Origin of the sequence: Pararhizobium sp. DWP1-1-3, from assembly GCF_049896125.1 — a bacterium.
In the GTDB taxonomy this organism is placed as follows: domain Bacteria; phylum Pseudomonadota; class Alphaproteobacteria; order Rhizobiales; family Rhizobiaceae; genus Pararhizobium.
The window spans coordinates 113,029-167,147 of the sequence record NZ_JAFCTR010000009.1 but is presented as its reverse complement, the minus strand read 5'-3'; the positions used below and the strand labels follow the sequence as shown (position 1 = coordinate 167,147).

Here is a 54,119-nt window from a genome sequence, read left to right as displayed (position 1 = left end):
TCAAGAAGCGAACGGCGAGTGGAAACCATTGCCAGAAGGCCACGACGCGAGTGGTTGTCCTTCTTGTGACCCTTGAAGTGTTCGGTCAGGTTGTTGATCCGCTCGGTGAGGATTGCAACCTGGACTTCCGGGGAACCGGTGTCGCCTTCGACGGTTGCGTATTCCTTGATAAGCGCAGCTTTGCGCTCTGCAGTGATCGACATCGTGTCATCCTTTCAATGTTTAGGATTTCAGGTCGCCAGCAGCCGGGATGTCGTCTAGCTGCGGCCGTGAAGGCAAAAGTCCGCAGAGAGCGGGGTCTGATGCTGGCGCTGCCTATAAACCATCCGGCATTAAAAAGAAAGAGGGCGGATAAAGGTGGCGCAATCGCTCGACATGCCGTCATTGCGGCGGCGTACGCGGCTTCATCGGGGCGGATTTCGTGTCGTCATCGGCCATCGTACAATCAAGGTAGCTGGCAAATACCCAGCCGAGCGTGCCGTCCGGCGCAGTCACCTTGGCCCACCGCCTGCCGGCGAGCGACCGCTCATCAACGACCACCACGGCAGTACCGTTGCGCAGAGCGGAAAGGACGCGGCCTTGCGGCGCGGACCGCACGTTAAGAGGCGTTCCGGTCGGGTCCGCGACGACACAGCCGGCGGCCAAAGCGGCGGCCGGATCGCCTGACGATACCGCGATAACAACGAGCGCTGTCCTGATGATATTTAGAAGCATATCCCCTCCACGACAAACCGGGGCATCCGCAAACACCCTATGGCGAAACCGAGAGATTGGCGCTCAGCTTTTCGTCCGGGATTTTAACGCGCCATTCGATCCCGTCGTCGTGCATGATCCGCTCCAACTTGGCATCCAGGGCCATGCCGAGCATGCGCTCCAGCACCATGGTGCCAAACCCCTTGCGCACGCTGCCGCCCTCGGGGGGAGCAATGTCGGCGCCCTTTTCTCTCCAGACGACGAGGAAAGTGCCATCGGAGACCGACCATTGCAGGTCGATCACACCGCTCGCGTTGGCAAGCGCCCCATACTTGGTGGCGTTGGTGGCAAGTTCGTGCAAGGCCATGCCGAGTGTCTGCGACACTTGCGCATCCAGCCGAACCGGTGGCCCTGACAGATGAACCCTCTCCGGATCATCTGGCGTAAACGGCTGCAGCTGGTTTTGCGCCAGCTCGCGGAAATCGACGCCCTGCGCGGCATTGGCAATCATCAGATCGGTCGAGCGGGCAAGGCCGGCGATGCGCTTGCGGAACGTTTCGGCGAAATCCGCCCGGCTTTCCGCTGCGTTGAGCGATTGGTTGAGCATCGACTGGATGACGGTGAGCTGGTTTTTCGAGCGGTGCGCCACCTCGCGCATCAGGAAGCGGATCTCGTTTTCCGCCTTTCGGCGCGCTTGCGCCGCTTCTGCCAAAGCCGCCGATACGGTTTCGATTTCGGCGATCATGTGCCTGCGTGCCGCAATCGGCCTGCCCGCTCCCAAGAGGTGCGCGTCGCGAGCCAGCATTTTGACGCCTTGCGCCAGAAGCCGTGCAATGGTCGCAGATCCGGCGATGGCTATGCCGGCAAAGATAAGCCCGCCCAGCGACAGCCAAAGATAGGACCAGAGCGCAGGCGCATCGACATCCGCACTTTTCGCCCAGGCAATGATCTTCCAGCCGGTGAGTACGGAAAATTCGGTGACCGTCCTGTATTCCACTCCATCATGCACTGCGTCGCCGACACCGACGCGCAACGCCGGCACGATCTCCATGAAAAACGGCTTGCCGACCGCCAGCTTCGGATCGGACGATGCAATCACCTTGCCAGCTCCGTCCAGCAATGCCGCATCCCAGCCGGGCGACAAGACGTCCCGGTTGACCGCCTTGAGCATGTTCTCGGCATTCTGGGTCAGGGTCAGCAGGTAGTCGCCATTGCCGAGCGGGGTGGTGATCGGAAGGTAGACGTTGAACACCCATCGTTTCGCTGTCTGACCAAAGAACACATTCGAGACGAACGGACCGCCATTTTCGAATGCCTGATCGATGGAGGTCGGGTCGGATGCTTTCGCCAGCGGGGTTCCAAACGGTACCCGCGTGTTGAAAAGCTGATTGTGGGCGCGGTCGATCACCAGCAGGTTCGAATCCGTTCCCGCAAGCGATGAGCGGGCGCGCTCGTAGAATTGCCGAAGATTCTTGTTGTCGTTCGTGCTCGCCGTGGACATCACCTTCAGCGTGGTCAGCATACTATCGATCTCGCGCTCCACCACGCGCGTGACCGAGCCGGTCGAGGCCTTGAGCAGCGCTGTGACCACGCGCTCCTGCTCATCGGTGCTGCGTTTCAGAATGATCATCGAAAACACGAAGGAGGGAATAATGGCGACGAGCAAAAGCACCGTCAGATAGAATGACAGTGGACGTCTCAATCGCGAACGCAAGAGCGCTCTCCAGGGAGCACGCGGCGCACCTTCTCTGTCCAGTCCGTCGCTCAAGCGTCCATCACCCAAATTCCATAGCCGAAGATCGGCAACACGCCGACTTCGATTCACGCTGCACACGGGCCACGCCCGAAGGGGTTTGCGAATCCAGAATACAGGTCCGGAACATGCGCCAGCGGTTTCCGGAAGGCAACCGATGCCATGCGCCGAAATTTATGAGGATCTATCGGAGGATCAAGCGGTGACGAAGACGCGCTTCGGCCGGAATTCGCCTTCGCCGATTTCGCCGATGGCAACCAGCTTGCCCCGCGAGGTCGCATAGGCCTCCGGTTCGGCTGTTGGGGCATCGCGGCCGCGCAGGATGATTGGATTGCCCATTTTCAGGCGATGGGCCTGGTCCTCGGAAATGGCGATATGCGGCAGGTTCGACAGGGCTTCGCCAGTATCGATCAGGAAAGCATCGAGCGCCTCCAGCCGTTCCTCGTCGCTTTCGATCTTTTCCAGCGCAACCAGCTCGGCCAGCGGCACCATGGCTTCCTCGGCAAACGGCGCCACGAAGCTGCGGCGCAGCGAAGCGATGTGACCGAAGCAGCCAAGGTCACGGCCGAAATCGCGCGCCAGCGAGCGCACATAGGTGCCCTTGCCGCATTCGATCTCGAAATGTGCCAGGTTTGGCGTGCACCCGAGCAGCGACAGGCGGAAGACTTCGACTTCGCGTGCCGGAATATCGACGGTCTCGCCTTCGCGGGCCAGATCGTAGGCGCGGTTGCCATCGATCTTGATCGCCGAAAACTGCGGCGGCACCTGGCTGACTACGCCGGTATATGTCGGCAGAAGCGCGCGAATGTCTTCTTCGGACGGGCGGGTATCGGATGACTGCGTCACCTCGCCTTCGAGATCGTCGGTCGAGCGCTCTTCGCCCCAGGCAACGGCGAATTCATAGATCTTGCGGCCGTCCATCACGTAGGGAACGGTCTTGGTCGCATCGCCCAGCGCGATCGGCAGCATGCCCGACGCCAAAGGATCGAGCGTACCGGCATGCCCGGCCTTCTGCGCCTTGAACAGCCACTTGATCTTCGATACGGCCTCGGTCGAACCGAAATCCAGCGGTTTGTCGAGGATCAGCCAGCCGGAAATCGGCCGGCCCTTGGGCTTACGGGGTTTTGACATGCTTCAAGCTCTTTTTTTGCGGAACGTCGCGGCAGTCTTGGCAACGCTGCCGTCGGGCATTTTCTGGCTGTTGCCCTTTTCGAAGCCAAGGGCATAGAGACGGCGTGCGATCAAATATCCGGCGGCAATGGTGGCCCCATTGCCGGCGCTATAGTCCTCGCCGAGACCTTCGACCAGCAAGGGCTCGATGGCGCCCAGCGGTGGTTTGCCGGATGCGGCGGCCTCCAATAGCAGCTTTTCATTATAGGGCGAAGAGACGATGGCTTCGAGTGCCTTCATCTCGCGGTCGCCATGGGCGATGTCCTTGCCGTGGCGAAACGGCAGGCCGGAGGCGACTATCATTTCCACGAGGCGGACAGAATCGGCATTGTCGAAGCGTGCCAGACCGTTGCGATAGAATGTCTGGCGCTGTTCGAACGTCCAGCTGTTGAGTTCGTCCAGAGTGATATGCTTTGCCATCACTGCTCGCCGTCTTCGTCCTTCAGATCGCGCATAACTTCCGGCGACCGCAGCAGCTGGTCGATCTTCTTGTAGTTGTCGAAGCTGGTATCGTCCTTGAAGCGGACTTCCGGCATGTATTTCAGCTGCCGGATATGCGGGGTCAGACGACCACGAATGTATTTGGCATGACGGTTCAGCGCCTCGATAACATTGGAGTGATCGGCAACGCCGAGCGGTGTCACGAAGGCCGTGGCGACGCGCAGGTCGGTCGACATGCGGACTTCGGAAATCGAAATCACTGTCGTCTCAAGCAAGGAATCGCGCACTTCGCCACGCTGCAGCACCTGTGTCAGGCCTGCACGTACCTGTTCGCCGACCCTCAGCATGCGCTGCGAGGGGGCAGAGGATGTCACTTTACTCATGGTTTTTCCGCTGTCTGGCGTTTCAAGGAACGCGACCAAGGCGGTCCAATGCTACTTTCAGGCCAAAAGGTCAAGGCTTTCCGGTCATTCAGCCAGCCGCGCCAGCGGCGAAATCAGCCCGCAACCCTCTTGAAAGCGGGCACGCGGCATGGTCAACCTGATCGAAACGGCGAGCGGACGGAGACAGGATGCGGGTTCTGGTGGTTGAAAACATGGCGCATTCCGACCTTGGACAGGTTGGGGTGGCGTTGCAGGAAGCAGGCGCCCAGATCGACCCGCGCCAGCCGTTCACCGGACAAGCCCTGCCCGGCGACATTGATGGGCATGATGCCCTTGTCGTGCTTGGCGGAGAGCAGAGTGCGGTCGACGACCATATCCATCCCTACCTGCCGGAGCTTGCCCGATTGATGCGTGCCTTTGCCGATGCCGGCAGATCGGTGCTCGGCATCTGCCTCGGCAGCCAGCTTTTGGCGCGCGGCCATGGTGGCGACAATCTTCTCGGCAAAGCGCGGGAGTTTGGCTGGCACGAGGTCACGCTGACGGCGGAAGGCGAACGCGATCCGGTGCTCAGCGCCGCAGGCCCTGCATTCAAAAGCTTCGAATGGCATTCCGACAGCTTTACGATTCCACCCGGCGCCGTGCATCTGGCCACAAACCCGACTGTCGCCAATCAGGCCTTCCGGATCGGCCGCGCCGCTTACGGCATGCAGTTTCATTTCGAGGCGGGGACACCCGTCGTCGAGGGCTGGAACCGGACCTTTGAAACGGTGATCAACCGTATCGATCCGGACTGGCTGCAACACTATCCGGAACATGCCGCACGCCATGCCGGGCAGTCAGATGCTGCCGGATTGGCGTTGGCACGTGCCTGGGTCGCCACGATCCAGCCCGCCGAATATGTTGACCATGGTACCCGCCGGTTGGCGGGCGTCAGCGCATGACAGATAAACGTGGTCCGGCATTTGCCGTCGGAGCCAACGATCCTATCTATTACACTGCGTGACATCGTATAGAGCGCAGGAGGAGCTTGCGACCGGGGCAAGCTTGAAGCTGAGGAGCAGAATATGCGGATAAAGAACCTTTTCGACGGACAAGCCGAGCATTCGGTGCCGAACCATGGTTCCACCGCCAAATACCGCCCACTTGCCATCGGTGTTCTGATGGTCTTAGCGTCTCTGGCAACCACTGCCCCCGCAATGGCCGCCTATTGCGGCAGCACGCCGGAGCCGGGGCTCGACTGGAGCGAATGCACCAAGAAGAACCTGATGCTGCCCTCCAGCGAACTCGAAGGAGCCAACCTCTCCGGCACCGATTTTTCGTTGACCGATCTGAGCGGTTCGAACCTGACATCGGCCAACCTCGAAAAGGCCAATCTGGTGCGCGCATGGCTGGCCGGAGCCAAGGCTGAAAAGGCCAATTTCGCCCGCGTCGAGGCCTATCGCTCGAGTTTTGCCAATATTGCCGCCAACGGCGCTTCATTTGCCGGCGCCGAACTGCAGCGCGCCGATTTCAGCGGCGCCGATCTGACCGGAGCCAATTTCGAAAAGGCGGAGGTCGGCCGCGTCCTGTTCAAGGGTGCCGTGCTTACCGGCACGCGTTTCGCGCTTGCCAACCTGTCGCGCGCCAATCTCAGCGGCGCGACCTTCGAAGGCCCCCTGGATTTCGACCAGGCTTTCCTGTTCCTGACCCATATCGAGGGGCTGGATCTTTCCGCAGCCAAGGGCCTCGTCCAGGCCCAGGTCGATCTGGCTTGCGGCGACAAGGAAACCAAGCTGCCGGAAGGATTGACGACCCCGGCGGGCTGGCCCTGCGCTTCAGACTGAAGCCGGCTAACGAGCGACGCATATCGTCCAGGATGTGCCCTCGCTTAGCCTCATCGGAAACACTGGACATCAGAGGCTTCTCCGCTAGGTTCATCGGCAAAATCGGAGGAGCGAATCATGAACCGACTGAATGTCCCCCAGGAAGGCGGCTGCCGATGCGGTCAGGTGCGGCTGAAGATCAGCGCAGCGCCGATCATCACCATGGCCTGCCACTGCACCGGCTGCCAGAAAATGTCCTCCAGCGCCTTTTCGCTAAGCGCCGCCATCCCGGCCGAGGGTTTTGAAGTCATCGCCGGCGAACCGGTGATCGGCGGCCTGCATGGCGCTACCCGTCACTATTTTTGCCCGCATTGCCTGACCTGGATGTTCACCCGCCCCGAAGGCATGGACTGGTTCGTCAATCTGCGCTCGACCATGCTGGACGACACAAGCGGTATTGCCCCTTTCGTCGAGACATTCACCAGCGAGAAACTCCCCTGGGTGGCAACATCGGCCATGCACTCCTACGAGACATTTCCGCCGATGGAAGCCTTTGGGGGGCTGATGCAGGAATTTGCCGAGCGAACGGCATCCGCCTAAAACCCCTGGAACAGAAAATCCGTCGCGGCGGTAATGGCGTCCGCATGACCTGTGAGGTCGGCAACATCGACGCCAAGTTCAGTGATCGAAACGACACCGATGAACTGCGTCGCCATCGTATAAGAGCGTCCATTAATCTCGAAATGCGGATTGAGCCGAGCAATGACGGGTGACAGGTCTCCCTTGGGTAGAAGCGGAACGACGGCGCAGGTCTGGAGGTTCGACAGAAGATCGGACTGCACGGCCAGGACCAATGCATCCCCTGACCTCAGATGATAAGCATGAAATCTCGCCATCAGAACTGGCGATATTTCGCCAATGGCAAGCCATGTTCCTCGACATATTTATTGGACGCCGCGATCGCCTCGGCATTTTCCAGCCGCCACAGGCGTTCCTGCTCGGCCTTAACGGCACGCCCGATGCCGTCCTCGGCCGCACGCGACAAATTGATCTTGAGGTCGCGCGCCTGCGAGACGAGGTCGCTGTCTAGGGATAGATTGGCGGATTTGCGGGCGGGTTGAGACATGGTCTTCTCCATCTGGCATGCGCCGAATATATGCGCATGCCAGATGGAAGAAAAGACCTCACTCGTCGCTCATCTTCAGCGCTGCGATGAACGCTTCCTGCGGAATATCCACCTTGCCGAACTGGCGCATGCGCTTCTTGCCGGCCTTCTGCTTGTCGAGCAGCTTGCGCTTGCGCGAGGCGTCGCCGCCGTAGCATTTTGCCGTCACGTCCTTGCGCAGTGCCGAGATGGTTTCGCGGGCGATGACGTTGCCGCCGATGGCGGCCTGGATCGGGATCTTGAACATGTGCTTGGGGATCAGGTCCTTGAGCTTTTCGCACATATCGCGGCCGCGCCGTTCGGCAGCCATGCGGTGCACCATCATCGACAGAGCATCGACGGGCTCGCCATTGACCAGCACCGACAGCTTGACCAGATGGCCCTCGCGGTGATCGGTCAGGTGATAATCGAACGAGGCATAGCCCTTCGAGATCGACTTCAGCCGGTCGTAGAAATCGAAAACGACCTCGTTGAGCGGCAGGTCATAGGTCAACATGGCGCGCTTGCCCACATAGGTAAGCTCGATCTGCAGGCCGCGCCGGTCCTGGCACAGCTTCAGAATGCCGCCGAGATAGTCGTCAGGCGTCAGGATCGTCGCGCGGATCCACGGCTCGTGGATTTCGGCAACCTTGACGACATCGGGCATATCGGCCGGATTGTGCAGCTCGCGCTCTGTGCCGTCGTTCATGAACAGCTTGTAGACGACCGACGGAGCGGTGGCGATCAGGTCGAGATCGAACTCGCGCTCGAGACGTTCCTGAATGATTTCGAGATGCAGCAAGCCAAGGAAGCCGCAGCGGAAGCCGAAGCCGAGCGCAGCAGACGATTCCATTTCGAAGGAGAAGGAGGCGTCGTTGAGGCGCAGCTTGCCCATGGCGGAGCGCAGATCCTCGAAATCGGCGGCATCGACCGGGAAGAGACCGCAGAACACCACCGGCTGGGCCGGCTTGAAGCCCGGCAGCATCTTGGCCGTCTGGCGCTTGTCCTCGGTGATGGTGTCGCCGACGCGGGTGTCGGCCACTTCCTTGATCGAGGCGGTTATGAAGCCGATCTCGCCGGGGCCGAGCGCCTCGACATTGACCATCTTCGGCGTGATGACGCCGACACGCTCCACCTGATATTTGGCGTCCGCACCCATCATGCGCACCGTCATGCCGCGCTTCAGCGTGCCGTCGAGCACGCGCACGAGAACGATGACGCCGAGATAGGCGTCGTACCAGCTATCGACGAGCAACGCCTTCAACGGGCCATTCTCGCCTTCCTCGCTCTTCGGCGCCGGCAACTGGTGGACGATGGCTTCCAGTACCTCGGGAATGCCGAAGCCGGTCTTGGCCGAGATCAGCACGGCCTGGGAGGCGTCGATGCCGATGACTTCCTCGATCTGCTCGCGGATACGGTCGGGTTCGGCGGCCGGCAGGTCGATCTTGTTGAGAACGGTGACGATCTCGTGATTGTTGTCGATCGCCTGATAGACGTTGGCGAGCGTCTGGGCTTCAACGCCCTGCGACGCATCCACCACCAGAAGCGAGCCTTCGCAGGCCGACAGCGAGCGCGAGACTTCATAGGCGAAGTCGACATGGCCGGGCGTGTCGATCAGGTTGAGAACATAGGTCTCGCCGTTGTTGGCGACGTAGTGCAGGCGCACGGTCTGCGCCTTGATGGTGATGCCGCGCTCTTTCTCGATATCCATCGAGTCGAGAACCTGCTCCGACATTTCGCGTGCGGCAAGGCCGCCGGTCGACTGGATCAACCGGTCAGCCAGCGTCGACTTGCCATGGTCGATATGGGCCACGATCGAGAAATTGCGGATATGCGACAGGGGCGTCTTTGAAGGTGTTGTGCTCATGCGCCGCATATAGCAGCGGTATCAATCGCCGCAAAGCAGGAAATGCAGGCTTTGTTCACTATAATTGCCGGATATCGCCCGCAACCGGATCGCCCTCGACCATCGCACCGGCATTCGGCATCTGCGCGCTCTTCATCTCGAAATTCTCGCGCAGGTGCGGCGGCACCGTTTCGCGGAATTTGAGCCGCATAGCGACGAAGGCTGCGTAGGCGAGCGCCGTGCCCATGGCCGCATAGATGAAGGTCTTCGGGCCGAAGACCGGCGTCAGCAGCGTGATCGATAGGGGAATGATGGTGGCGGCGATCGACCAGCACATCAAAAGCGTCGAGGCGAGCGGCACGAAATCGGCGGGGGCGGTGCGATCGTTGGCATGGGCATTGGCAATCGAATAGACGGTTTCGACGGCACCGGCAAAAACGGCGAAGACCAGCATTAGCAGGATCAGGTTGGCAAACGAGACGGAGAGGGCCACGAGGGCGGCGGCGGCAATCAGCAGGCAGACGAGGATCAGCACGATGCGCCGGTCGATCCGGTCCGACAGCACGCCCATCGGATACTGGATGAAGATCAGCCCGAACTGCATGACCAGCATCAACAGTGCCACATCGCCCTGGCTGACCGAATTGGCGGCGGCATAGATCGGGGTAAAGCCTTGCACGGCCATGGATAGCCCACCGGCAGCAAGAACGCCGACGAAGGCGACGGGGGAATTGCGCCAGACCATCGGCACATCGACGCTGACTTTGGCTGGCGGCGGCGGATTGGGCAGGCGCGTCAGGCCGATCGGCAGGATCGCCATGGTGGTGAAGAAGATGGTGAGCAGCGGTGCCAGATTGCCGTCTGCCGGGATCTGGCCGAACAACCAGGCGCCAGCGCCAATGGCGATGACATAGACCATGTAGAACACCGACATCGCCTTGCCGCGCCAGCTGTTGGCGCTGGCATGGTTGAGCCAGCTGAGCGAGATGATGAAATTGATATTGCCGGCTGCGCCATAGACGCCGCGCGCAAACACCCAGAGCAGTGGATGGAAGCCGAGCGCGATCAAAAAGGCCGACAGCAGAACCAGCGCCATCGAGCAGGAAAACGCCCGTGCATGGCCGACCCGTCGGATCATCGGTCCGGCAACGACGCAGCCGGCGAGACCGCCAAAGGCAAGGGCCGTCACCGCCGCACCGGCAACCCAGGGCGGGCTATCGCCCTTCGCCAGAAGGAAAGGCACATAGGCGAACATCATGCCATTGCCGATGCCGACACAGGCCATGGAGGCGACAATGCTGGCGATCGACAGCACGGATGCGCGCGGCTGCTCGGACCGGATTCCTTCTATCGCCGCCATTCACCCTCTCAAGCCCGCAACAGGCGGCACTGCCGCCGCCTGTTCAAGTCTTCACTAAGATATTGATCGCAAGGCGATTTCCTCAGCCGCCTCGCGAAATCGCACTCTATCCGGTTGCGTCGAATTTGAATGTCGCCAAAACGGCATAGGCCGACTTTATTTCAAGGGACCAGCAATTTTCATTGACTCCACCATAAGAACAATTAATTCTCTTATAATGGAAAATTCAAACGGTTTCGAAACGGATATTGCCGCCCGGATGAGGGCGCTGAGATTGGCACAGTCGATGACGCTCGACGAGCTCGCCAGCCGTGCCGGCGTCAGCCGGGCGATGATCTCGCGCATCGAACGTGGCGAAGCGAGCCCGACCGCCCAGCTTCTCGCCCGGCTCTGCAGTGCATTGGGCACGACCTTGTCGCGATTTTTTGCAGACGGCGAAAAGGCCGGGGATCCGCTCTCGCGCCAAAAGGATCAGCGCGTCTGGCGCGATCCGGAAACCGGTTATCTGCGCCGTTCCGTCTCGCCCGATGGCACCGGTTCGCCTGTCGATATCGTCGAGGTCGAGTTTCCGCCCGGTGCGCGCGTGGTATTCGAACAGCAGCAATTCGACGCCGGGCTGACGCAGCATCTCTGGCTCTTTGAAGGAAGGCTGACCATGACCGCCGGCGAAGAGACACATGTGCTGGAGGCCGGCGACTGCCTGTTCATGCGCCTTGCCGAGGCCCACATCTTTCACAATCCGCACGATGCGCCGGCACGCTACGCCATCATTCTCAACCGCAGCAAAGTCTAATCCCAATGTCCGAGATTACCATCAGCACGCTCACTCCTTCCGAAACCACGGCCGCACTGCCCGCGCTTGCCGACATCCTGTCCGATTGTGTCGAGGGTGGCGCCTCCGTCGGTTTCATGTCGCCCTATACCTCGCAGGATGCGGCCCCTTATTGGCAAGGGGTTGCCCAGGCGGTCACCGAAGGCAACACGGTGCTGATCGTGGCGGAGAAGGACGGCGAAATCCTTGGCACGGTGCAGCTCGGTATCGGCACGATGCCGAACCAGCCGCATCGCGCCGACCTGAAGAAGCTGCTCGTCCACCGCAAGGCCCGCGGCCTCGGTCTTTCGCGCCTGCTGATGGACGCTGCCGAAGACGCCGCGGTCCAGCATGGACGGCATGTTCTGGTGCTCGACACGGCCACCGGAAGCCCGGCGGAGAGCATCTACGAAAAATTCGGCTGGCAGCGTGTCGGCGTCATTCCGCAATACGCCCTGATGCCGGATGGCAGCTATTGCGGCTCGACGTTCTTCTACAAATCACTGGCTGCGGATTGACGCGCCGAAAACACGCAGGGCTCCACCTGTCCTTGTCACCAAAAATGGCCATACCGCGCTGAAAAAACCACGTTTTCCGGCCGATCCACCCATTCCGCACCCCTTATCTTCGTGCTAGCTGATTTACTGCCGCAAGGCCGATATTCTTAAGGGGAACCCATGAAAACCATTCTTCAGCGCGCGGGTCTGGCCGCGCTTTCCATCGCCATGCTTCTCGGCGGCGTCTCCGTTGGCTCAGCTGCCGACGTCACCTTCGAGATGAAAAACAGCCATCCGAATGCCGTCGAAGTCGAGCTTTACAGCCAGGACCGCGACCATGTCTGGCCGGGCAACAACCAGGTTTACCTGCTGGACGACGGCGAAACCAAGCAGATCCCGCTGTCCTGCGATCAGGGTGAAAAGATCTGCTACGGCGCCTGGATTTCCGGCGACAAGTCGACCTATTGGGGAACGGGTCCGGACAATGGCGAAACCTGCACCGATTGCTGCTACACCTGCACGGGCGGCAACACCGAAGAAATCGATCTGACCGAATAGCCGATCATCGGCCGCGCGGGCGCCCAACCGGAGCGCCCGCCAGCCTTCAGACAATTCAGCGCGGCATCTTTGCAAAACCCTTGACCAGGATAGGCCCTGTTGGCCGGCCTGTCGGCGAGCCGCCGGCCTGCTCTATGGTAATCTCGTAGAGTTGCGCTTCCTGCGGCTGCGGCAGTACGGGACCGGCAAGAACGATTTCCTGCGAACGCGGCAAAATCCCCAGCGACACCGGCCCCAGATCCTTGGAGGGAAGCGTCCAGACCTGCATGGTGCGGCCTTCCGGTACCGCGAAATCGACAAGCGGCATCACGCGGGCCGACGCATTGCCGAAATCCTCGACAATTGCCTGCGGCTCTCCCGCTGCATCCAGAAGCACGGCAACAACGCGCGGCTCCGGCTGCGACAGCAGGCTCCAGCCCAGACTGACCGCCAAAAGCAGTGACGCGGCAATGCCGCCAAGGGCGGTGCGGCGCCATGCGGAGCCACTGTTGTCATTTGCCGGCGCCGGTTGGGCAAGACCCGAGGTGACACCGGCCTTTGGCTCGTCCAGCGTTGCAGCAATGCGGCCCCACAGGCCATCCGGTTCGGGACCGGGCTTTGCCAGAAGATCCAGCGCCAGAAAACGGTCGCGGCTTGCGGCGACGGCGGCGCGAAGAGCAGCGTCGGTTTCGATCTCCACTTCGACGCGAGCATGATCGGCCGGATCCAGAAGGCCCAGAACATATTCGTCGGCCAGTTCATCAATATCCTGCTTGCCCACGCTCATGCCATGCACTCCCGAAGCGAGGCCAGCCCACGGCGAACCCACGCCTTGGCGGTGCCGAGCGGCACCTTCAGCCGGCCGGCGATCTCGCCATGGGTATAGCCGGATATATAGACCATCAGGATGCTCCGGCGCTTGGTCTCGTCGAGCCGCGACAGGCACGCGCGCAACCGGTTCTGGCGATCGAGATCGGCCCAGACATTGGCTGCATGATCCATGTGTTCGGCATCGTGCAGATCGGCCAGATTGTCCGGCTCGGTGAATTCCAGCCGCTTGCCGTCGCGCACCAGATTGAGCGCCCGGTTGCGGGCAATCGCATAGATCCAGCCGCGCGCCGATCCACGATCCGGCGTGTATTGGCCGGCCTTGGTCCAGATCTGGATAAAGGCTTCCTGCACGACGTCTTCGGCGAGGTCGCGCCGGCGCAGGATGCGCTGGGCAACGGCTACGAGCCGCGCACCCTCCAGTTCGAAGATTGTCCGCAGCGCATTGCGATCGCCCTTGGCGCAACCGGCCAGCGCGTCCGCCAATCTCTCCTGATGCTCCTGCATTCCGCTCCCACTGTCTCCCGCGCCCGTCACCATTGGTCCCGGTTGCGCGGATTGCATCGATGGACGTTGCTCGAGTGTCCACATAGGCGTTTTACCCGCCAAGGCGACCTCTGGACGCATTTCACAAAAATAAAAGTTCAGCCGGTGCATCCAAACCCGGCCTCCCGTGTGTCTACCGGTTGGAAGGCGGCTACAGATGGATCGCCTCCTGTGACGATTTCAGACAACAAGGAGATTTCGAATGAAGACCATGAAGACTGCATTGATCGCCTCCACGGCCCTGCTTGTCAGCGGCGGCGCCGTCCTTGCCGCGCCGGTTCTCGGCCTGACCGGAGACAAAACGCTCGTCCTGTTCGACACCGCCAATCCGGCTGTGACCAAGACAATCGACGTTACCGGCGTCGACAGCCTCGCCGGCATCGATTTCCGCCCCTCCAACAAGACCGTGATCGGTGTGACGCCGGACAGCCGGATCGTCACCATCGATCTTGAAACGGGTGCAGCAACAGACATTGCCAAGATGAATACGCCGCTGCCGATTGACGATGCGGCGGTGGTGGTGGACTTTAACCCGATGGCCGACCGGCTGCGCTTCATGACCGGCACGACCAATCACCGCGTCCATCCCGATACGGGTGAAGTCACCGTCGATGGCAAGCTCGCTTACGAGGACGGCGACATGCACAAGGGCGAAACGCCGAACATCGTCGCTGCCGCCTATATCAATTCCCACGGCAAGCCGGAAAAGACCGGGATGTACAACATCGACGCGACGATCGGCGCCTTGATCAAGCAGACCAAACCGAATGACGGCACGCTGGCCGCAATCGGCAAGCTCGGCATCGACGGCGCAGCTCCGGCCTTCGCCTTCGCTTTCGACATCCAGACCACGGCGGATGGAACCAATACGGCGTGGCTTGCCAATGGCACCAAGCTCTACACGGTCAACCTGGAAACGGGCGCGGCCACGGCGGCGGGCGAGATCACGGGGTCGGCGGGCGCGCTTCGCGACATCGCCGTTTTGCCGGCAATGTAGTGATTGCGCACCGGGCGGGTGGGCAATCCTGCCGGCCTGCCCGGTTCGAAAGCAAAGGCATGACGGCGCAACATGGGGCTGAAACAGAAAGTTGATTTCCCAAAAGTGTTGATCTTCATCTTCCTGCCGCAATCGGTAGTATGAAGCAGAGTAGATCTTTTGGGGACCCGTGATTCCATGATGAAGAAAATTGCCGTTCTGGCCATCGCCGCAATCTATCTTTCCGGCTGCACCACGACCGACCCGTATACGGGCGAGCAGAAAATGTCGAACACCGCCGGTGGCGCGCTGATCGGTGCGGGGCTGGGTGCAGCAACCGGCCTTCTGGTCGGTGGCAGCTCTGCCGGACGCCGCGACGCCGCTCTTGTCGGCGCCGGCATCGGTGCCCTCGGCGGCGGCCTGATCGGCAACTACATGGACAGCCAGGAATCCGAACTGCGCGCACAGCTGCAGAACACCGGTGTTTCGGTCACCCGCGTCGGCGACCGCATCGTTCTCAACATGCCGGAGAATATCACCTTCGCCACCGATCAGGACCAGATGAGCCCCAGGGCCTATCCGACGCTGAACTCGGTCGCGATCGTGCTGCGCAAGTTCAACAAGACGTTGATCGATGTCGATGGCCATACGGATTCGACCGGTAGCGCCAGCCATAACCAGGACCTTTCGGAACGGCGCGCCATCTCGGTCGCCAATTATCTCGGCTCGCAGGGCGTCGACCAGCGCCGCATGTCGGCCGTCGGCTACGGCCCCGACCGGCCGATCGCTTCGAATGGCAGCCCGGCAGGACGCGCCCAGAACCGCCGCGTCGAAATCTCGATCGCGCCGATCAAACAGGGCTGATTTGGTTTATCGCCTTGAAACGCCGGCCGCTCTGCAGTGGCCGGCTTTTTTTTGCGCACGAAAACGCCGTCCGATGCCGCATCGAACCGGCTCGCCATTGTCGGCGGTGCGGCCGACGCGTTCCGGCAAACGGCCGCTCATCGTTCGCCTTGAACGGTCTGGCCCCACTCGCCGGCGTTTTTCCCGTAATCCCGCGCCTTGGCCTTGATCGAGGATTTAGACGAAGAGATACGCCGGAAGCCGGAAACGCTGATGGCGCTGTTCGACCTCACTCCGGCGCAGACGCGGATATCCCTGCTTGTCACCAGCGCATGAGAGCCGTCGATATCGCCGGGTAGCACGGCATCGGCCGTTGGAAGCCATGTACGGTCGATAATCCGGAAAACCGGTACCGGCCGGCAATCGGAACTCAGTGCCCTGTTGGGCAAAATCCGTCGTTAAAGAGGCTGCTTGCCGGCCGATGCGGGCGGATAGACGTGCTCTTCGCCATTGAAATCCGACACGGTGTAGCAGCCGCCGCCGTTATCCTCGATGGTCGAGGCGCTGATCACAGTCTTGCCGTGGCCGCCGGGAATATCAAGGATATAGGCCGGCTGGCAGAGGCCGGAAACGCGGCCGCGCAGCGAAGCGACCAGCGTCTGGCCTTCCTCGATCGTCAGGCGGAAATGGCTGGTTCCCGGCGCAAGGTCCGGATGATGCAGGTAATACGGCTTGATGCGGTTTTCGACGAAGGCGCGCATCAGCGCCGCCAGCGTGTCGGGATCGTCATTGACACCCTTGAGCAGCACCGACTGGCTGACCATGACGATGCCGCTATCGACCAGCCGGGCGCAGGCAGCGCGCGCTTCCGCCGTCAATTCCCGCGGATGATTGGCGTGTAGCGCCAGATAGGTGGTCTTGCCGCTGGCCTTGAGGGCTGCGATCAGCGCAGCATCGACGCGTTCGGGCTCGACAACCGGCACGCGGGTGTGGAAACGGACGATCTTGACATGCTCTATCGATGCCAGCCGTTCCATGATCGAGGCCAGCCGGCGCGGCGACAGCACCAGCGGATCGCCGCCGGTGAGGATGACTTCCCAGATTTCCGGATGTCCGGCGATATAGCCAAAGGCATTATCCATTGCCTGCGATGCAAGCGTGCCAAGCCCTTGCGGCCCGACCATTTCGCGGCGGAAGCAGAAGCGGCAATAGACCGGGCAGACATGCACGGCCTTCAACAACACGCGATCCGGATACCGATGGACAATGCCTTCGACCGGACTATGGGCACCATCGCCGATCGGGTCTTCGCGTTCTTCCGGCAAACGCAACAGCTCCGCCGCATCGGGGATAAACTGCCGGGCAATCGGATCATTGGGGTCGCTGAGATCGATCAGAGCTGCGATCGCCGGCGTCACAGCCACCGCATAACGCAAGGCAACCGCATCCAGCCCGGCGCGCCGTTCGGCCGAAACAAGGCCCGCGCCCTGCAGATCATCGATCGTCTTCAAGGAACGAAGCGCTGTCACTTGCGGCCCTCGCTCAGCGAGCTGGTCTCTGCCACCGGTGCCCAGATCACCTGATCGATCCGCGACGCGCCGGTTGCCAGCATCACCAGCCGGTCGAAGCCGAGCGCGCTGCCGCTGGCCTGCGGCATGATCTCGAGCGCACTCAAAAAGTCCTCGTCCAGCGGATAGGTTTCGCCATAGACGCGGCTCTTCTCAGTCATCTCCAGACCGAAGCGGCGGCGCTGTTCTCTCGCATCGGTCAATTCGCCAAAGGCGTTGGCCATTTCCACTCCGCAGGCGTAGAGCTCGAACCGTTCGGCGACGCGCGGATCGTGCGGCGCCGGCCGGGCCAGCGCTGCCTCGGCGACCGGATATTCATAAAGGATCGTCGCCCGGCCGAAACCGAGATTGGGCTCGACCTTCTCGACGATCACCCGGCTGAACATATCCGCCCAGGTATCATCGTCAGCGACCCGAAGCCCGGCCGCGCGCAGGGTGGCGGCCAAGCTCTCCCGGTCGGTGTCGCCGCCCGCATCGATAGACGAGAGAAGATCGACGCCTGCGAACCGTGCAAAGGCCTCGGCAACGGTGATGCGCTCCGGCTCGGCAAACGGATCGGCCTGTGCGCCGCGATAGGTCAGCTGCCTTGCCCCCACCGTTTCGGCTGCAAGACCCAACATCTCCCCGCAATCTCGCATCAGCGCTTCGTAGGTTTCCCCGGCGCGGTACCATTCGAGCATGGTGAATTCCGGATGGTGCAGCGGTCCGCGCTCGCGATTGCGGTAGACATGGGCGAAGCAGGCGATGCGCTCCTCGCCGGCGGACAGCAGTTTCTTGCAGGCAAACTCCGGCGAGGTGTGCAGATAGAGCGGCGCCTTGCTGCCGTCGTGATGGATCGCCTGCGTGGCAAAGGCATGCAGATGCGCCTCGTTGCCGGGCGATATCTGCAGGGTCGCGGTGTCCACCTCGACAAAATCGCGTGCCGCGAAGAAACCGCGCAAGGCAGCCTGAATGCGATTGCGGCCGATCAGGAAACCTCGGCGGTCGGCATGGACGTCCGGCGTCCACCAGGGAGAGGCAGCAGGCATGAAGGTCGTGTTTCCGTTTTCTCGGGCAGTCGATATTTTACGGCAGTTGCACGGGTTTCTTCGAGCCGTATCCGCCGTCACACTGGCAATTTATCCAAATATAGGATAGGTGCGGCCCGAAAACGCTTTCTGGCGTCTGTGACGCGCATATTTCGTGCGCTCCTCTACGACGCATCAGCCTCAGTTACAAGGAAGACTTATGGTCAAGGTAATCGCCTCTTCTGTCCGCAAGGGCAATGTTCTCGAAGTCGATGGCAAGCTCTATGCCGTTCTGACCGCCGCGAACTTTCATCCCGGCAAGGGCACGCCGGTGACCCAGGTGGACATGCGCCGTATTTCCGATGGCGTGAAGGTCTCGGAACGCTGGCGCACCACCGAGCAGGTCGAGCGCGCCTTCGTCGAGGACAGCGAACATACCTTCCTTTATGAAGACGGCGAAGGCTTCCACTTCATGAACCCGCAGACCTACGATCAGGTCGCCGTGTCGCCCGACGTCGTCGGCGACGACAAGGCCTACCTTCAGGAAGGCATGTCCGTTCAGCTGAAGATGTTCGAAGGCCTGGCGCTTGCCATGGAATTGCCGACCCGCATGACGCTTGAAATCATTGAGACCGAGCCGGTCGTCAAGGGCCAGACGGCCTCGTCGTCCTACAAGCCGGCGATCATGTCGAACGGCGTTCGCACCATGGTTCCGCCGCATATCGGCGTCGGCACCCGCGTCGTCATCCTGACGGAAGACGCCTCCTATGTGGAACGCGCCAAGGATTGATCCCTCATCTCTGGAATACAAAACGGGCGCGGTTTCAACCGCGCCCGTTTCTGTTGTCGTAACCAACGATAGTTAGTGCTTCAATTCCGGGTAGATTTCCGAAACTTCATCCGCGTCGCTAGGGGTATCGTCATACCCTTCGAGCGTCACCGAAATGCTGTCGCCGACATCCAGCCCGCCTTCCCGGCGCACGGCGATACGTGATCCGTTGTCGCGCACCAGGATAGCCTCTCCATTGAAACCCTGCTTCAGCAGCCAGTCACGCGGCGCGTTGAGCCGGATACGGACCTGACGGCTATCGTCTTCTTCGCGGGCTTCGACGAGCTCATAGGAAACCGGCTGCGAATTGCCGTTGATTTCCAATTGGCCCTGGCCGCTGCCTTCGGCTGCAAATGTCAGCATGAATGTCTCCTTTGGACGCGTTTACCGGCGCACGGCACGGCCCACCGCGATCAGAATACAGGCGCCGATGAATCCGATGACCAGATATGCCAACCAGCCGGTGAAGCCCATATTGGCAAAGGCAAGGATAGCATTGAGGACGATGGCGCCGACAATGCCGAGAATGATATTCATGAACATGCCCATGTTGGATTTCATGAACTGTTCTGCCATCCATCCGGCAAAACCGCCGATGATGATTGCCGCGATCCAACCTACGCCGTTGACGTCCATGTTTTTGCCCTCGTTTAACATAATTGTTGCTGCGACCAATAACGCGTTGGTGGGCAATATGTTCCAAGCGGCTTCGTGAGCATTATCAAATACCCTTATATTAACCCTCACAAATATGAATTTGCTGCTGATTGCAGCTTCCGTTACAGCCCTGCCGGGAGATCGGCATCGGCTGGGGGAGAATAACGTCTTGGATCAACAGGCAATGGCAACAGCCCACGCAAACGAAGGCACCGTTCCACCCACGCCCACGGTACCGGGCATCGGCACCACAGCCGCACTGACCGGTGGCCTGATGTGCCTCCTGTCGATGTCGAGTGTTCAGTTTGGTTCGGCGCTTTCAGCGCCAGCGATTGCCGCCTACGGCCCGTTCGGCACCACCTGGCTACGCCTGGCTTGGGCCGCCTTTATGCTTGCCATCATCGTGCGTCCGCCGATCCTTCGCTACACGCCAGCACAGTGGCGGATGGCCGGGCTGCTCGGCGCCTGCATGGCCGGCATGACCTTGTGTTTTTTTGCGGCGATCGAACGTATTCCGCTCGGCCTTGCCGTTGCCATTGATTTTCTCGGTCCGCTTGCGGTGGCCACCTTTGCCTTCGGCCTTGGCTGGCGCCTTGTCTGGCCGTTGATCGCCGCTGGCGGCGTGCTTTTGCTGGCCCATGACGGCAACGGCTGGATTGGCGACACCACTGGCGTTCTTTTTGCCTTCGGGGCCGCAACCGGCTGGGGGCTTTACATCGTCCTGATGAAGAAGGCCGGAAACGCCTTTGAGGGCCTGCAGGGCCTCTCCATGTCGCTGATCGTCGCGGCAATCGTCGCCACGCCTTTCGGGCTCATCGATGCGCCGCGCATGACGGCCGAAGGTGTGGTGACCATCGCCGGTTTGGCGCTGCTTGTGCCGCTGATCCCCTATGCGCTGGAAATGATCGCGCTGCGCCGGATGAGTACGTCTTCCTTCGGCATTCTGATGAGCCTTGAGCCGGCGCTTGGCGCCCTTGCCGGCTTTCTGGTGCTGAGCCAGCCGATGACCGCCCTGCAGATCATGGGGACGGTTCTCGTCGTTGCCGCGAGCGCCGGCGCCACCGCCACCGGCCGCTGATACTGCCAGAATTAATGGGGCGCTTTTTGCAAACCCGGTGATAGAGTGATGATCCGCAAGCGTCGCTTTTTCCATCGAGGTGTGCATGTTTCCACTATCGCATATGATGAAAGCATTCATTCGCAAGGGCCAGCTGACCGTCATCGATGCCGATGGCAAACCGCATGTTTTCAAGGGTGAACCCGGTCCGGAAGTGACCATGCGGCTCACCGATCGCAAGCTCTATCGCAGCCTCGTCTTCAATTCGGAACTTGCCGCCGGCGAAGCCTATATGGACGGGACGTTGCGCTTCGAGGACGGCTCGACATTACGCGATTTCCTGACGCTGTTTTCGATCAACCGGCTGTCGCTGGGTTCCTACCCAATCCAGAAGGCGCTTCGCGCCATCAAGATGCGCTTCCGCAAGCGCCAGCAGTCCAATGTCAAGGGTGAGGCCCAGCGCAACGTCGCCCATCACTACGACCTCGGCAACGACTTCTACAAACTCTTCCTCGACGAGCATATGCTTTACTCCTGCGCCTATTTCCGCGAACCGGACGAGACGCTGGAGCAGGCGCAGCGCAACAAGCTGAGGCTGCTTGCCTCGAAACTCTGCCTCAGACCGGGCATGAAAGTGCTGGATATCGGCTGCGGCTGGGGAGACCTGGGGCTTTATCTTGCCCAGCTCGAAAATGTCGAAGTTCTCGGCGTCACGCTCTCCAAGGAGCAGCAGGCGCTGGCGACGCAGCGCGCCAAGGATGCCGGGCTGGAAGGACGTGTCCGCTTCGAACTGCGCGACTATCGCGAAGTCAACGAGAGCTTCGATCGCATCGTTTCCGTCGGCATGTTCGAACATGTCGGCGTCAGCCATTACGATGAGTATTTCAAGAAGCTGAATGCGCTGATGCCCGATGACGGCATCGCGGTCCTTCATTCGATCGGCCATATGAGCCCACCCGGTATGGCCAGCGCCTGGCTGCGCAAATACATTTTCCCCGGCGCCTATTCGCCTGCCTTGTCGGAGGTTTTCGAGGTGGTCGAGCGCAACAGCCTGTGGGTGAGCGATCTGGAATTCCTGCGTGTGCACTATGCGACGACGCTCAAGCACTGGGTCGAGCGCTTCGACAAGAACCGCGACAAGGTTGTGGAAATGTATGACGAGCGCTTTGCCCGGATGTGGGAATTCTATCTGGTCAGCTGCGAAATGATGTTCCGCACCGGCAGCCAGCTGGTGTTTCACATGCAGCTGTCACGCTCGCGTGATGCTGCCCCCATCGTGCGCGACTACATCACCGACCGGCAAAAGGCTTATATAGTCCGCGAGCAAACGCTGAATATTACCCTATGAGCGCCTGATCGTCGTCTCCCTGCCATTGCAGCCGCTTGTAGTCGAAGCCGTATTCGAGCGTCGGTTTCACCACGGCAAAATAAGGCGAGAGATCGAAGTCGCGTGGCGTATAGAGCGAATGGTGGCGGATATGCAGGATTTCGGCGCGTGAATAGGGCGATGTCGCCGACGCCCGTCCCGGTGCACGGGTGATCTCCGGCAATATCGGATAGCGGATCTGCTCGAAGGCCTGAGCAATCAGCGTCGAGCAGATGGCGCGTGTCGGATCGCCAGACCCGAACGCCAGCATGCGGCGGCGAAAGCGCACCGGCACCGGCGGCGTCGGCATGAAATAACGCAGCATGTCGAAGATGTTTTTCATGTCGTATTTCAGCCCGAGCCGCGAGATCATGAAAGAGAGAACCGCGTTACGATCATCCGGCGTCAGCCCGACAGGCCGGCAGATACGGGTGTTGTAGGTGCAGTATTTTCGGAGCGGCACCGCAACGCAGCCCTCGCCGAGATTGACCTCGATCAGCTGCGGCCGATCGATAATGGGGAGCGTTGCCTGATCGAGCGTCAGCGGGATTTCGTCGCCGGCAAAGAAGGCTGCATGCGACCAGGTCGATTGGGTGAGGTACTTGATGGTGTTGGAAATCTTGTGATTGCCCTCGATCAGCAGGATATCTCCCGGCCGCAGCGTCCGGGCCAACGTCTCGGGATCGGATGGCGTGTAGGGCTCGTAGCCCGACGTCCTCGCCGTCAGCCTCCCAGCCATGGCCATGCCGATGCGATCGAGAAGCGTATCCTTGCTGGTCAGAAGCGGGTTCATGCGAAAGCAGCCTTCTTCCGGGCGTTCATCCTTCTGTTTATGTAGGAATTTATCCGGCCACCTGTCGAGTCACACTGCCGCGTTAGGGGTTGACCTTCGCGTGAAGCGGCCCTAAATTTAGAATTATTCTAAACTAGGTTGACCGCATCATGTTTTCCCGCTTGCTTTCGCTCTCCAAGCGTCCGCTGTCCTCGCTTTCCGAACAGGAGGTTCTGGCGCTTGCCATCTCGTCCGAAGAGGACGACAGCCGCATCTACTTTGCCTATGCCGACGCGCTGAAGGACAAATACCCGGATTCCGCCAAGGTCTTCGAGGACATGGGCGAAGTGGAAAACGCCCACAAGACCATGCTGATCGACATGCACCGACGCCGATTCGGCGAGCGCATCCCGCTGATTCGCCGCGAACATGTCAAAGGCTTCCTCACCCGCAAGCCGGACTGGCTGCGCCACAACCAGTCGCTCGACGCCATGCGCCGCGAAGCCGAGACGATGGAAACGCAGGCGTATAATTTCTATGTCGAGGCGGCAAAGAACACCTCCGATGCGGCAACCCGGCAATTGCTGGGCGATCTGGCCTTGGCCGAACAGGGTCACGAGGACATTGCCCGCATGCTGACCGACAAGCATGTACCGGAAGGCGCGCGCAAGAAAGAAGATGAGGCGGCACACCGCCAATTCCTGCTGACATACGTGCAGCCTGGTCTTGCCGGACTGATGGACGGCTCGGTCTCGACGCTCGCACCAATCTTCGCCGCAGCGTTTGCCACCCAGGACACCTGGCAGACCTTTCTGGTCGGCCTGTCCGCCTCGGTTGGCGCCGGCATATCCATGGGCTTTACCGAAGCAGCGCATGACGACGGCAAACTTTCGGGCCGCGGTTCGCCACTCAAGCGCGGTCTTGCCTGCGGTATCATGACGACGCTCGGCGGCCTCGGCCACGCTTTGCCCTATCTCATCCCGCACTTCTGGACTGCCACGATCACCGCCGGCATCATCGTCTTCTTCGAACTCTGGGCGATCGCCTTCATTCAGAACAAATATATGGAAACCCCGTTCCTGCGCGCGGCCTTCCAGGTGGTTCTCGGTGGTGGGCTGGTGCTGGCTGCGGGTGTGTTGATCGGTAATGCTTGAGCGGACGCTTTGCCGCTCAGGGTTTTCCTGTTACAGACTAAAGGGCGTGAGCACTGTCTCATCGATCGAAAAAAGGAGTACCGGTCTCATGCGGCACCGCCCGCCTGGCTTCCTGGAATTCTCCCAAATCTGAGGTGAAGCGATGGATGACATCGCCGATCACGGCATTCGCTTCGGGCGAATTGCCGCCATGCTCCCAGTCAAGGACATGGGCAAAGCCCATGACTTCTACGTCAACGTCCTCGGTTTCCGGAAACCTTCCAAAACGGCAATCCGGTCGGCTTCATGATCCTTGCACGGGATCAGGCCGAACTGCATCTGACCCTGCAGCCGGGTCACAGGGCCGCAGACTTCAACGTGGCGCACATGATGGTGGGGGATGTCGATGCACTGCATGCGATCTGCCGGAGCCATGGACTGCGCATCGTCAAAGGCCTCCAGAACAAGGACTATGGTCTTCGGGCCTTTGTCTTTGAAGATCCGGACGGCAACCGGATCGATGTCGGTCAGGTGCTGCCAGCAAACCCCACTGATCAAAAATAGAGAAGGCGACCTGATCCGGTCGCGCCGTTCCTTTCCGATTAAAGTGATTTTTTCATTCTATGAAAGGTCACTGAAGAAATCAGGCGGCAGCCAAACTCTCCGTCATTCCTGTGCCTGTCACAGGAATCCAGCCAGCCCAAGTCTTTGGGCTGAAAGAGTCTTTTGACACGACAGACGTCGTGTCGCTGGATCCCCGCCACGAGGGCGAGGAAGACGGAAAATGGGGTGCCGCTCTCGTTAGACAACCGCTTTCAGAGTTTGTCAGCAGCCTAGAGGAAAGCGCCCTTCTTCAATCCATGCTTTGGCGGCAATCAGTTTCCGACCGAACCGACCAGCACTTCCGCGCCGTTTTCGATCGTCACCCAGCGGCCCGTGTTGAACGATGCCTGGCGCTTGAGGAAGCGATAGGGCGTCTTGCTCCAGATTTTGATTTCATTTTCGAGGTTGTCGAGGATGAAGTCGCCCTGCGCCGTGCGCACGGTCAGCACGGCATGGCCTTCGCCGTCCGGTTTGCGCACGACGGTGATCAGCAAATCCGACGGAGAGAAGCCCTTCTCCATCAGGCGCTTGCGCTTCAGGAGAACGAAATCCTCGCAATCGCCGGCGCCAGTGTCGGGATAGGCCCAGACCTCGTCCTTGCCGTAAAGGTCCATGTCGGTGATCGGGGTGATTTCGGTGTTGACGGCGAAATTGACCTCGCGGATGACCGACCAACCGAAATCGGTGACACGGGGTGCAACCGTCGATTTGGTCTTGATCTCGCATTCCGGGCGGTGGGTCTGGCAGAACTCGTAATGGCCGATCGGCTGCGAGGTGATGGCACCGGTCTGCATCGACAGCGCGGTTGCCGACGGCGCCGGGATGGCAATGCCTGCCGAAGCGAAAACAGCTGCAAGTGCCACGACCACTTTCCTGATGCCCATCAACTGCGCCATGCGTGTCCCCTGTGGCGCGGCTTCTTTCTAAACACTTCAGAAAGAATCCCCGCGAAAGCCTGAAATCCGTGGTCAGCTTTCGCGGTAAACCCGCCGCGCGCCGCTCTAATCGTTAACAAAGAGTTAACAGCGCGGCCGAAACGAAGTCAATCAGCTGAATCGGGGATCGCCGGATATGGTTAAAATGCCCGGCAAGGCCTTTGGTCGTAGGGGGTTTACGGCTTTCAGACGGCCAACATGGCATCCACGGCGGTCAGAATCCGCTCGATATCCTCCGGTCGCGACAGGCGGTGATCGCCATCGCGGATGAGTGTCATCACCACATCGTCCGACGGCAGATGCTCCATCAGCTTCAGGGCATGACCATAGGGAACGTCGGGATCCTGCATGCCCTGCAGGATATGCACCGGGCAGCCGGTCTCGATGATACCGGTCAGAACGCGGTTTTTCCGCCCGTCCTCGATCAATCGTGCCGTGAAGATATTCGGTTCCGGGCCATAGGGCGTCGGCTCCTCGAAATAACCGCGCTCGGCAAGCGAGGTCCGTTCGGCATCCGAAAGATTGGGCTCGATCAGGTCGCTGGTGAAGTCCGGCGCGGGGGCAATCAGGACGAGACCGGCAATTTTTGCGCCTTCGCCACGCGCCCGCAGCTCGGCAATCAGCCTGAGCGCCACCCAGCACCCCATCGACGAGCCGACCAGCACCATGCGCTCGGGGCCAACATGATCGATGACCGTAAGACTTTCCTCCAGCCACCGGGAAATCGTCCCATCGGTAAAGGCACCGCCAGAGGCCCCATGGCCGGAATAATCAAACCGGACGCAGGCGCAACCCAGATCAGCCGCATGCCGCTCCAGCTCGACGGCCTTGGTGCCGGTCATGTCCGACCGGTAGCCGCCCAGCCAGACCAGCGTGGGCAGGGTATTGCCGCTCTTGGCCGGCAGGATGCGCAGGGCGATTTGGCGCGATTCGCTGCCGGTGCCGACTTCGAGTGTGTCGGGATCGGCGTTCGACATTGGCGATGACATGCTGTTTTCCTTGTTTTTAAGCGGTTCGCGCTGATTTTCTTTCTAAAACAGATTCTCCGAATGCCTGACAGGTGGTGATTTTCGTGAAGAGCTGTGTTATTGACTTTTCCGCAGCAATTTACACATGAAGACCAAGCGGCAGTTGGACGGCAGTTTGCCGGGACAAAGCGCTATCAACCGACATTGCATTCGTAACAGCTCGAGGAGAGTACGACCATTCGCAGACCGTTCAAAACGGACGCCCCTGTCAAAGACGGGCCCCGCTCTAACAAGGAAATCCGGTCCCTCCGGGTTCAGCTCATCGACGCCGAAGGTGTAAACCACGGCAGCATTCCCACCGAACAGGCGCTCCGCATGGCGGAAGAACTGGGCCTCGACCTCGTCGAGATCTCGCCGAACGCGGAACCGCCGGTGTGCAAGATCCTTGATCTGGGCAAACTGAAATACTCAACGCAGAAGAAAGCCGCCGAGGCGCGCAAGAAGCAGAAGATCATCGAGATCAAGGAGATCAAGATGCGTCCGAACATCGACACGCACGACTACGACGTCAAGATGCGCGCGATGAACCGCTTCTTCGAAGAGGGCGACAAGGTCAAGGTGACCTTGAAATTCCGCGGCCGTGAAATGGCGCACCAGGAACTGGGTATGAAACTGCTCCTCCAGGTCAAGGAAGACACCACGGCAATCGCCAAGGTCGAAGCCGAGCCGAAGCTGGAAGGCCGTCAGATGATGATGGTTCTGGCTCCGAGGTAACCGCCTCGCTTCCAGGCCGTGACCTGATGAAAGCCGCCGGACTGGCGGCTTTTTCATTTTGACGGTGGGCAAACGGGAAATATCCCGAGTCCCATTGCACTTTTCGGGCGCTTCGGTTACAAGCCCCCGTCCGAACGGTCCGGCAGGGCATGCCGTGGCCGTTCTTTACGCTGGAGACGACCTCGTCAGTCGATCTCAAAACCAAGAAGAATGGAGTAGCAAAATGCCCAAGATGAAGACGAAATCCTCGGCCAAGAAGCGGTTCAAGATCACCGCGACCGGCAAGGTGATGGCAGCTGCCGCAGGCAAGCGCCATGGCATGATCAAGCGGTCCAACAAGTTCATTCGTACCGCCCGCGGAACGATGGTTCTGGCCGAGCCCGATGGCAAGAAGGTCATCAAGAACTACCTGCCCAACGGTCTCTAAGACGTCTGGCACTTTGGATTTTAAGGAGATCATATCATGGCACGTGTAAAACGCGGCGTAACATCCCACGCCAAGCATAAGAAGACACTCAAGGCAGCCAAGGGCTTCTACGGCCGCCGCAAGAATACCATCCGCGCAGCCAAGGCTGCCGTGGATCGCTCGAAGGCGTTTGCCTATCGCGACCGCAAGGTCAACAAGCGCAACTTCCGCGCCCTCTGGATCCAGCGCATCAACGCTGCCGTTCGCGAACATGGCCTGACATACGGCCGTTTCATCGACGGTCTGTCGAAGGCTGGCATCGAAGTCGACCGCAAGGTTCTCTCCGACATGGCTATCCATGAGCCGGCAGCATTCGGCGCCCTGATCGCCGCTGCAAAGAAGGCGCTGGATTACCTCAAGGAAGCCGGCACCAAGAACGAGTTTGAAAGCGCGGTTCGTTAAGACCCAGCGCTTCCCAGCCTCTTGGAATTTAAATTGGGAAACCCGCGCTGGCTCGGCTGGCGCGGGTTTTTCTTTGACTGATCACGGCAATGAACCGGGAAATGAACGATGTCCGATCTGGAAACACTGAAAGACAATCTGCTGGCCGAAGTGACCGCTGCCGGTGACGAAGCCGCGATCGAAGCCGTGCGCGTCAATGCGCTTGGCAAGAAGGGCTCGATCTCCGAGCTTTTGAAGACGCTTGGCACCATGACGCCGGAAGAGCGCCAGACGCGCGGTGCTGCGATCAACGCGCTGAAGACCGACGTTTTTGCCGCGATCACCGCCCGCAAGTCCGATCTGAAGGACGCGGCGATTGCCGAGCGGCTGGCCCGCGAGACTGTCGATATCTCACTGCCGGTGCGCTCTTCCCCGGTTGAGCGCGGCCGCATCCATCCGATCAGCCAGATCATCGACGAGATCACGGCGATCTTCGCCGATATGGGTTTCTCGATCGCCGAAGGTCCGGATATCGAGACCGACTATTACAATTTCACCGCGCTGAACTTCCCCGAAGGTCACCCGGCCCGCGAGATGCACGACACGTTCTTCTTCAATCCGGACGCAAACGGCGAGCGCAAGGTTCTGCGAACCCATACATCGCCGGTACAGATCCGCACGATGGAGGCCCAGAAGCCACCGATCCGCATCATCATCCCCGGCAAGACCTACCGCCAGGACAGCGATGCCACCCATTCGCCGATGTTCCATCAGGTCGAAGGCCTCGTCGTCGATACCAAGTCGAACGTCGCCAACATGCGCTGGATTCTCGAAGAATTCTGCAAGACCTTCTTCGAGGTCGACGACGTGACGATGCGGTTCCGCCCGTCGTTCTTCCCGTTCACCGAGCCGTCCTTCGAGGTCGATATCCAGTGCGACCGGTCCTCCGGCCCGATCGTCAAGTTCGGCGAGGGCACCGACTGGATGGAAATCCTCGGCTGCGGCATGGTCCATCCCAACGTGCTGCGCGCCGGCGGCCTCGATCCCGATGTCTACCAGGGCTTTGCCTGGGGCATGGGTCTCGACCGCATCGCCATGCTGAAATACGGCATGCCCGATTTGCGCAACTTCTTCGACGCCGATGTCCGCTGGATGAGCCATTACGGTTTTCGCCCGCTCGACATGCCGACCCTGTTTGGCGGCTTGAGCGCGTGATGCCATGCCGACTTTGCTGATTTGGCATGGCTACAAATTCAGGTTCTATGCTTTGGATGTCGGCGAACCGCCGCATATCCATATCGTCAAAGACGGCAAGTCCCTGAAGGTCTGGCTGAACAGTTTGGAAGTCGCGCGGAACAAAGGATATACTGATCAGGAAATTGCAAGGCTGCTCAAGGTGGCCTTGGAACATCGTGATGAATGGATAGGTGCTTGGAATGACTTCTTTGGCCTTTGAAACCGATGAAATGCGCCCGGTGCGGGCTTGGTGCGCTGACGGCGAAGTTCACGTCGCGCTCGCCGACGGCCGCGTCATCGCCACGCCCCTCTGGTGGTATCCTTTCCTGTCGAAACTCGATGATCGCGAACTGAACGATATCGAGTTGATGTACGAGGGCATCTGGTGGACGGCTGCAGATGAAGGCATATCGGTAAAAAGCATGTTTATGGGCGTGAAGGCACCGGGCGCGAAAGCGCCGGAGAAGGCCGCCTGACGATCAGCGGATGCCGCTTTGACAAAACAAATCTATCCACAACGACGCTACACCGCTCATGCAGATAGTCTAACCTGAGAAAAAATCATGAAATTCACACTCTCCTGGCTGAAAGACCATCTGGAAACGGATGCTACCCTTGAACAGATCTGCGCGCGCCTGACGGCGATCGGGCTCGAGGTCGAGGACGTCGACGACAAGGCGGCGTTCAAACCCTTCGTCATCGCCAAGGTCGTCTCGGCCGAAAAACACCCGCAGGCCGACAAGCTGCGGGTGCTGATGGTCGATACCGGCACCGGCGCCCCGATCCAGGTTGTCTGCGGCGCCCCGAATGCGCGGGCCGGCCTCGTCGGCGCCTTCGCCGCCCCCGGCGCCTATGTGCCCGGTATCGACGTGACGCTCGCCGTCGGAACCATCCGCGGCGTCGAAAGCCACGGCATGATGTGCTCGGAAAAAGAGCTGCAGATGTCGGACAGCCATGACGGCATCATCGACCTGCCGGAAGACGCCCCCGTCGGCACCAGCTTTGCCGCCTATGCCGGGCTCGACGATCCGATGATCGAGATCAACCTGACGCCGAACCGCCCGGACTGCACGTCGATCTACGGCATTGCCCGCGATCTCGCCGCCTCCGGCCTCGGCACCCTCAAGGCAGCCCCGACGCCGACCTTCAAGGTCGAAGGCGACACCACCACCAAGGTCACGCTCGACCTTGGCGAAGACAGTCATCTCTGCCCGGGTTTCGCCCTGCGTCTCGTGCGCGGCGTCAAGAACGGCCCGAGCCCGAATTGGATGCAGCAGCGCCTGCTCGCCATCGGCCTTCGCCCGATCAATGCGCTGGTCGATGTCACCAATTACATGACCTTCGACCAGGGCCGGCCGCTACACGTCTTCGATGCCGCCAAGGTCAAGGGCAACCTCACCGTCCGCCGCGCCATCGAAGGCGAAAAGGTTCTGGCGCTCGATACGCGCGAATATACTCTTTCGCCGGCTAACGTTGTTATCGCTGATGAAGAGTGCGTCGAGTCGATCGGCGGCATCATGGGCGGCGAGCATTCCGGCTGCGACGAGAACACCGTCGACGTGCTGATCGAATCAGCCCTCTGGGACCCGATGAACATCGCCAAGAGCGGCCGCGCGCTGGGGATCATCACCGATGCCCGCTACCGCTTCGAGCGCGGCGTCGATCCGGAATACATGGTTGCAGGCCTCGAACGCGCCACACAGCTGGTGCTCGATATCTGCGGCGGTACGGCGGCAAAGACCGATGTGACCGGCTATGCCGACTACACGGCCAAAGTCGTCGATTTCCCGGTTTCCGAGGTGAAGCGCCTCACGGGTCTTGAGGTCAGCTCGGAGGAGGCGATTTCGATCCTCAAGGGCCTCGGCTTCGGCGTTGAAGGCACCGGTGAACGCGTTTCCGTCTCTGTCCCCTCCTGGCGTCCCGATGTCGATGGCAAGGCCGACCTCGTCGAAGAAGTCATGCGCATCCATGGCGTCGATAATATCAAGCCTGAACCGATCGAAAGCCTCGGCGCCGTCAATGGCAAGATCCTGACGACATTGCAGATCCGCACCCGGCTTGCCAAGCGGTCGCTCGCCGCCCGCGGCATGCTCGAAGCCGTTACCTGGTCGTTCATCTCCAAGGCACAGGCCGAACTGTTCGGCGGTGGTGCGACAGGCCTATCACTGGCAAACCCGATCGCAGCCGACATGTCCGACATGCGGCCGTCGCTGCTGCCGGGTCTCTTGACCGCCGCCCAGCGCAATGCCGACAAGGGCTTTGGCGACGTGGCGATCTTCGAAGTCTCCGGCACCTATGAGAACGACACTCCATCCGGCCAGCGCCGCGTGGCCGGCGGTATCCGTCGTGGCACGGCATCGCTTGCCGGCGCCGGCCGCTCCTGGTCGAATGCCACCAAGGGCGGCGGCAAGCCGGTCGACGTGTTCGACGCCAAGGCCGACGCCATAGCTGTTCTCGAAGCCTGCGGCGTGCCGATGGGCAATGTCCAGTTCGAAGCCGGCGGCCCGTCCTGGTACCATCCCGGCCGTTCCGGCACGATCAAGCTCGGCCCGAAGATCATCCTCGGCACCTTTGGCGAATTCCATCCGAAGGTACTGGAAGCGCTTGACGTTTCCGGCGCACTCGCAGGCTTCGAAGTCTATGTCGATGCCATGCCCGAGCCGAAGAAGAAGGCCACCCGCACCAAGCCGGCGCTGGAGCTTTCTCCGTTCCAGGCCGTCAAGCGCGACTTCGCCTTCGTGGTAGATAGATCAGTCGAAGCCGGTGCAATCCTGAAGGCCGCCTCGAGCGCCGACCGCAGGCTGGTCACCGGCGTCAACGTCTTCGATATCTTTGAAGGCGCATCCGTCGGCGAAGGCAAGAAGTCGGTTGCCATCGAAGTCGTTATCCAGCCGGCCGAGCGCACGCTGACCGACGAGGATTTCGAAGTTTTGACGGGCAAGATCATCGCCAACGTGACGAAGAACACCGGCGGGGTTTTGCGGGCTTGAGTATCCACATGTTGATAGGGGCGGTTTTGCCCCTATCAACACTCTGCTCACCACGAGCCGCCATATTGTCGAAATGGTTGCGGGAACCGGGCAGGTCTAGCCAATGGCGGTCATTGCCCGTCGAGCATCACGGCCATGCTGATAGTGTCGATGAAGTGCCCGTCAATAAGCACGCTACGCCTATTCACACCTTCGGAAACAAAGCCAACTTTTTGGTATAATGCGATAGCAGGAAAATTGTCAGCGTGAACTGACAATTCGACGCGAACGAAGCCCCCTTTCCGCGCTTTATCCAGCGCGTCTTCAATCAACAGACGGCCTAATCCTTGTCCGCGATAACCGGAGATGATCCCCATACCTAAACTCCCTCGGTGAGAATGCGACGGGAAAAAATGGCGGTTGATGTCGCACCATCCTAAAACGCGGCCTCCCGAAACTGCAACAACGTGAGGGTTTCCTTGCTTGATCATGCTGAGCACGAAGTCACGTGTTTCAGGAAGAGGGAATGCCTCCAGCATTGTCAGATATTTCCGTTCCCGTGCGACACTGTCGAGCGCATCATGGAAACTCTCAACATGCTCTGCGGCAATAGGAATAATCTCTATTTCAGCTGTGCCAATCCGTGGGGTTTCGACCATTTTCTCTACGTGTCCGCCTCTCAACATTTTCTTTCTCAGCATACTTTGGGTCGGCAATATCCTCCAGAAAATTGGGTGCCGATTGCCTGCAATCGGGTGCAACGCAAAAAACTGTATTTCCATAGCTTCTAAACTTTTCGAGTACGGCGTGATCATCGGCATAATGGGATCACTGCCATAGTCCAGGACCATCATGGAAGCGGCGATTTGCACAGCCAAAAACGAACTTGCCGCGCGCAATCGTCCGATGTAAATAACAAAACTATCGCGAAAAGCGACCGCTATCCTTGAGCCGCCCATTGGCGGAGTAAACAGGTGGATGAATTGTCGTCCAGGTGGTCAAGCACACGCCATCCCTGCGTATTCGGCGGGATCGGCCAGCGTTCCCCTGAAACCACTGCCTGACGTTCGTCAGGCCTCATCGCACGTCATCGTGTGCCTCTCGGCGCCCGCATGTCTGCGTCGATCGGATCGCGCCATGAACAGGCCCATACTTGTCATTTTTACCGCCATTGTCCTCGATGCCGTCGGCATCGGTCTCATTTTCCCCATTCTGCCCTCCCTGCTACAGGAGGTCACTCACACCCAGAACGTCGCGCCCTATATCGGCACGATGACCGCGCTTTATGCGGTGATGCAGTTTATCTTTGCCCCGGTTCTCGGCGCTCTCAGCGATCGTATCGGCCGCCGGCCCGTGCTGCTGATTTCGCTTGGCGGTGCGGCCATCAACTATCTCTTTCTGGCTTTCGCATCCAATCTCTGGATGCTGCTTATCGGCCGCGCCATCGCCGGCCTCACCAGCGCCAACATCGCCGTGGCGATGGCCTATGTCACCGACATCTCTGCCGAGGACCAACGCGCCCGGCGCTTTGGTCTGTTCAACGCCATGTTCGGCATCGGCTTCATCATCGGCCCCGTTCTCGGTGGCGTCCTTGGCGATCATTGGCTGCGGCTGCCGTTCATCGCAGCCGCGCTGCTCAACGGCTGCAATCTGCTTCTGGCCTACTTCATCCTGCCGGAGTCCCGCACACCAACACGCGAGACACTGGATCTCGGCGCACTCAATCCGTTGCGCCCCTTGCGCTGGGTCTTCTCGATGAAGAGCGTGCTGCCGCTCGTCTTCATCTTCTTCATTTTCAGCGCCACCGGCGAGGCCTATGGCACCTGCTGGGCGCTGTGGGGCAACGATGCCTTTCATTGGAACGGTCTGTGGATCGGCCTGTCCCTCGGTGCCTTCGGCATCTGCCAGACGCTTGCCCAGGCATTCCTGCCGGGTCCGGCCGTAAAACTTCTCGGCGAACGGACAGCTATTCTGGCCGGGGTCACCGGCACCTGCATTGCCCTCATCGTCATGGCATTCGCCACGGAAAGCTGGATGATCTTCGCGATCATGCCGGTGTTTGCGCTTGGCGGTATCGGGGTGCCAGCGCTGCAGGCCCTCGCGACCCGGCAGGTCGACGAGCGTAGCCAGGGTCAGTTCCAGGGCGTGCTGGCCTCGGTTGTCAGCCTTGCCTCGATCGTGGCACCACTGGGTTTCTCAAGCGTCTACTTCGTTTTCCGGCAACACTGGCCCGGCGCGATCTGGCTATCGGTCGTCGCCGTCTACGCGATCGGCATGCTTTTGGTGCTTGGCCTGCGATTGAAGCCCCGGGCGGCAATGGCACCATAAGGCCGTCGCTCTCCGCAACAGATTGGAAGCAGATCCTGACGGGGATACGCGGCAGTCCATCAAGACGGACTGCGCGCCGGAAAACGGGTGTGGTTGACGTTCATACCGCTGAAATACTTCATGTTTCCAGCCTCATAGAATGAGCGGCCGGAGCCACGCGACCCGACCGCGAGCTTTTTTTCATCCCCGCAAATCCCCGCTATCAGAACCTGTGTCATCATCATCGCGTCCTGTCATCGGCGAGACCGCTAGGCGTAGCGGTGAGACAGGGCCGGTGCCGGGCGGAGGACAGACGTAAGCCTTTGTCCGGTGGATGGTCAGAAAGTGGTTTCCCTCCCGTCTGCAAAATGGCGGGGCGTGCCTGTGAGGCACACATGAGGACCGGCGAGCGGTATTGCGACAGCAGTATCTTTTCTGGCGCGGCGGCAACGTCAGCGTCACCCCGTATCAAAAGGGCGCCGTCATCCCCGCAGAGAAACCGGAGTTGCCCATCGTCGAACACTGAACGGGGCGCTGGAAGGCGTCATATACCTTACTTTGTCCCGGCACTTTCCAGCGCCCCGGCCAAGTCAACCGAACCAGCAGACCCACGGCGGATTTCCGGGCGTGGTTATAGACCGTTGAAGCTGCCGCGAACTCCCTCTTCTCCCCCCGCGGGGAGATGAGAGAACTCTACCTCCCCCTTGAGGGGGGAGGTCGCCGCAGCGCGGCGGGTGGGGGTGACCACGGCGAGCGCCATAATCAATTGTGCACGCCGCAGATCACCCCGCCCCGGAGCTTTGCTCCGACCCTCCCCCTCAAGGGGAGGGTAAAACCGCAACAACCTTTGGCCAAGCCCCCCTACCGGTGCAGATGAAACAGCTTGTTGACGATCACCCAGCGGCCGTCGATTTTCAGCAGCGACAGGTAGTCGGAAAACCGCATGCCGGCGAATTCGTCGGCGACCTTGACGAAGGCGGCGTCGCCCTCGATGTCGGTGATCTCGATATCCATCAGAGGCTGGGTTCCGGGAGGGGCCGGCGGTTCGGCGAGGGTGGCGGCGATGAAATCGTCTCGGGACATCCACTCGACGGCGCCCTGATAATGGCCGATGATCTTGGCATCCGGATGGAAAGCCTTGCGCAGCGCCGCTTCGTTGCAGAACGCCATGCCATCGACATAGAGGTGAACGACTGCGCCTATTGCCTGCTCGTCGGACATGTTTCTCTCCCTTGCTGACCACATGATCCTAGCATGAAGGCGCGGTCGAATGAAGGCGAGACGGCGGATCGTTCCAAGACTTGGCGCACGGAAAACGGGTGGCTCGCCCTGCGTCTCCGGCATAGTCTTTACCAAAACCAAGGAGCATCGGATGAAAAAGCCGGGATCGATGAAAGCACTGGAGGATATGGGCCGGGCGCGGCTGTCGGAGAATTTCTTCCTGCGCGATTTCCTGCATTCGGAAATCGCCGACTTCTACGGCATGCAAAATATTCCCGACGATCCTGAACTGGCGATCACCGCCGGGACCAGGCTTTGCGAGGAACTTCTGGAGCCGCTGCAACGGACATTCGGGCGGCTGCATATCCGCTCCGGCTACCGGTCGCGTTCGGTCAACGATTTCGGCAATCGTCATAAGCTCAACTGCTCAACCAATGCGGCAACGGCCGCTGACCATATCTGGGACATGCGCGATGCCGACGGCTGCATGGGCGCCACGGCCTGCATCGTCATTCCCTGGGTCTGGGACCGGCGCGCCACCATTGGCGGCTGGCAGTCGCTGGCCTGGTGGATCCACGATCACCTGCCCTATGCCTCGCTCTGCTTCTTCCCGAAGCTCTGGGCCGTCAACATCCAGTGGCATGAACGGCCGGTCCGGCGCATCCGCAGCTATATCGCGCCCGCCGGGCTTCTGACCAAGGCGGGCATGGCCAATCATTCCGGCGATCATGCCGAATTCTACGAGGGCTTCCCAAGCCTCAAAGGTTAAAAACTCAACCGGTAGCGCACGTGGCCGTCGGCTTCGGTATAGTGATCGTAGAGTTTTCGCGCCGTCTCGTTGCCTTCGTCGGTGTGCCAGTACAGGCGAGCCCAGCCGTTGGTTTTGGCCCTGGCGACGAGATCGTCGAGCAGCGCCTTGCCGATGCCCCGTCCACGGGCCGCCTCGTCAAGAAACAGATCTTCCAGATAACACACCGGCTCCTTGACCCAGGTTGCCTCATGCAGGAGGCAAATGGCGAAGCCGACTACCCGGCCATCCAGAACGGCAACCCGCATGAACAGCGGCGTCGCCGGGTCGATGATCCGCCCCCAGGTGGCGGCCGTCACCTCCTGCGATACGGCGACCTTGTAGAAGGTCACATAAGCCGCCCAGAGCTTGCGCCAGTCAGCCTCGTCGCCTGTATTCGCATCGCGAATCTCAACACTCATGGTCCACCTCCCCTGTATCTATTCGCTGGCTTCGTTGAGCAGCCGGACGGCTTCGTCGGAAAGCGTGATCGAAGCCGATTTCGCCAGGCTTTCAAGCTGCTTCAGGCTGGTGGCGCTGGCGATCGGTGCCGTTACGCCCTTGCGCGCCATGATCCATGCCAGGGCAATTTCCGCCTGCGTATTGCCGGTATCGGCCGCCACTTCGTCCAGCGCTCCGAGAATGCGCATGCCGCGCCCGTCGAGATACTTGCCGACGCCGCTGCCGCGCGCCGAGCCTTCGAGGTCCTTGTGCGAACGATACTTGCCCGACAGGAAGCCACGCGCCAGGCCGAAATAGCTGATGACGCCGATCTCCTCGGCGATGCAGAGGTTGCGGAGCGGCCCGTCGAAGGACGCCCGGTCATAAAGATTATATTCCGGCTGCAGCACATCATAGCGCGGCAGATTCTGATTGGCTGAAACATCAAGTGCTGCGCGCAACTGCTCGGCATTCAGATTGGAAGCGCCGGCATGGCGGATCTTGCCCTGCTGCAGGAGCTTGTCATAGGTGCCCAGCGTTTCCTCATACGGTGTCTCATCATCCGGCCAATGGGAAAGATAGACATCGATATGATCGGTCTGGAGCCGGCGAAGCGAATCTTCGACCGCCTGCATGATCCACTTGGCCGAAAGGCCCTTTTTGCCCGGCCCAAGGTCAGAGCCGACCTTGGTGATGATGACGGCTTCGTCCCGGGCGCGGCCCGACTGCTTCAACCATTTGCCGATGATCGTCTCGGATTCGCCGCCCACATTGCCGGGAACCCAGGACGAATAGACATCTGCGGTATCGATCGCATTGAAGCCCGCATCGAAAAAGGCGTCGAGCAATTGGAAGGAGGTTTTTTCATCGGCGGTCCAGCCGAAGACATTGCCGCCGAAAACCAGCGGCGCGATCGGCAGGCCCGTGCGGCCAAGGGTTCGCTTTTGCATGGGGTCGCTCCAGATTGTTTGGGGTCATCGCTTGGGAGGCGTGAAGTCTGCACCATGGACATAGGCGGGGTACAGCGCTTTTACATGCGCGGTCGTAATTTTATTCCGGCGCGGGCCGCTTGATAGGCACGTACCTCGGGGATACTGTGCCGCCAAAATTGGAGAGGACACATCATGTTGCGTTTCGGTATTCTGTCGACGGCCAAGATCGGCCGCGAACTCGTTGTTCCAGCCATTCAGGACGCTGAAAACTGCGTCGTGACGGCGATTGCCAGCCGCGACCTGTCCAGGGCGCGCGAGATGGCCGATCGCTTTTCCGTGCCGCATGCCTTCGGCTCCTATGAGGAAATGCTTGCTTCCGACCTGATCGACGCCGTCTATATTCCGCTGCCGACCTCGCAGCATGTCGAATGGACGATCAAGGCGGCAAATGCCGGAAAACATGTGCTCTGCGAAAAGCCCATCGCCTTGAAAGCATCGGAAATCGACGCTGTGATCGAGGCGCGCGACCGCAACAAGGTTCTGGTGTCGGAAGCCTATATGGTCACCTACAGCCCGGTCTGGCGCAAGGTCCGCTCGCTGCTGGCCGAGGGTGCGATCGGTAAGTTGCGGCATGTGCAGGGCGCCTTCACCTATTACAACCGCGACGCCGGAAACATGCGCAACATGCCGGAGCTCGGCGGCGGCGGGCTGCCGGATATCGGCGTCTATCCGACGATCTCGACCCGTTTTGTCACCGGCAAAGAGCCTATCCGGGTTCAGGCAAGTACGGATCGCGATCCGGAATTCGGCACCGACATCTATTCGAGCGTACGGGCCGATTTCGGCGATTTCGAGCTGAGTTTTTACATCTCCACCCAGCTCGCCGCCCGCCAGATCATGGTGTTCCACGGCGAAAAGGGTTTCATCGAGGTCAAATCCCCCTTCAACGCCGACCGTTACGGCGCCGAAGAACTGGAACTGACCAACCAGAACCACTCGCAGTCGCAGCTTTTCCGTTTCCAGGACGCCCGCCAGTACAAGCTGGAGGCAGAAGCCTTTTCGCGCGCTGCGAAGGGCGAAGCGGAAGAAGTCGTGACGCTGGAGAGCTCGGTCAACAACCAGAAACTGATCGACGCCATCTACCGCGCCAGCGAGAAGGATGGCTGGGAACCGGTCTGAACTGCTTCACACCAAACAGAAACCCGCCGAAAACAGTGCGGCGGGTTCACACCACCGGCATCCCGGATAGCGATATCTATGCCTCGGAGTGCAGCGCCGCGACCAGCGCGATCAGAAATGTCGCCGCCATGCCGGCATTATACGCCAGGATCGCCAGCCCGAGTGCAAGCAGCGACACATTCACCAGCGAACAGATCGCCGCGAGAACAAAAGCGATGATGATCAGCCACGGCGTCATGCAATAACAAATCAGCGAGCGCGTGCCCGCCGCCAACAATCCGATTGCAAATGCGGTCAAGATTATCATCCGACCCTCCCGCCATAACCACGATGCGGCGAGACTGCGCCGGGGGCGCTAAAATTGACTTAAATTTCAACGTGTCCGGCGCCATGCGCCCGGTTTGGACGGCATGAAACCGCAGGTATGGTGAAAGCTTTGTTGAGAGCAGCGCCAAAGGCTGGCTATCCGCCGCCGGGCGCGGCAAAATAGCCGGATGAGCTCGTTCTTCGAATCCGATTCGCCCTCCAATCTCGCCGAGTATTCGGTCTCCGAACTGTCCGGCTCCATCAAACGCACGGTCGAGCAGGCCTTTGACCAAGTGCGGGTGCGGGGCGAGATTTCCGGCTATCGCGGCCCGCATTCCTCGGGTCACGCCTATTTTTCCCTGAAGGACGACAAGGCGCGCATCGATGCCGTGATCTGGAAGGGCACGATGAGCCGGCTGAAGTTCCGGCCCGAAGAGGGCATGGAAGTGATCGCCACCGGCAAGGTGACGACGTTCCCCGGCTCCTCCAAATACCAGATTGTCATCGAAACGCTGGAGCCGGCAGGTGCCGGCGCGCTAATGGCGCTGATCGAGGAGCGTAAGCGCAAGCTCGGTGCCGAGGGATTGTTCGATCCCTCGCGCAAGCGGCTGCTGCCTTATATGCCGAAAGTCATCGGCGTCATTACCTCCCCGACCGGCGCCGTCATCCGCGATATCCTGCACCGCATTGCCGACCGCTTTCCAGTCCACGTTATAGTTTGGCCGGTGCGGGTGCAGGGCGAAGGCTCCGGCAATGAGGTGGCGGCTGCGATCGAGGGCTTCAATGCCTTTACGGCTGGTGGCCCGATCGCCCGGCCCGACCTTTTGATCGTGGCGCGCGGTGGCGGCAGCCTGGAGGATCTCTGGAGTTTTAACGACGAAGCCGTGGTGCGGGCGGCGGCCAATTCGCAGATTCCGCTGATCTCCGCCGTCGGCCACGAGACCGACTGGACCTTGATCGACTATGCCAGCGACCAGAGGGCGCCGACGCCGACAGGAGCTGCGGAAATGGCCGTACCGGTGAAGGCTGATCTGGAGGCTGTTACCTCAGCACTGTCCGCACGGCTGAAATCTGCTGTCGGGCGGCAGATGGACAATCGCCGCCAGAGCGTTCGGGCGCTGACCCGCGCCCTGCCCTCGCTCGACCAGTTGCTGGCTCTGCCGCGCCGACGTTTCGACGAGGCATCGGCAGGATTGGGCCGCGGGTTGCAGATGAACACCGCCAATAAGCGGCGCAGCTTCGAGCGGATCGCTGCGCACCTGAGGCCGGACGTTCTCTCGAACCGGATCAACGAACGGCGCCAAAAGCTTGGCGAGCGGATGATCCGTGCCGAGCGTATCATCGAGCGGTTGCTGCAGCGCTCTGCCTCGCGGGTATCCTCCGCCGATGTTGCGCTCCGCACCCTGCCCGCCCGTTTATTGAGCCAGATTCACCGGTCTCAGGATCGCCTGACCGGTCTTTCCGGCAGGGCCGACAGCGCGCTTCTGGCCGACCTGCGGCGCCGGCGCAGCGCGGTGACGGCGCATGACCGCATCCTGCAATCGCTATCCTATCGCAACGTCCTGAAGCGCGGCTATGCGCTGGTGCGGGACGAAACCGGAACTCCGGTGAAGGGCGCCGCGGCTTTGTCGCTCAACCAGACGATCGCCATCGAATTCGCCGATGGTTCAATCAACGCACTGACGACAGAGGGCGGCGCTAATCCGCCGCCACAGCCGGCAAAGAAACGCGCCGACAAGCCGGCGGACGCAGCACCGTCCAAACAGGGCAGCCTGTTCTAGGATGCGCATTCTCCTCGTTCTCGCCCATCCGCTCGCCGACAGCTTTGCCGCAGGCGTTGCCGCCACTGCGAAGGCGGCGCTGGAGAAAAGCGGCCATAACGTCGATCTGGTCGATCTTTACAGGGAAGGCTTCGATCCGCGCCTGCAGGAAGAGGAACGGCGGGGTTATTTCGACACGCCCTATGACACTAAGGGCGTCGACGATATCGTCGCGCGGCTACGGGCTGCCGATGGGCTGATCCTGGTCTTTCCGCAATGGTGGTTCAATTTTCCAGCCATCCTCAAGGGTTTCTTCGACCGGGTCTTTGCACCGGGCGTCGCCTTCGACCACGAACAATCCGGCGGCCGTATCCTTCCGCGCCTGACGAACATTAAGCTGTTCTGGGCGCTGACGACCACAGGCTCGCCCTGGTGGGTCGTCAAGCTCTACATGGGCAACCCGGTGCGGCGCCTCTTGAAACGCGGGATTGCGGCGTTCTGCGCCAAGGACGTCAAATTCCGGATGATCTCGCTGCACGATATGGACCGGGTGACGCCAGCGCAATGCGCCGCCCATCTGGCAAGGATTGAAAAGGCTCTGGAACGGATATGAAATCGGGGCAGGCAGACGGAAAGGAAACGGTTCCGTAACGGTCTGACAGCTAGAATATCGGCTGATTGAACCGAGGGCGTCCGATGCCGGTGGAATTATCAGCTTCGCAGGCTTTGAACCTCTGGCACAGCGTTTCGCTTGAACAGGTGCGGATCGACAAGCGCGACCTGACGCTCCGGCAAATCTCCATCCTGCTGCATATCTACCTCGTTCCGCCGCCGCATACGGTGCGTGGGCTGGCCGGAATTCTGGGTGTCACCAAGCCTGTCATCACCCGTGCGCTCGACACGATGGGCGATCTCGGCCTTGTGACCCGGGCCCGTGACGAACGCGACAAACGCAACGTGATCATCAAGCGCACGGTCGATGGTGCGCTTTATCTTGAAAAACTTGGCGATCTGATCATTGATCAGGGACGCAAACTGTCTATTTGAGAAACCATGCTTGATCTTCCAGACCGCCGGCTGAACGCCTACCGCACCGACCTTGCCGAGGAACGCCTGCGCGGCGTCGTCGAGGCTCCAAACTATGTCAGCGGCACTGCAGGAATCATCTGCGTCCCCGTTGTCCAGATGCGGGCGCGCCCCGAACTGGAATGCGGCACGGATACGGAGCTTTTACTCGGCGAAACCGTCCGTGTTTTCGATACGGACGCCGGCTGGGCCTGGGTGAAGTCCGATTTCGACGGTTATGTCGGCTATATTCCCGATTATGCGGTTTCACCTGTCGTGCGCAGCCTGACCCATATCATTACCGCCCCGCGCACTTTCATCTATTCCGGGCCGGACCTGAAATTCCCGACCGTGCAGGCGCTGTCGATGGGAAACCGGATCGCCGTCATCGACGAGCGCGAAACACGCGGTACACGCTATTTCCTGTTGGAAGGCGGACAGGCGGTGATTGCCAATCACTGCGCCGAGGTCGGGCAGCCGCTTTACGGCGATTATGTCGCCATTGCGGAGCGGTTTCTCGAAACCCCCTATCTCTGGGGCGGGCGCTCCGGCTTCGGCATCGACTGCTCCGGCCTTGTTCAGCTATCGATGATGATGACCGGCCGCGCTGCGCCACGCGACACCGATATGCAGGCCAGCGGACTTGGCACCGAAATCGACCGCAGCGAACTCACGCGCGGCGACCTCGTTTTCTGGAAGGGCCATGTGGCGATCATGGAAGACGAGAGGACGCTGCTGCATGCCAACGGCCATACGATGAGCGTATCCCACGAGGGGCTCGAAGAATCGATCCAGAGGATCGGCTGGCTCTACAACAAGCCGACAGGCTTCCGCCGGCCCTGATCAATAGCCGGCTTTGCGATCCACCAGATGCTCCAGCGGCAGGCCGCTTTCGAAGCGGTCCATCTGTTGCTCGGCATGGACAAACAGCGCCTTGACGTCTGACGACGCCGCCACATGCGGCGTGACATAGACATTGTCCATATCCCAGAACGGGCTGTCACTGTCCAACGGCTCCTGCTCGAACACATCGAGCGAGGCGCCGCCAAGAACGCCCGCCTTGATCGCGGCGATGATATCCGCGCTCACCTGACTGCCGCCACGGCCGCCATTGATCACGACCGGGGCGCCGAAAGGCCCCTTTCGGCTGAGCTTTGAAAACAGAGAGGCGTTCAGGATGCCCTTGGTCTCTGCCGTCAACGGCAGCAGGCTGACGAGGAAATCGGTCTTTGCCAGAAAGGCATCCAGCGCATTGCCGTCAAAGGTTTCGACGCCATCGATTGTCTTTTTCGAGCGCGACCAGCCGATCGTCTTGAAGCCCATGACGCCGAGTTTGCGGATGGCATCCTGACCGAGAATGCCGAGGCCCATGACGCCGACGGTGACATCGGCCGCTTCCGGCTGGCTGAGATCCTCCCAGAGATGTGCCTTGGCCCGCGCCTCGTAGGCCCGGTGCTGGCGCAGGTGCATGAGGCAGTTCATGACCACCCATTCGCTCATCCGTGTCGTCAGGCTTCGGTCCACGAAGCGGACCAGCGGTACATCCGGCAGGCCTGGAAGCGTCAGGACATGATCAACGCCGGCACCGCCGGAAAACACCACCTTCAGATCCGGCGCTCGGGAAAACAGGTCGGGATCTGATTTCCAGACGACGGCATAACCGATGCCGGAGAGATCGCGGCCCTTATGGGCGGGGTCGGCGAGATTGAGGACCTCGCGTCCAGGGAACGCACCCTTCAGGCCGCCCTCCACTTCGCGTGGAATGAACTTCAGATCGACGATGACGGGGCTTTTCTCGGACATGGCAACAGACTCTATTGGCGGACGGCGGGCACATCGACCGCTTCCATATTGAAGGCAGCAGCCATCAGCGCCTTGGTATAATCTTCCTGCGGCGCCGTGAAGATGCGCTCGGAAGGGCCCTGCTCGACCACCTTGCCAAGCCGCATGACGATCATGTCGTTGGCAAGGGCGCGGACGACTTTCAGATCGTGGCTGATGAAGAGATAGGCCAGCGAATGCTTCGCCTGCAGATCGCGCAAGAGATCGACCACCTGCGCTTGAACGCTCATATCCAGAGCCGACGTCGGCTCGTCGAGCATGACGAATTGGGGTTTCAGCACCATGGCGCGGGCAATGGCGACACGCTGCCGCTGGCCGCCGGAGAATTCATGCGGGTAGCGCCACCGCGTCGCCGCATCGAGACCGACTTCTTCCAGTGCTGCCGCCACGCGTGCGTCACGCTCCTTCTCGGAAAGGCTGGGCTCATGCACTTTCAGTCCTTCGGCGATGATGTCGCTGATGGCCATGCGCGGGCTGAGCGAACCAAAGGGATCCTGGAAAACGATCTGCATGCGGTTGCGCAAGGGGCGCATCTGCTTGAACGAATAGCCGGCTATCTCGTTGCCGATAAAGCTGATGCGGCCCTTCGACGAAATCAGCCTCGTCAGTGCCAGGCCGAGCGTGGTCTTGCCCGAGCCGGATTCGCCGACGACGCCGAGCGTCTGGCCGGCACGCAGCGTCAGGTCGATGCCATCGACCGCCTTCACATGATCGACCACCTTGCGCAGGAAGCCGGCCTTGATCGGGAACCAGACCTTCATGTCTTGCGCCTGCATCACCACCGGTTTCGACGTGTCGGAAACGGGTGGCACGCCCTTGGGCTCGGAGGCCAGCAGATGGCGGGTATAGGCATGCTGCGGATTGGCGAAAATCTCTGCGGTGGGGCCGGTTTCGACGATCTTGCCCTTGGTCATGACGCAGACCCGGTCGGCGATCTTGCGGACGATGCCGAGGTCATGGGTGATGAACAGCATCGACATGCCATGGTCATCCTTGAGCTCTTTCAGAAGCTCGAGGATCTGCGCCTGCACCGTTACGTCGAGTGCCGTGGTCGGCTCGTCGGCGATCAAGAGTTCCGGCCGGTTGGCGAGCGCCATGGCGATCATCACGCGCTGGCGCTGGCCGCCGGACAGTTCGTGTGGATAGGCGGCAAGCCGCTTTTCCGGCTCGCGTATGCCGACCTGATTGAGCAGTTCCAGCACGCGGGTCCGCGCCGCGGCGCCGGTGATCCCCTGGTGAAGATCGAGGATTTCGGCGATCTGCCGCTCGATCGAATGCAGCGGGTTGAGTGACGTCATCGGCTCCTGAAAGATCATCGTGATGTCGTTGCCGCGCACCTGGCGCAGTTCGGCATCCGAGGCCGTCATCAGGTCCTTGCCGTTGAAGAGGATTTCGCCGCTCGGATGGCTGGCGGCGGGATAGGGCAGAAGCTTCAGGATCGAATTGGCAGACACGGATTTTCCCGAGCCGGATTCGCCAACCAGCGCCACCACTTCGCCGCGCTTGATATCGAAGGAAATTCCGTCCACCGCCGTCGATGTCCTGCCGCCCTGGTGAAAGGCGACCGAGAGATTGCGCACGGAAAGGAGTGTGTCTGTCATCGTCGCGCTCACCGGAAGGTCTTCCTTGGGTCGAAGGCATCACGGGCGGCTTCGCCGATGAAGATCAGCAGCGACAGCATCACCGACATGACGACGAAGGCGGTCAACCCGAGCCATGGGGCCTGCAGGTTGGACTTGCCTTGGCTGATCAGTTCGCCAAGCGATGCGGATCCCGGCGGCATGCCGAAGCCGAGGAAATCGAGCGAGGTCAGCGTCGTGATCGAGCCGGAAAGAATGAACGGCAGGAAGGTCAGCGTCGCCACCATGGCATTGGGCAGAAGGTGGCGGAACATGATCGTCCGGTTGTTGACGCCGAGTGCGCGGGCGGCTCGCACATATTCGAAATTGCGCGCCCGCAGGAACTCGGCACGCACGATGCCGACAAACCCCACCCAGGAAAACAGCAGCATGATGCCGAGCAGGATGAAGAAACCCGGCGGCAGGATCGCGGCGATGATCAACAGGATGTAGAGCACCGGCATCGACGACCAGATTTCGATGAAGCGCTGCAACAGCAGGTCCGTCCAGCCACCGAAATAACCCTGTACGGCACCGGCCGTGACGCCGACGACGGCGGAGGCGATGGTCAGGCACAGGCCGAAGAGCACGGAGATGCGGAAGCCGTAGATCATCCGCGCCGCCACGTCGCGCGCCTGGTCGTCGGTGCCCAGCCAATTGAGATTGCCGAGCGTGCAGCCGGGATCGTTTTCGCCCTGTGGATAACCGGAGCAGCGCTCGGCCTTGTCCATCAGCCAGAACGGCTTGGTCGGCGCCGAGTGGGGAATGTTGGAATTGGCCGTCTGGTAGGAATAGCGGATCGGCGGCCAGATCATCCAGCCGTTGGCCTTGATCTCTTCGGAGATTTCCGGCGCGCCATAGTCGGTGATCGCCAGGAACCCCATGTCGCCGAGGAATTTTTCCTCCGGATACTGCACGAGCGCGGGTACCAGCAGCTCGCCCTTGTAGGAGACCAGCACCGGCCTGTCATTGGCGATGAACTCGGCACCGAGGCTGAGGCCGAACAGAACGAGGAAAATCCAGAACGACCAGAAGCCACGGCGGTTGGCCTTGAAATTGTCCCAGCGGCGGCGGTTAACGGGCGACAGGCGGCCCGTGCGGCCGGTCACCAGAGTTGGATCGGCAGAGACGATATCGGCGGCCATCAGACGTCCCTCCTGTCGAAATCGATGCGCGGATCGACCCAGGTATAAACGAGGTCAGACAGAAGGCTGACGAACAGGCCCATCAGCGAGAAGATATAGAGCGTTGCAAAGACGATCGGATAATCGCGCTTGACGATGGCGTCATAGCCGAGACGCCCAAGGCCATCGAGCGAGAAGATATATTCGGTCAAAAGCGAGCCGGTGAAGAAGGCGGTGATGAACGCGCCGGGGAAACCAGCGATGATGATCAGCATGGCGTTGCGGAAGACATGGCCGTAGAGAACCTGCCGCTCGTTCAGCCCCTTGGCCCGCGCCGTGGTGACATACTGCTTCTTGATTTCGTCGATGAAGGAATTCTTGGTGAGCAGCGTCGTCGTCGCAAAGGCCGACATCAAAAGCGTGATCAGCGGTAGCGTCATGTGCCAGAAATAGTCGAGGATCTTCTGCCACCAGTTCAGTTGCGCGAAATTATCCGAGACGATGCCCCGCAGCGGGAACCAGTCGAAGAACGAGCCACCGGCGAACAGCACGATCAACAGGATGCCGAACAGGAAGCCCGGAACCGCATAGCCGACGATGATGATGCCGGATGTCCAGACATCGAATGTCGAGCCGTCGGACATGGCCTTCTTGATACCGAGAGGGATGGAAATCGCATAAGAAAACAGTAGGATCCAAAGCCCGAGCGAGATCGACACCGGCATCTTGTCGAGGATCAGGTCGATGACCGAGGTATTGCGGAAGAAACTCTCGCCGAAATCGAAGCGGATATAGTTCCACATCATCTGGCCGAAGCGCTCCAGCGGCGGCTTGTCGAAGCCAAACTGCTTTTCCAGTTTTTTGATGAATTCCGGATCAAGCCCTTGCGCGCCCCGATACCGGCCCGAGGAATCGTCGCCCATCGACTGCCCGAGATCACCACTGCTCCCGGACAACCGGTCGCCGCCTTGCTGGCCGGTCAGATCGGAAATCACCTGCTCAACTGGGCCGCCGGGGGCGAACTGAATAACGGCAAAGGAAATCGCCATGATCCCGACGATCGTCGGAATCATCAGGAAAAGACGCCGCAGGATATAGGCACCCATCAGCGTTGCTCCCGCCTGCCGCCGTTTCCAGCAACACGATCCGATCCGCAAGCGGCCTGCCACCTGTTTTCAGTCAATCCGTTCGTCTCCTTGAAGGCGCCCCTGCCAAACCGGCCATGACGCCCAAACTGATTCGCATATGTGCATTTGGAGTACATGATGAGCCGTACGCAAGGCTTTCATGGGGTTCCGGCAGGCTTCGACCACCACACATCCGGGAATCCCATGCCGTAATAGGGCAAGTCCGCCGGATGGCTCAGGTGATTCCAGTAGGCAACGCGCACAGCCTTGGAATAGAACAGAGGCACAACATAGTGATGTGCCAGCAGCACGCGGTCGAGCGCCCTTGTGGTCGCCACAAGCTCCTGCCGGTTCGGCGCGAAGACGATCTTACTAATCAGTTCGTCGATCGCCGGATCGGCAATGCCCGCATAGTTCTTCGAGCCCTGCTGATCGACCGAGGCTGAGCCCCAATAGTCGCTCTGCTCGTTGCCGGGCACCAGTGTCTGCGCCCAGATGCCGTAGATCATGTCATAATCGAAGCTCCGGACGCGATTGGTGTATTGCGAGTCATCGACAGTGCGCATGCGGGCATCGATGCCGATCTTCTTCACGCTGTTGACGAATGGCGAGACCGTACGCTCGAAGGACGGGTTGGACAGAAGGATCTCGAAGCCGAAAGGTTCGCCGGTCTTCGTGTTCACCAGCCGGTTTCCCTTGAGCTCGTAGCCGGCCTCCTTGAAGAGGGCGAGCGCCGTGCGCAGGTTCCCGCGTACCTTCTGCGGATCGCCGTTGATGGGATTCGTGTAGGGTGTGGTGAAGACGGCAGCAGGGATCTTGTCCTTCAGCGCCTCCAGAATTTCCTTCTCGCGGCCCTCGGGCAGGCCAGAGGAGGCAAGTTCTGTGTTCCAGAAGTAGCTATCGACGCGTTGATAGGCGTTATGGGCAAGCGTGCGGTTCAGGTCCTCGAAATCGAAGGCATAGTTCAGCGCCTCGCGCACCTTCTGATCCTTGAATTTGTCGCGGCGCAGGTTCGGCACGAAGGCCTGCATGATGCCGGTGGCACGTAGCGGATTCTCGATCTCCGCGCGAATCACCCGGCCATCCTTCGCTGCCGGGAAGTCATAGGCTGTCGCCCAATGGCTGGCGCTACTGTCCCTGTAGAAATCGACATCACCGGCGCGCACAGCCTCGAACTCCACGGTCTTGTCGGCGAAGAACGTATAAGTGATCGTGCCGAAATTGTTCTGGCCGACATTCACGTTGACGTTCTTGCCCCAATAATCGTCGCGCAATTCGAAGCGGATCGAGCCGCCTGCCTGGAAGGAGGCGATTTTGTACGGCCCTGAGCCCATGACCGGCTCCAGCGTCGTCCGGCTGATATCGCGCTTGTTGCCCTTCGTATCCTGGCCCTCCCACCAGTGCTTCGGCACGATCGGAAACTGGCCGAGAATGTTCGGCAGCTCGCGATTGTTCTTCTCATCGAAGCGGAAGGTGACGTCGCGCTCGCCGCTCTTTTCAGCCGAGACCACATGGCGGTAATAGTTGGAAAGAAGGGGATTGTGTTCCTTTGACATATTGAAGGAGAAGATGACGTCTTCCGGCGTCACCGGCTTGCCGTCCGCCCACTTTGCTTCAGCGCGCAGCCGAAACGTCGCGGAGGAAAAGTCGTCGGGATAGGAGACGCCTTCGGCGAGCAGCCCGTAGGAGGCGGTGACCTCGTCTTCGGCGGATTTCAAAAGCGTATCGAAGACAAGAGACGTGACGCCGGCCGCCGCCTCGCCCTTGGAAAGGATCGGGTTGAACGTGTCGTAAGTCCCGGTTTCGGAGAGCTTCAGCTCGCCGCCTTTGGGCGCATCAGGATTGACATAATCGAAGCGGGCAAAGCCGTCTTTATGTTTCAGCTCGCCAATCGTGGAAATGCCGCCGTGCCAGACCGGCTCCTGAGCCACCACCGGTCCAGTTGCCAGGAAGATGGTTGCTGCCAAAGCCAATGCGCGTCTGAAATTCATGCCAATTCGCCTCTTCCGTTTTTCATTTTCCCGCTGCTTGAACGACAGAATAGGCAAAATCCGGGCAATTGACAGAAGCTGCCTCAAATCGGGCATTTTTTTTGGGTCACGGTTGCGTGTCCCGCAAGGCTGACACAAAGACGGAGTGTCAGTCTCGACACGGCAAATCGCAGTTGGGCGTTGTGGATCGCCACGCGCTATCAGAAACGGACGGCATATGACACCGACACATGCAGGCTTTCTCCGGCAGATGGCATCGATGGCGCTGATCGCGCTTATGGGCCTGACTCTTGTCGCCGTGGAGATAGCTTCGGCCGACGATACGCCTGCAAAGCAAATCTTCGGCAAGGTAAAGCTTCCAAGCGAGACGGCGGCGAACCCGATCGGGTTTTACGCCAAGGGCTGTATGGCCGGCGCCGTGGCGATCCCGACGGACGGGCCGACATGGCAGGCGATGCGTCTGTCGCGAAACCGGCGCTGGGGCAATCCGGCGATGATCCAGTTGCTGGAAAAATTCTCTCAGGATGCGGTTCGGCTCGGATGGGGATCCGGCATCCTGATCGGCGACATTTCACAGCCGCGTGGTGGCCCGATGATTACCGGACATGCGTCCCATCAGATCGGGCTGGACGCGGATATCTGGTTTCAGCCCAAGCCTGCGCAGTCGCTTTCCGCGCAGACGCGCGAGGACATGCCGTTCATCTCGATGCTCGACAAGAGCAAGTTCCTGACTGTCAATTCAGACCGCTGGACACCGACCCACGCCAAGCTGGTGATGCAGGCGGCAAGCTATCCGCAGGTGGAGCGCGTTTTCGTCAACCCGGCGATCAAGAAGAAGCTGTGCGAGACATGGACCGGTGACCGCGACCTGCTCGGCAAGGTGCGTCCGGTCTATGGCCATGACGAGCATTTCCATATTCGCATGTTCTGCCCGCCGGGTACGCCGAGCTGCAAGGCGCAGGCCCCGGTCGCCAGCGGCGACGGGTGCGACAAGTCTCTTGCCTGGTGGTTCACCAAGGAACCTTGGGCCGCACCGAAAAAGGACCCGAATGCGAAGCCGGTGAAACCACGCTTCACGACCCTGGCTGACTTGCCGAAAGCCTGCACGGCGCTGCTGGCCGCGCCTGCGGCCTCGGAACAGTCGGCCACTTTCGGCTCGGCTTACGTGGCGCCGCAGCCAACGCCCGGCGATGCGGCGATCCAACAGGCAATCCATGCGGCAAACAGTGACCAGCCGGACAATGACGTTCCGATCCCACTGGCCCGTCCTGCCATGCAATAGGCTTGAGGCGCCGAAACTTTCGGCGCTTTTCAACCGCCGAGCAGTGCTGTAGAGAAAATCAAATCGATTTAATTCGAGACTTTTCATGGTCGGCTTGATGCCGGGAGTTCTGTGATGGCCAGCCAGACATGCGTGGCGCTGATTGCGCACGATCAGAAGAAAGACGACATGGCCGCGTTTGCGCAGGCCAACGAGGCCGTGTTTACCGGCTGGAAAATCGTTGCCACCGGAACCACCGGCGGGCGCGTTCAGGAGGCCTGTCCCAGTCTCAACGTAATCCGGCTGAAGAGCGGCCCGCTTGGTGGCGATCAACAGATCGGCGCGATGATCGCCACAGGCGACGTGCATATGCTGATCTTCTTCGTCGATCCCCTCACCGCCATGCCACATGATGTCGATGTCAAGGCGCTGATGCGGCTTGCCACCGTCTACGATATTCCGATGGCGCTGAACCGGGCGACCGCAGAACGGTTGATCGACTTCAACCAACCCTGATAAAGCTCTTTCCCAGCCTTCAGTCCGCACGATCATAACGGAACCCTTCCATGCCCACGCTCCCAGACACCGACAGCGGCCTTACCTTTCCGATCCTGATCGGCGACATTGGCGGAACCAACGCCCGGTTCGCGCTGCTCATCGACGCCTTTGCCGAGCCGAAGCTGTTTCCAATCATTCCGACGACCAATTACGCCAGCATCGAGGAAGCGCTGCAGACCAGCATTCTCGACAAGACCTCGGTCCAGCCGCGCTCGGCGATCATCGCGGTGGCAGGCCCGGTCAAGGGCGACGACATTCCGCTGACCAATGCCGGCTGGGTGATCAAGCCGAAGGACATGCTGACGGCGCTTTCGCTGGAAGACGTCATCATCATCAACGATTTCGAGGCGCAGGCGCTGGCCATTGCCTCGATCGGTAACGAGGGCCGGGAACAAATCGGTCCCGGCACAATCCTCGAATCCGCCTCATGCGCTGTGCTTGGGCCAGGAACGGGCCTTGGTGTTGCGGGCCTTGTCCATGCGCAGCATACCTGGTTTCCGGTTCCCGGCGAAGGCGGTCATGTGGATGTCGGTCCACGCACCGAGCGCGACTATCAGATATGGCCCTTCCTCGAGCCGATCGAGGGACGCATTTCGGCCGAACAGTTGCTGTGTGGCCGCGGCATCGTGAACATCTACCGCGCCGTCTGCGAATCAAAAGCATGGGAACCGAAGCTTGCCGATCCGGCAGCAGTGACCACCAATGCACTTGCCGGCAGCGACGAGGCGGCGGTGGAGACTATTTCGTTGTTTTCCACCTATCTCGGCCGCGTCGCCGGTGACATGGCGATGATCTTCATGGCGCGTGGAGGCGTGTTCCTCGCCGGCGGCATTTCGCAAAAGATCCTGCCGGCCCTTAAGAAACCGGAATTCCGCCTGGCCTTCGAAGACAAGGCGCCACACTCGGCTCTGCTCAAGACCATCCCGACTTTTGTGGTCACCCACCCGACCGCAGCCCTGTCCGGCCTTGCCGCCTATTCGCGCACGCCGTCGCGCTTCGGTGTGGCAATGGAGGGACGGCGCTGGAGAACTTGAGGCCTCAGCTTAGGCCCAGACTCGCCAAACAGGGATCAAGGTACTATAGAGCCCGGTGAAATAAGGCGCTTCAAAGCGCGCCGGGTTTTAAGGAAACCAGCTTGAAGCAAGCCAAGACAAAGCTCCCCGCAATCGATCGCGAGACCATTACCAGCGTTCTCAAGCGGGTGATCGCTGAAAACGGGCGCGCGCATCTGCGCGGCTATATCTTCGCCATCGCGTGCTTGGCCCTCGTCGCCGCCACGACCGCTTTTACCGCATGGATCATGGAATCCGTCGTCAACGAAGCCTTTGCCAACAAGCGCGCGGACATCGTCCTGTACATCTGCGGTGCAATCTTTCTCGCCTTCGTGCTGCGCGGCTTTGCCACGTATGGTCAGGCCGTGGCGCTCTCGAAGATCGGCAACAATATCGTCGCCAGCTACCAGCGCCGGCTCTATTCGCATCTGATGGCGCTGAGCGTCGGCTACTTCAGCGATACGCGCTCGGCGCGTATTTCCGCCCAGATCAGCCAGAACGTCTCCGGCATCCGCGATGTACTCAACATGACGGTGACGTCGCTTGCCCGCGACTTTCTGACATTGGTGGCGTTGATCGGCGTGATGATCAGCAAGGACTGGCTGCTGACCCTGATCGTTTTCGTCGTCGCACCGCCGTTGCTGATCGGTCTTCGTTACATCTCGCGCCGGTTGCGGCTGGCGACGCGCGAATCGGTGGAGATCAATAGCCACGTACTCGGCGCGATGCAGGAAACCATCCAGGGCATCACCATCGTCAAGGCGTTCACGATGGAAGAGCAGTTGCGGACCAAGGTCGAGACGATTATCGACAGGGCCGAAAACCGAGCAAACCGCATTGCCCGCCTCAGTGAACGCACCGCACCGATGACGGAGACCTTTGCCGGTTTTGCGATTTCCAGTGTGTTGGCCTATGCCGCCTTCCGGGCGATCTACGATGGCGTCCAGCCAGGGGCTTTCTTTGCCTTCATGACGGCGCTGTTGATGGCCTATGATCCCGCCCGGCGCCTGGCGCGACTACAGGTTTCACTGGAGCGCGCCGTCGTCAATGCCCGGATGATCTACGAAATTCTCGATATGGTCCCGCATCAACGCGACCTGCCGGACGCTCGCGACCTGACGCTTGGAGCAGCCGCTATCGAATTCAGGAACGTCCGGTTCTCCTATAACCAGGGCGACGATATCCTCAAGGGTGTC

General features: G+C 60.4%; 60 protein-coding genes and 1 pseudogene (2 of these 61 only partly in view). 31 read left to right on the top strand and 30 right to left on the bottom strand.

From position 1 onward, the window contains the following. From rpsO to rbfA, 6 genes are all read right to left on the bottom strand, one after another. Positions 1–203, bottom strand: the 5' portion of a protein-coding gene (gene rpsO, locus ACP7BS_RS19015; protein ID WP_060637911.1) for a 30S ribosomal protein S15. Its footprint begins 67 nt before the window's first position; only the first 203 of its 270 coding nucleotides appear in the window; it begins with the start codon at positions 201–203; its stop codon lies beyond the left edge, outside the window. A gap of 178 nt (positions 204–381) precedes the next feature. After that, a complete protein-coding gene (locus ACP7BS_RS19010; RefSeq protein ID WP_426239359.1) occupies positions 382–714 on the bottom strand; it encodes an SH3 domain-containing protein in 333 nt (110 codons plus the stop codon). Between the two features lie 37 nt (positions 715–751). Beyond that, positions 752–2,461, bottom strand: a complete 1,710-nt coding sequence (locus ACP7BS_RS19005; RefSeq protein ID WP_426239358.1) for a sensor histidine kinase — start codon at positions 2,459–2,461, stop codon at positions 752–754. Between the two features lie 180 nt (positions 2,462–2,641). Beyond that, positions 2,642–3,577, bottom strand: a complete 936-nt coding sequence (gene truB, locus ACP7BS_RS19000) for a tRNA pseudouridine(55) synthase TruB (protein ID WP_426239357.1) — start codon at positions 3,575–3,577, stop codon at positions 2,642–2,644. Positions 3,578–3,580: 3 nt separating this feature from the next. Then, the gene (locus ACP7BS_RS18995) at positions 3,581–4,036 is read right to left on the bottom strand and encodes a hypothetical protein (RefSeq protein ID WP_426230904.1); all 456 of its coding nucleotides are present in this window, start codon (positions 4,034–4,036) and stop codon (positions 3,581–3,583) included. Beyond that, positions 4,036–4,440 (bottom strand): 30S ribosome-binding factor RbfA, encoded by a 405-nt coding sequence (gene rbfA / locus ACP7BS_RS18990; protein WP_113245463.1) that lies wholly within the window; start codon positions 4,438–4,440, stop codon positions 4,036–4,038. The genes ACP7BS_RS18995 and rbfA overlap by 1 nt, the downstream gene beginning before the upstream one ends. A gap of 188 nt (positions 4,441–4,628) precedes the next feature. Here rbfA and ACP7BS_RS18985 point away from each other — a divergent pair, with 188 nt between their 5' ends. The 3 genes from ACP7BS_RS18985 (at position 4,629) to ACP7BS_RS18975 (ending at position 6,842) form a co-directional block, all read left to right on the top strand. Continuing rightward, positions 4,629–5,381, top strand: coding sequence for a type 1 glutamine amidotransferase (locus tag ACP7BS_RS18985; protein ID WP_426239356.1), 753 nt, complete (start codon positions 4,629–4,631; stop codon positions 5,379–5,381). A 219-nt stretch (positions 5,382–5,600) separates the two neighbouring features. Then, positions 5,601–6,263, top strand: coding sequence for a pentapeptide repeat-containing protein (locus tag ACP7BS_RS18980; RefSeq protein WP_426239420.1), 663 nt, complete (start codon positions 5,601–5,603; stop codon positions 6,261–6,263). Between the two features lie 117 nt (positions 6,264–6,380). After that, complete coding sequence (locus ACP7BS_RS18975; RefSeq protein WP_426239355.1) at positions 6,381–6,842, top strand: GFA family protein; 462 nt, start codon at positions 6,381–6,383, stop codon at positions 6,840–6,842. Here the strand turns inward: ACP7BS_RS18975 and ACP7BS_RS18970 are convergent. Genes ACP7BS_RS18970 through ACP7BS_RS18955 form a run of 4 tightly spaced genes read right to left on the bottom strand, consistent with a single transcriptional unit; the run spans position 6,839 to position 10,592 of the window. Then, a complete protein-coding gene (locus tag ACP7BS_RS18970; protein ID WP_426239354.1) occupies positions 6,839–7,138 on the bottom strand; it encodes a CcdB family protein in 300 nt (99 codons plus the stop codon). The genes ACP7BS_RS18975 and ACP7BS_RS18970 overlap by 4 nt on opposite strands. Further along, positions 7,138–7,368, bottom strand: a complete 231-nt coding sequence (locus ACP7BS_RS18965) for a type II toxin-antitoxin system CcdA family antitoxin (RefSeq protein ID WP_426124899.1) — start codon at positions 7,366–7,368, stop codon at positions 7,138–7,140. The genes ACP7BS_RS18970 and ACP7BS_RS18965 overlap by 1 nt, the downstream gene beginning before the upstream one ends. Positions 7,369–7,426: 58 nt before the next feature. After that, the gene (lepA, locus tag ACP7BS_RS18960; protein WP_426124900.1) at positions 7,427–9,262 is read right to left on the bottom strand and encodes a translation elongation factor 4; all 1,836 of its coding nucleotides are present in this window, start codon (positions 9,260–9,262) and stop codon (positions 7,427–7,429) included. A gap of 49 nt (positions 9,263–9,311) precedes the next feature. Beyond that, complete coding sequence (locus tag ACP7BS_RS18955; RefSeq protein WP_426239353.1) at positions 9,312–10,592, bottom strand: MFS transporter; 1,281 nt, start codon at positions 10,590–10,592, stop codon at positions 9,312–9,314. A gap of 217 nt (positions 10,593–10,809) precedes the next feature. Between ACP7BS_RS18955 and ACP7BS_RS18950 the strand changes: the two genes are divergently transcribed. From ACP7BS_RS18950 to ACP7BS_RS18940, 3 genes are all read left to right on the top strand, one after another. Continuing rightward, complete coding sequence (locus ACP7BS_RS18950; protein ID WP_426239352.1) at positions 10,810–11,385, top strand: helix-turn-helix domain-containing protein; 576 nt, start codon at positions 10,810–10,812, stop codon at positions 11,383–11,385. 5 nt (positions 11,386–11,390) lie between these two features. Continuing rightward, the gene (locus tag ACP7BS_RS18945; RefSeq protein WP_426239351.1) at positions 11,391–11,921 is read left to right on the top strand and encodes a GNAT family N-acetyltransferase; all 531 of its coding nucleotides are present in this window, start codon (positions 11,391–11,393) and stop codon (positions 11,919–11,921) included. Positions 11,922–12,080: 159 nt separating this feature from the next. Further along, positions 12,081–12,458, top strand: coding sequence for a hypothetical protein (locus ACP7BS_RS18940; protein ID WP_426230896.1), 378 nt, complete (start codon positions 12,081–12,083; stop codon positions 12,456–12,458). Positions 12,459–12,513: 55 nt separating this feature from the next. Here ACP7BS_RS18940 and ACP7BS_RS18935 read toward each other — a convergent pair whose 3' ends face one another. Both ACP7BS_RS18935 and ACP7BS_RS18930 read right to left on the bottom strand, forming a co-directional pair. Further along, on the bottom strand, positions 12,514–13,224 hold the full coding sequence (locus ACP7BS_RS18935) for an anti-sigma factor (protein ID WP_426239350.1): 711 nt from the start codon (positions 13,222–13,224) through the stop codon (positions 12,514–12,516). After that, a complete protein-coding gene (locus ACP7BS_RS18930) occupies positions 13,221–13,772 on the bottom strand; it encodes a sigma-70 family RNA polymerase sigma factor (RefSeq protein WP_426239349.1) in 552 nt (183 codons plus the stop codon). Before ACP7BS_RS18930 ends, ACP7BS_RS18935 begins: the two co-directional genes overlap by 4 nt. 241 nt (positions 13,773–14,013) lie before the next feature. Here ACP7BS_RS18930 and ACP7BS_RS18925 point away from each other — a divergent pair, with 241 nt between their 5' ends. Continuing rightward, positions 14,014–14,808, top strand: a complete 795-nt coding sequence (locus ACP7BS_RS18925) for a DUF4394 domain-containing protein (RefSeq protein WP_426239348.1) — start codon at positions 14,014–14,016, stop codon at positions 14,806–14,808. Positions 14,809–14,985: 177 nt separating this feature from the next. Next, the gene (locus ACP7BS_RS18920) at positions 14,986–15,651 is read left to right on the top strand and encodes an OmpA family protein (RefSeq protein ID WP_426124910.1); all 666 of its coding nucleotides are present in this window, start codon (positions 14,986–14,988) and stop codon (positions 15,649–15,651) included. Between the two features lie 137 nt (positions 15,652–15,788). Here the strand turns inward: ACP7BS_RS18920 and ACP7BS_RS18915 are convergent, their stop codons facing one another. From ACP7BS_RS18915 to epmA, 3 genes are read right to left on the bottom strand one after another with little or no spacing between them, the layout of a single operon-like run. Continuing rightward, positions 15,789–16,079: a hypothetical protein gene (locus ACP7BS_RS18915; RefSeq protein WP_426239347.1), complete on the bottom strand. Its 291-nt coding sequence runs from the start codon at positions 16,077–16,079 to the stop codon at positions 15,789–15,791. A 9-nt stretch (positions 16,080–16,088) separates the two neighbouring features. Next, the gene (locus ACP7BS_RS18910) at positions 16,089–17,159 is read right to left on the bottom strand and encodes a lysine-2,3-aminomutase-like protein (RefSeq protein ID WP_426239346.1); all 1,071 of its coding nucleotides are present in this window, start codon (positions 17,157–17,159) and stop codon (positions 16,089–16,091) included. Continuing rightward, a complete protein-coding gene (gene epmA, locus ACP7BS_RS18905; RefSeq protein WP_426239345.1) occupies positions 17,156–18,226 on the bottom strand; it encodes an EF-P lysine aminoacylase EpmA in 1,071 nt (356 codons plus the stop codon). Before epmA ends, ACP7BS_RS18910 begins: the two co-directional genes overlap by 4 nt. A 199-nt stretch (positions 18,227–18,425) precedes the next feature. Between epmA and efp the strand changes: the two genes are divergently transcribed. After that, on the top strand, positions 18,426–18,995 hold the full coding sequence (gene efp / locus ACP7BS_RS18900; protein WP_426239344.1) for an elongation factor P: 570 nt from the start codon (positions 18,426–18,428) through the stop codon (positions 18,993–18,995). A 72-nt stretch (positions 18,996–19,067) separates the two neighbouring features. Here the strand turns inward: efp and ACP7BS_RS18895 are convergent, their stop codons facing one another. Continuing rightward, positions 19,068–19,397 (bottom strand): hypothetical protein, encoded by a 330-nt coding sequence (locus ACP7BS_RS18895; protein ID WP_426230888.1) that lies wholly within the window; start codon positions 19,395–19,397, stop codon positions 19,068–19,070. Between the two features lie 21 nt (positions 19,398–19,418). Then, on the bottom strand, positions 19,419–19,670 hold the full coding sequence (locus ACP7BS_RS18890) for a GlsB/YeaQ/YmgE family stress response membrane protein (RefSeq protein ID WP_426239419.1): 252 nt from the start codon (positions 19,668–19,670) through the stop codon (positions 19,419–19,421). Positions 19,671–19,875: 205 nt separating this feature from the next. On the opposite strand from ACP7BS_RS18890, the gene ACP7BS_RS18885 reads away from it, so the two are divergent. Together ACP7BS_RS18885 and ACP7BS_RS18880 are read left to right on the top strand one after the other, a co-directional pair. Then, positions 19,876–20,769 carry an EamA family transporter gene (locus tag ACP7BS_RS18885; protein WP_426239343.1) on the top strand — a complete coding sequence of 298 codons (894 nt, stop codon included), beginning with the start codon at positions 19,876–19,878 and terminating at the stop codon, positions 20,767–20,769. A gap of 85 nt (positions 20,770–20,854) precedes the next feature. Then, positions 20,855–22,096, top strand: coding sequence for a class I SAM-dependent methyltransferase (locus ACP7BS_RS18880; protein ID WP_426239342.1), 1,242 nt, complete (start codon positions 20,855–20,857; stop codon positions 22,094–22,096). On the opposite strand, the gene ACP7BS_RS18875 is transcribed toward ACP7BS_RS18880, so the two are convergent. Next, entirely contained in the window at positions 22,086–22,907 is an 822-nt protein-coding gene (locus ACP7BS_RS18875) for a lipo-like protein (RefSeq protein ID WP_426239341.1), read from the bottom strand. The two genes, ACP7BS_RS18880 and ACP7BS_RS18875, sit on opposite strands and share 11 nt — an antisense overlap. Before the next feature lie 149 nt (positions 22,908–23,056). Between ACP7BS_RS18875 and mbfA the strand changes: the two genes are divergently transcribed. Both mbfA and ACP7BS_RS18865 read left to right on the top strand, forming a co-directional pair. Next, positions 23,057–24,040: an iron exporter MbfA gene (mbfA, locus tag ACP7BS_RS18870; RefSeq protein ID WP_426239340.1), complete on the top strand. Its 984-nt coding sequence runs from the start codon at positions 23,057–23,059 to the stop codon at positions 24,038–24,040. Between the two features lie 142 nt (positions 24,041–24,182). After that, positions 24,183–24,583 (top strand): annotated as a pseudogene (locus tag ACP7BS_RS18865) (glyoxalase superfamily protein). Between the two features lie 311 nt (positions 24,584–24,894). Here the strand turns inward: ACP7BS_RS18865 and ACP7BS_RS18860 are convergent. Together ACP7BS_RS18860 and ACP7BS_RS18855 are read right to left on the bottom strand one after the other, a co-directional pair. Continuing rightward, complete coding sequence (locus ACP7BS_RS18860) at positions 24,895–25,518, bottom strand: transglutaminase-like cysteine peptidase (RefSeq protein WP_426239339.1); 624 nt, start codon at positions 25,516–25,518, stop codon at positions 24,895–24,897. A gap of 224 nt (positions 25,519–25,742) precedes the next feature. Continuing rightward, positions 25,743–26,546, bottom strand: coding sequence for an alpha/beta hydrolase (locus ACP7BS_RS18855; RefSeq protein WP_426239338.1), 804 nt, complete (start codon positions 26,544–26,546; stop codon positions 25,743–25,745). Positions 26,547–26,762: 216 nt separating this feature from the next. On the opposite strand from ACP7BS_RS18855, the gene infC reads away from it, so the two are divergent. The 7 genes from infC (at position 26,763) to pheT (ending at position 32,372) form a co-directional block, all read left to right on the top strand. Continuing rightward, on the top strand, positions 26,763–27,299 hold the full coding sequence (gene infC, locus ACP7BS_RS18850; protein WP_113245492.1) for a translation initiation factor IF-3: 537 nt from the start codon (positions 26,763–26,765) through the stop codon (positions 27,297–27,299). Positions 27,300–27,522: 223 nt separating this feature from the next. Further along, complete coding sequence (rpmI, locus tag ACP7BS_RS18845; protein ID WP_112644609.1) at positions 27,523–27,726, top strand: 50S ribosomal protein L35; 204 nt, start codon at positions 27,523–27,525, stop codon at positions 27,724–27,726. Between the two features lie 36 nt (positions 27,727–27,762). Then, positions 27,763–28,167: a 50S ribosomal protein L20 gene (rplT, locus tag ACP7BS_RS18840; protein WP_113245493.1), complete on the top strand. Its 405-nt coding sequence runs from the start codon at positions 27,763–27,765 to the stop codon at positions 28,165–28,167. Between the two features lie 108 nt (positions 28,168–28,275). Beyond that, the gene (gene pheS / locus ACP7BS_RS18835; RefSeq protein WP_426230880.1) at positions 28,276–29,361 is read left to right on the top strand and encodes a phenylalanine--tRNA ligase subunit alpha; all 1,086 of its coding nucleotides are present in this window, start codon (positions 28,276–28,278) and stop codon (positions 29,359–29,361) included. Between the two features lie 4 nt (positions 29,362–29,365). Further along, on the top strand, positions 29,366–29,602 hold the full coding sequence (locus ACP7BS_RS18830; protein WP_426239337.1) for a DUF4160 domain-containing protein: 237 nt from the start codon (positions 29,366–29,368) through the stop codon (positions 29,600–29,602). After that, entirely contained in the window at positions 29,583–29,858 is a 276-nt protein-coding gene (locus tag ACP7BS_RS18825) for a DUF2442 domain-containing protein (RefSeq protein ID WP_426230878.1), read from the top strand. The genes ACP7BS_RS18830 and ACP7BS_RS18825 overlap by 20 nt, the downstream gene beginning before the upstream one ends. Before the next feature lie 87 nt (positions 29,859–29,945). Then, a complete protein-coding gene (pheT, locus tag ACP7BS_RS18820; protein WP_426239336.1) occupies positions 29,946–32,372 on the top strand; it encodes a phenylalanine--tRNA ligase subunit beta in 2,427 nt (808 codons plus the stop codon). 110 nt (positions 32,373–32,482) lie between these two features. On the opposite strand, the gene ACP7BS_RS18815 is transcribed toward pheT, so the two are convergent. Beyond that, on the bottom strand, positions 32,483–33,010 hold the full coding sequence (locus tag ACP7BS_RS18815) for a GNAT family N-acetyltransferase (protein WP_426239418.1): 528 nt from the start codon (positions 33,008–33,010) through the stop codon (positions 32,483–32,485). A gap of 478 nt (positions 33,011–33,488) precedes the next feature. Between ACP7BS_RS18815 and ACP7BS_RS18810 the strand changes: the two genes are divergently transcribed. Next, the gene (locus tag ACP7BS_RS18810; protein ID WP_426239335.1) at positions 33,489–34,679 is read left to right on the top strand and encodes a TCR/Tet family MFS transporter; all 1,191 of its coding nucleotides are present in this window, start codon (positions 33,489–33,491) and stop codon (positions 34,677–34,679) included. A gap of 840 nt (positions 34,680–35,519) precedes the next feature. On the opposite strand, the gene ACP7BS_RS18805 is transcribed toward ACP7BS_RS18810, so the two are convergent. Further along, positions 35,520–35,879 (bottom strand): nuclear transport factor 2 family protein, encoded by a 360-nt coding sequence (locus tag ACP7BS_RS18805; protein ID WP_426230873.1) that lies wholly within the window; start codon positions 35,877–35,879, stop codon positions 35,520–35,522. A gap of 151 nt (positions 35,880–36,030) precedes the next feature. On the opposite strand from ACP7BS_RS18805, the gene ACP7BS_RS18800 reads away from it, so the two are divergent. Beyond that, positions 36,031–36,648: a hypothetical protein gene (locus tag ACP7BS_RS18800; protein WP_426239334.1), complete on the top strand. Its 618-nt coding sequence runs from the start codon at positions 36,031–36,033 to the stop codon at positions 36,646–36,648. Here the strand turns inward: ACP7BS_RS18800 and ACP7BS_RS18795 are convergent. Both ACP7BS_RS18795 and ACP7BS_RS18790 read right to left on the bottom strand, forming a co-directional pair. Next, positions 36,645–37,088, bottom strand: a complete 444-nt coding sequence (locus ACP7BS_RS18795) for a GNAT family N-acetyltransferase (RefSeq protein ID WP_426239333.1) — start codon at positions 37,086–37,088, stop codon at positions 36,645–36,647. The genes ACP7BS_RS18800 and ACP7BS_RS18795 overlap by 4 nt on opposite strands. Positions 37,089–37,106: 18 nt before the next feature. Beyond that, entirely contained in the window at positions 37,107–38,057 is a 951-nt protein-coding gene (locus tag ACP7BS_RS18790) for an aldo/keto reductase (RefSeq protein ID WP_426239332.1), read from the bottom strand. Positions 38,058–38,231: 174 nt separating this feature from the next. On the opposite strand from ACP7BS_RS18790, the gene ACP7BS_RS18785 reads away from it, so the two are divergent. Then, positions 38,232–39,218 (top strand): Gfo/Idh/MocA family protein, encoded by a 987-nt coding sequence (locus ACP7BS_RS18785; RefSeq protein WP_426239331.1) that lies wholly within the window; start codon positions 38,232–38,234, stop codon positions 39,216–39,218. 76 nt (positions 39,219–39,294) lie between these two features. On the opposite strand, the gene ACP7BS_RS18780 is transcribed toward ACP7BS_RS18785, so the two are convergent. Next, positions 39,295–39,516, bottom strand: a complete 222-nt coding sequence (locus ACP7BS_RS18780) for a hypothetical protein (protein ID WP_426239330.1) — start codon at positions 39,514–39,516, stop codon at positions 39,295–39,297. Positions 39,517–39,712: 196 nt separating this feature from the next. Between ACP7BS_RS18780 and xseA the strand changes: the two genes are divergently transcribed. The 4 genes from xseA to ACP7BS_RS18760 all read left to right on the top strand — a co-directional run bounded on the left by xseA (position 39,713) and on the right by ACP7BS_RS18760 (position 43,192). Continuing rightward, positions 39,713–41,305: an exodeoxyribonuclease VII large subunit gene (gene xseA, locus ACP7BS_RS18775; RefSeq protein ID WP_426239329.1), complete on the top strand. Its 1,593-nt coding sequence runs from the start codon at positions 39,713–39,715 to the stop codon at positions 41,303–41,305. A 1-nt stretch (position 41,306) separates the two neighbouring features. Further along, positions 41,307–41,897, top strand: a complete 591-nt coding sequence (locus ACP7BS_RS18770) for an NAD(P)H-dependent oxidoreductase (protein ID WP_426239328.1) — start codon at positions 41,307–41,309, stop codon at positions 41,895–41,897. A gap of 83 nt (positions 41,898–41,980) precedes the next feature. Continuing rightward, positions 41,981–42,331, top strand: a complete 351-nt coding sequence (locus ACP7BS_RS18765; protein ID WP_426239417.1) for a MarR family winged helix-turn-helix transcriptional regulator — start codon at positions 41,981–41,983, stop codon at positions 42,329–42,331. Positions 42,332–42,337: 6 nt separating this feature from the next. Next, positions 42,338–43,192, top strand: a complete 855-nt coding sequence (locus ACP7BS_RS18760) for an NlpC/P60 family protein (RefSeq protein WP_426239327.1) — start codon at positions 42,338–42,340, stop codon at positions 43,190–43,192. Here the strand turns inward: ACP7BS_RS18760 and ACP7BS_RS18755 are convergent, their stop codons facing one another. From ACP7BS_RS18755 to ACP7BS_RS18735, 5 genes are all read right to left on the bottom strand, one after another. After that, positions 43,193–44,152, bottom strand: a complete 960-nt coding sequence (locus tag ACP7BS_RS18755; RefSeq protein ID WP_426239326.1) for a 2-hydroxyacid dehydrogenase — start codon at positions 44,150–44,152, stop codon at positions 43,193–43,195. It lies immediately after the preceding gene. Positions 44,153–44,163: 11 nt separating this feature from the next. Next, entirely contained in the window at positions 44,164–45,792 is a 1,629-nt protein-coding gene (locus tag ACP7BS_RS18750; RefSeq protein WP_426239325.1) for an ABC transporter ATP-binding protein, read from the bottom strand. A gap of 8 nt (positions 45,793–45,800) precedes the next feature. After that, positions 45,801–46,955: an ABC transporter permease gene (locus tag ACP7BS_RS18745; protein ID WP_426239324.1), complete on the bottom strand. Its 1,155-nt coding sequence runs from the start codon at positions 46,953–46,955 to the stop codon at positions 45,801–45,803. Further along, complete coding sequence (locus tag ACP7BS_RS18740) at positions 46,955–48,040, bottom strand: microcin C ABC transporter permease YejB (RefSeq protein ID WP_426239323.1); 1,086 nt, start codon at positions 48,038–48,040, stop codon at positions 46,955–46,957. The genes ACP7BS_RS18745 and ACP7BS_RS18740 overlap by 1 nt, the downstream gene beginning before the upstream one ends. A gap of 179 nt (positions 48,041–48,219) precedes the next feature. After that, entirely contained in the window at positions 48,220–50,052 is a 1,833-nt protein-coding gene (locus ACP7BS_RS18735) for an extracellular solute-binding protein (RefSeq protein ID WP_426239322.1), read from the bottom strand. A gap of 217 nt (positions 50,053–50,269) precedes the next feature. On the opposite strand from ACP7BS_RS18735, the gene mepA reads away from it, so the two are divergent. The 4 genes from mepA to ACP7BS_RS18715 form a co-directional block, all read left to right on the top strand. Beyond that, a complete protein-coding gene (gene mepA, locus ACP7BS_RS18730) occupies positions 50,270–51,334 on the top strand; it encodes a penicillin-insensitive murein endopeptidase (protein WP_426239321.1) in 1,065 nt (354 codons plus the stop codon). 114 nt (positions 51,335–51,448) lie between these two features. Next, entirely contained in the window at positions 51,449–51,829 is a 381-nt protein-coding gene (locus ACP7BS_RS18725; RefSeq protein WP_426239320.1) for a methylglyoxal synthase, read from the top strand. A gap of 50 nt (positions 51,830–51,879) precedes the next feature. Beyond that, positions 51,880–52,905, top strand: a complete 1,026-nt coding sequence (locus ACP7BS_RS18720; RefSeq protein WP_426239319.1) for a glucokinase — start codon at positions 51,880–51,882, stop codon at positions 52,903–52,905. 101 nt (positions 52,906–53,006) lie between these two features. Further along, positions 53,007–54,119: the 5' portion of an ABC transporter ATP-binding protein gene (locus ACP7BS_RS18715; RefSeq protein ID WP_426230855.1), read on the top strand. Its footprint extends 699 nt past the window's final position; only the first 1,113 of its 1,812 coding nucleotides appear in the window; it begins with the start codon at positions 53,007–53,009; the stop codon falls past the right edge of the window.

What these genes read in the sequence shown, in the direction of transcription:
- ACP7BS_RS18880 (WP_426239342.1), top strand. Translation starts at nt 20,855, where the DNA reads ATGTTTCCACTATCGCATATGATGAAAGCATTCATTCGCAAGGGCCAG.
- ACP7BS_RS18745 (WP_426239324.1), bottom strand. Translation starts at nt 46,955, where the DNA reads ATGGCCGCCGATATCGTCTCTGCCGATCCAACTCTGGTGACCGGCCGC.
- truB (WP_426239357.1), bottom strand. Translation starts at nt 3,577, where the DNA reads ATGTCAAAACCCCGTAAGCCCAAGGGCCGGCCGATTTCCGGCTGGCTG.
- ACP7BS_RS18860 (WP_426239339.1), bottom strand. Translation starts at nt 25,518, where the DNA reads ATGGCGCAGTTGATGGGCATCAGGAAAGTGGTCGTGGCACTTGCAGCT.
- xseA (WP_426239329.1), top strand. Translation starts at nt 39,713, where the DNA reads ATGAGCTCGTTCTTCGAATCCGATTCGCCCTCCAATCTCGCCGAGTAT.
- ACP7BS_RS18895 (WP_426230888.1), bottom strand. Translation starts at nt 19,397, where the DNA reads ATGCTGACATTTGCAGCCGAAGGCAGCGGCCAGGGCCAATTGGAAATC.
- ACP7BS_RS18985 (WP_426239356.1), top strand. Translation starts at nt 4,629, where the DNA reads ATGCGGGTTCTGGTGGTTGAAAACATGGCGCATTCCGACCTTGGACAG.
- ACP7BS_RS18855 (WP_426239338.1), bottom strand. Translation starts at nt 26,546, where the DNA reads ATGTCATCGCCAATGTCGAACGCCGATCCCGACACACTCGAAGTCGGC.
- rplT (WP_113245493.1), top strand. Translation starts at nt 27,763, where the DNA reads ATGGCACGTGTAAAACGCGGCGTAACATCCCACGCCAAGCATAAGAAG.
- ACP7BS_RS18920 (WP_426124910.1), top strand. Translation starts at nt 14,986, where the DNA reads ATGATGAAGAAAATTGCCGTTCTGGCCATCGCCGCAATCTATCTTTCC.
- ACP7BS_RS18925 (WP_426239348.1), top strand. Translation starts at nt 14,014, where the DNA reads ATGAAGACCATGAAGACTGCATTGATCGCCTCCACGGCCCTGCTTGTC.
- mepA (WP_426239321.1), top strand. Translation starts at nt 50,270, where the DNA reads ATGACACCGACACATGCAGGCTTTCTCCGGCAGATGGCATCGATGGCG.
- lepA (WP_426124900.1), bottom strand. Translation starts at nt 9,262, where the DNA reads ATGCGGCGCATGAGCACAACACCTTCAAAGACGCCCCTGTCGCATATC.
- ACP7BS_RS18720 (WP_426239319.1), top strand. Translation starts at nt 51,880, where the DNA reads ATGCCCACGCTCCCAGACACCGACAGCGGCCTTACCTTTCCGATCCTG.
- ACP7BS_RS18770 (WP_426239328.1), top strand. Translation starts at nt 41,307, where the DNA reads ATGCGCATTCTCCTCGTTCTCGCCCATCCGCTCGCCGACAGCTTTGCC.
- ACP7BS_RS18735 (WP_426239322.1), bottom strand. Translation starts at nt 50,052, where the DNA reads ATGAATTTCAGACGCGCATTGGCTTTGGCAGCAACCATCTTCCTGGCA.
- rbfA (WP_113245463.1), bottom strand. Translation starts at nt 4,440, where the DNA reads ATGAGTAAAGTGACATCCTCTGCCCCCTCGCAGCGCATGCTGAGGGTC.
- ACP7BS_RS18725 (WP_426239320.1), top strand. Translation starts at nt 51,449, where the DNA reads ATGGCCAGCCAGACATGCGTGGCGCTGATTGCGCACGATCAGAAGAAA.
- ACP7BS_RS18755 (WP_426239326.1), bottom strand. Translation starts at nt 44,152, where the DNA reads ATGTCCGAGAAAAGCCCCGTCATCGTCGATCTGAAGTTCATTCCACGC.
- ACP7BS_RS18795 (WP_426239333.1), bottom strand. Translation starts at nt 37,088, where the DNA reads ATGAGTGTTGAGATTCGCGATGCGAATACAGGCGACGAGGCTGACTGG.
- ACP7BS_RS18980 (WP_426239420.1), top strand. Translation starts at nt 5,601, where the DNA reads ATGGTCTTAGCGTCTCTGGCAACCACTGCCCCCGCAATGGCCGCCTAT.
- ACP7BS_RS18965 (WP_426124899.1), bottom strand. Translation starts at nt 7,368, where the DNA reads ATGTCTCAACCCGCCCGCAAATCCGCCAATCTATCCCTAGACAGCGAC.
- ACP7BS_RS18765 (WP_426239417.1), top strand. Translation starts at nt 41,981, where the DNA reads ATGCCGGTGGAATTATCAGCTTCGCAGGCTTTGAACCTCTGGCACAGC.
- ACP7BS_RS18790 (WP_426239332.1), bottom strand. Translation starts at nt 38,057, where the DNA reads ATGCAAAAGCGAACCCTTGGCCGCACGGGCCTGCCGATCGCGCCGCTG.
- mbfA (WP_426239340.1), top strand. Translation starts at nt 23,057, where the DNA reads ATGTTTTCCCGCTTGCTTTCGCTCTCCAAGCGTCCGCTGTCCTCGCTT.
- pheS (WP_426230880.1), top strand. Translation starts at nt 28,276, where the DNA reads ATGTCCGATCTGGAAACACTGAAAGACAATCTGCTGGCCGAAGTGACC.
- ACP7BS_RS18940 (WP_426230896.1), top strand. Translation starts at nt 12,081, where the DNA reads ATGAAAACCATTCTTCAGCGCGCGGGTCTGGCCGCGCTTTCCATCGCC.
- epmA (WP_426239345.1), bottom strand. Translation starts at nt 18,226, where the DNA reads ATGCCTGCTGCCTCTCCCTGGTGGACGCCGGACGTCCATGCCGACCGC.
- ACP7BS_RS18935 (WP_426239350.1), bottom strand. Translation starts at nt 13,224, where the DNA reads ATGAGCGTGGGCAAGCAGGATATTGATGAACTGGCCGACGAATATGTT.
- ACP7BS_RS18945 (WP_426239351.1), top strand. Translation starts at nt 11,391, where the DNA reads ATGTCCGAGATTACCATCAGCACGCTCACTCCTTCCGAAACCACGGCC.
- ACP7BS_RS18825 (WP_426230878.1), top strand. Translation starts at nt 29,583, where the DNA reads ATGACTTCTTTGGCCTTTGAAACCGATGAAATGCGCCCGGTGCGGGCT.
- ACP7BS_RS18975 (WP_426239355.1), top strand. Translation starts at nt 6,381, where the DNA reads ATGAACCGACTGAATGTCCCCCAGGAAGGCGGCTGCCGATGCGGTCAG.
- ACP7BS_RS18890 (WP_426239419.1), bottom strand. Translation starts at nt 19,670, where the DNA reads ATGGACGTCAACGGCGTAGGTTGGATCGCGGCAATCATCATCGGCGGT.
- ACP7BS_RS18955 (WP_426239353.1), bottom strand. Translation starts at nt 10,592, where the DNA reads ATGGCGGCGATAGAAGGAATCCGGTCCGAGCAGCCGCGCGCATCCGTG.
- ACP7BS_RS18785 (WP_426239331.1), top strand. Translation starts at nt 38,232, where the DNA reads ATGTTGCGTTTCGGTATTCTGTCGACGGCCAAGATCGGCCGCGAACTC.
- pheT (WP_426239336.1), top strand. Translation starts at nt 29,946, where the DNA reads ATGAAATTCACACTCTCCTGGCTGAAAGACCATCTGGAAACGGATGCT.
- ACP7BS_RS18750 (WP_426239325.1), bottom strand. Translation starts at nt 45,792, where the DNA reads ATGACAGACACACTCCTTTCCGTGCGCAATCTCTCGGTCGCCTTTCAC.
- ACP7BS_RS18760 (WP_426239327.1), top strand. Translation starts at nt 42,338, where the DNA reads ATGCTTGATCTTCCAGACCGCCGGCTGAACGCCTACCGCACCGACCTT.
- ACP7BS_RS18875 (WP_426239341.1), bottom strand. Translation starts at nt 22,907, where the DNA reads ATGAACCCGCTTCTGACCAGCAAGGATACGCTTCTCGATCGCATCGGC.
- efp (WP_426239344.1), top strand. Translation starts at nt 18,426, where the DNA reads ATGGTCAAGGTAATCGCCTCTTCTGTCCGCAAGGGCAATGTTCTCGAA.
- ACP7BS_RS18830 (WP_426239337.1), top strand. Translation starts at nt 29,366, where the DNA reads ATGCCGACTTTGCTGATTTGGCATGGCTACAAATTCAGGTTCTATGCT.
- ACP7BS_RS18740 (WP_426239323.1), bottom strand. Translation starts at nt 48,040, where the DNA reads ATGGGTGCCTATATCCTGCGGCGTCTTTTCCTGATGATTCCGACGATC.
- ACP7BS_RS18805 (WP_426230873.1), bottom strand. Translation starts at nt 35,879, where the DNA reads ATGTCCGACGAGCAGGCAATAGGCGCAGTCGTTCACCTCTATGTCGAT.
- ACP7BS_RS18970 (WP_426239354.1), bottom strand. Translation starts at nt 7,138, where the DNA reads ATGGCGAGATTTCATGCTTATCATCTGAGGTCAGGGGATGCATTGGTC.
- ACP7BS_RS18885 (WP_426239343.1), top strand. Translation starts at nt 19,876, where the DNA reads ATGGCAACAGCCCACGCAAACGAAGGCACCGTTCCACCCACGCCCACG.
- ACP7BS_RS18810 (WP_426239335.1), top strand. Translation starts at nt 33,489, where the DNA reads ATGAACAGGCCCATACTTGTCATTTTTACCGCCATTGTCCTCGATGCC.
- ACP7BS_RS18950 (WP_426239352.1), top strand. Translation starts at nt 10,810, where the DNA reads ATGGAAAATTCAAACGGTTTCGAAACGGATATTGCCGCCCGGATGAGG.
- ACP7BS_RS18815 (WP_426239418.1), bottom strand. Translation starts at nt 33,010, where the DNA reads ATGGTCGAAACCCCACGGATTGGCACAGCTGAAATAGAGATTATTCCT.
- ACP7BS_RS18800 (WP_426239334.1), top strand. Translation starts at nt 36,031, where the DNA reads ATGAAAAAGCCGGGATCGATGAAAGCACTGGAGGATATGGGCCGGGCG.
- ACP7BS_RS18995 (WP_426230904.1), bottom strand. Translation starts at nt 4,036, where the DNA reads ATGGCAAAGCATATCACTCTGGACGAACTCAACAGCTGGACGTTCGAA.
- ACP7BS_RS18930 (WP_426239349.1), bottom strand. Translation starts at nt 13,772, where the DNA reads ATGCAGGAGCATCAGGAGAGATTGGCGGACGCGCTGGCCGGTTGCGCC.
- rpmI (WP_112644609.1), top strand. Translation starts at nt 27,523, where the DNA reads ATGCCCAAGATGAAGACGAAATCCTCGGCCAAGAAGCGGTTCAAGATC.
- ACP7BS_RS19010 (WP_426239359.1), bottom strand. Translation starts at nt 714, where the DNA reads ATGCTTCTAAATATCATCAGGACAGCGCTCGTTGTTATCGCGGTATCG.